Raw genomic sequence first — 57,671 nt, 5'->3', positions numbered from 1 at the left:
TGCTCACTCCACAGCGTACCTGTCCGCGCTGCTTGATGGCGTCGAGCGTCTTGCCCGCATGGGCAGCGCCCGACATGAGCAGTTGGGCGATGAGCGCAAGGAGCAGGGCAGGCAGGGCAGTGAAGCGGTGGCGCATGGCGGGATCAGGGCAGTGGCTGGGCGAAGGCGTCTATCGCCATGGCCCCGAGCATACGTGAGCACCGCCGTCTGTGCCGTGTTGCGGGCTTGTCGCCCGCTGGTGGCAAGCGTTACGGCAAGGCTTGCCGCGTCACACCGGCCGGTGGCTGGCCCGCGTCGTTGTTGGCGCCCGGGCCGCCCTGGGTATCGGCGTCGGGCTGGCCCGACGGGCCGGCAGCCTTGCCGGAAGGGTCGTCGTAGCCGTGCTCGACGTTGTCAAGTGCGGCCTCTTCACGTTCGCGGGCCTTGGCGGTGTCGGTGCCCGCGGGCAGGGGCGCTGGCCCGTTGATGGCGGGGTCGGCGGGGTCTGCGGGGGTGGACGGGGTGGACGATGCGGGCATGGCGAAGCTCCTGTGGTCGGAGGCCTTCGGGCGGCAAGCGCCATGCCGCGAAATGCCGTGGATAGCTTGACCCCGCTTGCATGTCGGTACACCGCTTGCAGCACTTCGGGCTCCTCTGACCCGTTCGCTACAAGGAGATGGACATGACACAGGTATCTCAAGCCATGACGCGGGGTGTGCGCACCATCGCCCCCCACGACACCCTGGTGGCTGCTGCGCAGGCCATGGAAGAACTCGACATCGGCGCACTGCCGGTCTGCGATGGTGACCGGCTCGTGGGCATGCTCACGGACCGGGACATCGTGATTCGCGCGGTGGCGCAATCGTGTGCGATCGAAGACACCAAGGTGTCCGATGTGATGACCGAGGACACAGTCTGCTGTTTTGAAGACCAGTCCATCGATGAAGTGCAGGAGCAGATGAGCGATTCGCAGATTCGCCGTGTGCCGGTGGTCGACCGCGAGAAGCACCTCGTGGGCATGCTGTCGCTCGGCGACCTGGCCGTGAAGGGCGGGGGGCGCATTGATGGCACGCTGGAAGCGATCTCTCAGCCGGCCGAGCCAGACCGGTCGGGGCAGTCTCAGGCGAGCGGGGGCGCGGGCGGTGGATCGTCGCGGCAGCAGGCTGGCTCGTCGGACGACGACGTCCGGCATTGAGCGCAGCGCGCCACCGCGGGCATGGGGCTTGCCGTTCGCTGGCTCACCGAGGGGCGTGTGAGCCCCACCGATCCACGAGCCAGGAGACACCATGAGCCCCATTGCTTCGGTTGCCGATTCCACCCCCGCCCGTCGTGCGGTACCCGATCCTGTGCAGGCCACGGAGGCCGCCTCTGGGTTGTCATGGGGCGCGGCGCTGGCCGGGGCGGTTGCGGCCACGGCGCTGTCTTTCATCCTCGTGGTGCTGGGCGTTGGGCTGGGGCTCTCGAGCGTCTCGCCGTGGTCCTACCGCGGCGCCGAAGCATCGACGCTGGCAGCGTCGGCCATCCTGTGGGTGACGCTGACCCAGGTGCTGGCGTCAGGTCTGGGCGGCTACATGGCAGGCCGTCTGCGTGGCCGCTGGACGCGGTTGCGCAGCCCCGAAGTGTTTTTCAGGGACACGGCGCACGGGCTGGTTGCGTGGAGCGTGGCCACCCTCGTCATGGCAGGCCTGATGGGCTCGGCCCTGACGGGCGTGCTGGGCCAGACGGCGCGCACCGCCAGCGCCGTGGTGAGCACCGCTGCCGACGCCGCGCTCGGGTCTGGCTCATTGGGTGATCCCGCCGGGTACTGGGTGGACACGCTGCTGCGTGGTGATCCGCTGGCGCAGGCGACGCCGGCCGACCCGGCTGCGACCCCCTTGCCGCCTGCGGCAGGCGGGGACCCGGCCGCCGAGCGCATGCAGGCCGCGCGCATCGTGCTGAACGCCCTGCGCACCGGAGCGTTGCCCAACGAAGACGTGCGCTATCTGGCGCAACTGGTGTCGGCCCGCACGGGCCTGCCACCCGACCAGGCGGAGCAGCGTGTGCGCACGCAGTTCGCCAAAGCCAAGCAGACGCTGGCCGATGCCGAAAACACCGCCAAGCAGAAGGCGGACGATGCACGCCGAGCCAGTGCCTACGGCGCGCTGTGGATGTTCGTGGCCTTGCTGGCCGGTGCTTTTGTGGCCGCGGCCATGGCGACTTTTGGCGGGCGGCAGCGTGATGCTGCGGTGCTGCACAGCTCGTCGATCTGACGGCCTCTAACTCTTCAACTTCATCAGGAAGGAACACACCATGGGACCGATCTTGTTGTGGCTGCTGGGCGTGCCGTTGCCCATCATCATTCTTCTGGCGCTTTTCGTTTTCTGACGGGAGCTTTGCGCGGCCGGGTTTCGAAACCCGGTATGTCGAACCGGTCGCCTCGGGCCGACAGAGGGCTCGGCAGGCCGAGGCGCTTCATCAGGCGCGCGGCATCGAAAGGGGCGCGGACCTTGATGTCGTTGTCGAAATGACAGCACACCAGGCGTCCCACCGCCCTCAGCGGCGGCAGACCGGAGACCTGGCGCGCATCATCGACCTGCCCGCCGGCGTGCCAGACCCGGATGCGTTCAGCCCAGGCGTCCAGCGCTTCATCGTCGTAGCCGCTGGCGTAAAGTTCCTTGTCGCCGTGCAGGCGCAGGTACATCACGTCGCTGGTGGGCTCTTCGATCAGTGGCCATTTGCCCGCTGTGTCGGCCACCACCAGGGCCACGCGGTGGCGGCGCAGCTGCTCGACGAACTCGCGGCATGCGAAGCTGGCATGGCGCACTTCCATGACGTGATGCAGCGCGCCGCGATGCGTGACGTCGAGCGCCGTGCGCCCCGCCATGAAGGGGTCGTGATCACGGGCCAGGGTGAGCGCGCCGTCCGTGTCATGCGGCAGAAGGGCGAGAAAGTCCTCGACGACCTCGGGTTCGTAGCGGAGGGATGGCGGCAGTTGCCACAGCATCGGCCCCAGCTTGGGGCCGAGCGCCAGTACCCCCGAGGCAAGAAAGTTGGCAATGGGGCCGCGCGGGTCGGCCAGGCGGCGTATGTGCGTGATGTACCGCGGCGCCTTGACGCTGAAGAGGAAGTCGTCCGGGGTGTCGGCCACCCACGCGAGGTAGTCCTTGGGGCGCAGCAGGCCGTAGAACGAGCCGTTGATCTCGATGGTGTTGAAGGCCCGCGAGGCATAGGCCAGCTCGCGGTGCTGGGCCAGGCCTTCGGGATAGAACACGCCGCGCCAGGGCGGGTAGCGCCAGCCTGAGATGCCGATGCGCAGCCCGCATGAGGGCGATGGGGACGGGGCGTTGGGATCGCTCATGGCGACAGGGCCGGGATGGGGGTGATGGGGGGCGGTGTCACGGCATCGGCCACCTCGGCGCTCAGACGGTCGAGCACGGCCGCCATCGCGGCAGCCTGGCCGGCAGGCGTTCGCGGCACGACTGGAATGGTGTGCATCGTGCGCCCCTGGCCATCGAGCCGGGGGCTGGTGTCAACCGGGCTGGCCGTGGCCGCGGGACGGCTCGGTGCATCCAGCCACCAGTGCACGCCTGCGCGCAGCATGGCTTCGGGCATCTGCACATCGAAGGGCGAGAGGTCGACGCGCAGCACCAGGGTGGGGGCCGCCGCGGGGCAGGTTCGCACGCACACCGTCCAGCCGGGCAGGGCGCCACGCAAGCGCATGGCCAGGTGTTCGGTCAGGGTCACATCCAGCCGGTCTGCCCAGCTCACGCCGGGCCAATGTGCCACCGTGCTGGTGCCTTCGCGGTACCGCACCTGGCTGTCCTGGTGATGCTCCGGCAGGCCGACGCGCCGCACGGCCAGCACGGGTGCATCGGGCGCGCGTCCGGACGGCAGCCGGGCTGCCCACGGCTGAGAGGCGGCTGCAGGCAGGGGCAGGGTCAGCAGGTCGGTCGTGGGCCGGCTCTGGCAGCCCGTGAGCCAGGCCACGGCCAGCAGGCAGGCGCCAGGCAGGATTCGCCACATCATGGTTCGCGGTCTCCACCGAAAATGAGCGCGTTGGGCTTGCGCTTCAGCCGCTCGGACAGGGCGCGGAGGTTGCGCGCCGACAAGGCCAGATCCCGCATCGCGCCCTCGAGGTCGGCGCGAACCGGCGCACCGGGGGCGCTGAGCTCGGCCACCTGGCCCATGGCAACCCGGGCGGCGTCGGCCGCCTCGCGCGCGCTGCGCAGGCTCTGCTGCAGGTCGGGTGCCGTCTGCTTCAGGACCTGTTCGCTGGTGCGCGACAGCGTTTCGACCGCAGCCAGGGTGCTGCGCGTCTGTTGCTGAACGGCCTCCAGCGCGCCCGAGCCGACGGCCAGCGTGCGCTCGGCCTGCTCGGCGGTGCGCACCAGTTGCTGGCTGGCGCGGTCGACGCCCGCCTGCGTGGTGCGCAAGGCTTCGTTGAGGCTCGCCATGGTGCGGCGCACGTCGCCCAGCAGATCGTTGAGGGGCAGGGTGGTCAGTTGCTCCAGCAGGGCATCCAGTCGGTCCCGAGCGGCCGGGATCTCGGGCACGCGGCTGCGCCCCCGGGACAGCAGCCTCGCCGGCGTGCCGGGCTTGAGGTCGAGGTCGATGCCGGTCTGGCCCGTCACCACGCTTTGCAGCACAAGGCGCGCGCGCAGCCCCCGTTGCACGAGGTCCGGGATGCTGTTGAGTCGCTTGCCTTCCTGACCACCGATGCGGATGCTGCCGGCCCGGATCGTGAGCCCGACCGGGATGCGGGTGGCCAGCGTCGCGGGATCCACGTCGATGTCGATGTCGTCCACCTCACCGACTTTCACCCCACGGAAGGTGACGGGGGCGCCGATGTACAGCCCGCGCACGCTGCCCTCGAAGTACACGACGGCGCGCAGGGACTGACCGAACAGCCCGCCGCTGCCGAGCAGCAACACCGTGGCCACGACAAGCACGATGGCACCCGCCACAAAGACGCCGGTGAGCAGGGCATGGCGCTTCATGGCTTGGTGGTCTCCTCTCGGTTCAGGAAGGCGCGCACGGGGGCGGGAACATCGGCCTCGCGCAGTGCCCGGGGGCTGCCCCTGGCGAGGGGGCGCTTGCGATCGGCGTCCAGAAACAGGCCGTCGTCGGCAATGGCGAACAGGCTCGGCAGTTCGTGGCTGACGAGCACGACTGCCGCGCCTGTTCGCTCGCGCAGCGTCAGGATCAGGTCGTCCAGCCGGCGGGAGCTGACCGGGTCGAGCCCGGCGGACGGCTCGTCCAGAAACAGCAGGCGGGGCTGCGCCACGATGGCCCGCGCCAGGCCAGCGCGTTTGCGCATGCCGCCGCTGAGTTCGGCAGGCTTGACCTGGGCCGCGTCGCTCAGCCCCACCCAGCCCAGCGCCTCGCGGGCCCGGGCCTCGCGCTCTTCGGCAGGGAGGTCGGTGAGTTGTTCGAGTGGCAGCAGCACGTTGTCGAGCACGGACATCGATGACCACAGGGCCGCGCTCTGGAACAGCACGCCGAACTGGCGCCGCACAGCATTGCGCTGTGCCTCGGATGCGGCCCAATAGTCCATGCCGTCATAGCGGACGTGGCCCGATGCAGGCTCGTGCAGGCCAATCATGTGACGCAGCAGGGTGCTCTTGCCGCATCCGCTGCCGCCCATGATGGCGAAGATGGTGGCGGGCTGGATGTCGAAACTGACGTGCTCCTGAATGAGGCGTTCGCCAAACCGCATCGTCAGATCCTGAACTTCGACCAGGGGCGTCATCCGTCAGACCCCCAGCGCGTTGGCGCACACCGCGAACACGGCGTCCAGTGCGATGACGCCCACGATGCCGGCGACCACGGCCCGGGTGGTGGCGAGGCCCACGCCGGCCGCATGGCGCGGGGCGTGCAAGCCGTGAAAGCAACCCGCCAGCGCCACCAGCACCCCGAACGCGACGGCCTTGCTGACGCCCAGCCCGAGGTGGCTGCCCTGAAGCACCATCAGGCTGCGGTCGAGGTAAGCCTGCGGGGCCAGCTGCAGCATGCCCCATCCCACCAGAAAGCCGCCGAAGAAGCCGGCTGCGCAACCGTAGGCGTACAGCATCGGCATCATGATGACGAGGGCGAGCACGCGGGGCACCACCAGGTGGTCCACCGGCTGAAGGCCGAGCACGCGCAACGCATCGATCTCTTCGTTGGCCTGCATGGTGGCCAGCTCGGACGCGAAGGCCGCGCCAGTGCGGCCGCACATCACCACGGCGGTGATGACGGCGCCCATCTCGCGCGCCACGGCGATCGCCACGAGGTCGGCCACGAAGATGCCTGCGCCGAACTTCACGAGCTGCACGGCGCCAACAAAAGCCAGGATGGCGCCCACCAGCACATTGACCACGAGGACGATGGGCAAGGCACGTGCGCTGCTGTCGGTCAGCACGCGGGCGAAGTCGGCGCGCCGGAACCGCCAGCGTGCGGGCAGCCCGTGTGCAATGGCCAGCAGAGCCTCGCCGAAGAAAGCCATGGGCGACAGCACGTTGTGCCGCCAGGCATCGCGCAGGGCCTGGGTCGTCATGGGCTCGCCTCGTCAGGCGGAGCCTTCATCAGGCTGGCGGGCACCACCAAGGCCAGTGGCCAGAGCGCAAAGGCCTCGGCCACGCGAAGGCGCCAGAGCCCCGAGCCATCTTCCGCCTGAACATGCTCAATGGGCAGGCGTTGACCGGTCAGCGCGTCGAGCCAGGCAGGCTCGCCGTGCACATCCAGGTGCGCGTCGGGCAGGGCAGGCCAGCTGACCGAGCCATCGCCCCACAGGGCCGGTTCAGCGCCCAGGCCGAGTCGTGTTGCCAGCACGATGCAGCGGGCGTGGCGCGCCTCGTCGTCCTGCCGCATGAAGGCGACCACCCGCTCAGCCACATCGCCCGTGGGATCGAGCGGCCGGTAGGCGCCTCGCTCGAACAGGCGCGCCTGGGCCTGTCGCAAGGCAAGCAACCGCCATGTCAAGGCCATCTTGATGTGGCCGCGTGCGGGGGCCTCGAGCCATTGGCGTGCCGTGCCGGGGTCGAGCGTGCCACCGGCGTAGGCGGCCTGGACGTCCTCGAGCAGGGCCTGCATCGCGGGGAAGTCCACCGGGCGACGGTTATCCGGGTCGACGAGGTTGAACTGCCAGGTCTCGCAACCCTGGTAGATGTCGGGCACGCCGGGCACCGTCATCTTGAGCAGCAACTGGTTGAGGCTGTTGACCACGCCCTGCTGTGCCACCGGCGTGACGAAGGCCTGCAGGTCTTTGAGGAACGGGTTGGGCTCGAGCGCGCCCAGCACGCGGTCGATGAAACGGGCCAGATCGCCTTCATGCTCGAGGTTGGGGTTGACCCAGCTGGTGTGGCATTTGGCTTCGCGCAGTGCCTTGAGCATGTAGGCCTGAACACGCTCGCGCAGGCCGTCCAGCACGGCCTGGTCTGGCGGCTCGAAGGGCCAGATGCCGACCAGGGTCTGGTACAGCAGGTACTCGTCCTGCGGGTCTACGCGCGCGTCGATGCGCTCGGCCAGCGCGCGGTTCATGGTCTGCCACCGGCCCAGCGCGGCCGCCCATTGGTCCGGCATCTCGGAGAGCACGTTGAGTCGCGCTCGCACGTCTTCCGAGCGCTTGCTGTCGTGTGTGGAGGTGGCCAGCATCGCGTGCGGCGTGTGTCGTACCCGAGCCAGGTTGGCTCCGTGGAAGGCCGCCACCGACATCCCGTAGCGCCGCGGGTCACCGCCCACCTCGTTGAGCGACAGCAGCCGGTGGTAGCGGTAGAAGGCGGTGTCCTCCATGGCCTTGGCCATGACGGGTGCGGTGAACTGCTGCCAGCGCCGCACAAAGGCCAGCATGGCGGCTCTGCGTGCGGGATCGGCCTCGTGCGGGGCCTGCATCAGCACGTCCTGCACGAAGTCGATGGCGCTTATCTCCGAGGCGGTGCTGTGTCGGCGGGCATCGGCACAGGCCCAGGCCACATGGCGCTCGTCGACGGCGCTGACGCCTGGTTCGCCGATGTACGTCCGGTAGACCGGGTGGCCGATGGCGACCTCGGTGAGCGCCTCGCGCAGGCGTTTGCGGGTGAAGTCGCAGGTGCGGCGGTCCATCACCGCCACGCGGTGGAGCGCCTCGGTCACGATCTGCAGGTCGCTCGCCAGCGAGGTGGCCATGATGAGCCGCTTGCTGTCGCGCAGGATGGCGTCGAAGTCGGGCATGGTCCGGATGAAGCTGGCATAGGCCGCGTTCATCTCGGCCTCACGTCGGCCGTCCACAAACAGGCCGTTGACCACGTTGGCGAAGCGATAACCGGTACCGCCGTGCACGGGCCAGTCTGCCGGGATGCGTTCGTGCTCGGCCAGAATCTTTTCGACCGCCACATACAGCGCGCGGGCAGGCTCGTCGCGGGCCACTTGCTGCGCGGCGTGGCGGGCCTGGAGCCGGCGGAAGTAGGCAGCCGGATCACTCAGTCCATCAGGATGGTCGATGCGCAGGCCGTCGATGCGGCCCTCGTCCAGCCAGGCGAAGACCTTGCGGTGCGTGGCCTCGAACACAGCTTCGTCTTCCATGCGCACGGCGGCCAGCGTGCTCACGTCGAAGAAGCGCCGGTAGTTGACGTCGTCGCCAGCCACGCGCCAGAAGGCCAGGCGGTAGGCCTGTCGCTGCAGCAGCGCATGCAGTGCGTCGAAACTGCTCGGGTCCCCCGGCCGGCCGTTGAGCACCTGCAGCGCGCCATCGACCCACAGCCGCACCCAATCGTGCGCGGCATGGTGGGTGGCCCACTGCTGCTTGAGCAGCCCCTTGTCGCGCTGCCGCCGTGCCCGTGAGGCCGGGTCGGCATCGTTGCGATCGGGCAACTGCGCAAACGCGTCCACCGCCGACTGAACGGCCGCCAGCGTGGCCTCGCTGCCGGCCGTGGGCACCGGCAAGGCAAGGGCGAGGATCGTCGGATAGTCCCGCGGATCGACCGGGAACCGGTGGGCGTAGTAGTGCACCGCGAACTCGCCGTGGTCAGGGTCGAACCGCACTTGCAGTTCGCCTGACTCGAGCACCTTTCCGTACTGGTCACCCAGCACGGGCAGCAGCACCCGGCCGTGCAGTTCGGGCTCGGGCGGCGCCCATTCGATGTCGAAGGCCGTGGCATGCACGGAAGCCGGCCCGCATTCCAGCACGTCGAGCCACCAGGGGTTGTCGGCCTCGAGCACGCCCATGTGGTTGGGCACGATGTCGAGCAGTTGCCCCATGCCGTGGCGGGCCAGCACGTCGCACAGCGCGGCATGCGCCTCTGCATCGCCCACTTCCGGATTCAGGGCCTGGTGGTCGGTGATGTCATAGCCGTGGGTGCTGCCGGCCCGCGCTTTCAGGTAGGGCGAGGCGTAGAGGTGCCCGATGCCCAGCCGTGCCAGGTAAGGCACCGCCTCACGGGCCTGCTCGAAGCGCATGCCGGCATGGAACTGCACCCGGTACGTGGCCCGGGGGATGCGAGCCGTGTCCAGCGAGGGAAGGGCGTCGAGTGCGTGGGCAGGAGAGTCGGGCCGGGGGCGGGCCGCACGCATGGCCTGGGCCACATCGCGCCACCGCGCATCCCGACGAAGGTCTTCGAGCGTGACCGGCAGCTTGACGCGCCAGTTGGGATGCTGCTCCTCCGTGGTGCTGGGCACGTTGACCTGCTCCAGCTGCTGCACGATGTCTTCCAGCTGCACGCCCGCCAGCATGGCCTGGCTGCGGCCCACCAGCGTGCACACGGCCTCGGTGAAGCGCGGGTCACCATCGTCGATGCCCGCCGGGTTGATGCTGCTGCCCTGCGGCCACAGGCCTTCGGCTTCGAGCAGCAGCAAGAGGGCCACGCGCTCATGGGCGCGGCCGATCACCTGCTGCCGGCGCTGATCATCGCTGGGGAAGAGGTTCAGGCGGGCGCGCGTCTCGATGTCGTCACCCCGCCACCAGGCGCGCAGCGGCGGCAGGTCATGCGTGCCGACCACGGCCAGGGCCTGCTTCTTCCACTCGCCGGGTGGACGAAACTGACCATCGTCCCGCCGCTCAAAGTAGAGCGGACAGTACGACAGCACGCCTGCTTCGCCCAGCTGCTCGCGAAATCCGTCGGGCACGGTGCCCAGGTCTTCGCCGACGACCAGACAGCGGTGCCGATGGCTCTCGAGCGCCAGCAGGCCGAGCAGGTCTTCGAGCGGGTAGCTCATGTAGGTGCCGGCGGCGGCGCCTTGTTCGGGCGGCACCCAGAAGAGGCGGCTCAGGGCCATCACATGGTCCAGCCGCAAGGCCCCGGCGTGCCGCATGACGGCGCGCAGCATCTCGATGATGGGCGCGTGACCGCGTGTCTTGAGCGCCTGCGGCACCATGGGCGGCAGGCCCCAGTCCTGGCCCGCGGGGTTGTACTCCTCGGGCGGTGCGCCGATGTGCACGCCCATGGCAAACAGGCTCGGGTCGCCCCAGGTTTCCGCACCGCCTTCGTTCACACCGACGGCCACATCAAGGTAGAGCCCCAGCGGCATGCCCCGTTGCCGCGCGTGGCGCGCAGCCTGCGCAAGCTGCGTGTCGGCCAGCCACTGCAGGTACAGGTGCCACTCGACCTCCACGCGGTGCTCGTCCGTCAGGGCGCGGGCCGTGGGGCCGTCGGCGTCCTGCCATTCGGGCGGCCACTGCATCCAGCCCCAGGCGTGCGGATCACGGCCGTGGGCCATGGACTGCAGCGTATCGAAGCGCGCCTGCAGCCACAGCGGCCGCCCACCGCGTTCGACAAAGGCCTTGAAGGCCCGACTGCGGGGCGTGTCACGCTCCAGGTGATGGCGACGGAAGTGCGCGTACAGCAGGCGCAGCACGCCCTGCTTGGCGGTCGCCACGCCGGCATGGTCGATGTGTGCGGCCTGACGCAAGGCGTGCAGCTTGCGCTGGAAGGCCGCGCTGCGCACCTGCAGCCGGGCCTGCTCGCAGGCTTCGAAATCGGGCACGGCCTCCACGTCGATGTAGAGCGTGTTGAGCGTGGCGCGGTGCGAGGGGCTGTAGGGGCTGGCCCGGTTCGGGTCGTGTGGAAACAGGGCATGCAACGGGCTGAGGCCAACGAAGCCGGCACCCTGCTCGGCAGCCTGGTCGATCAGCTGCCGCAGGTCGCCGAAGTCGCCCATGCCCCAGTTCCGTTCCGATCGCAGCGCATAGAGCTGCACCACCGGGCCCCACCACCGCTGGCCCTGGTCGAGGGATTCGGGGACAAAGGCACGCGGGGGGCACAGTACCAGCTCGGTTTCCAGCAAGATGGCACCGGCCGCGTCGTGCACGGACAGGCGGTGATAGCCCTCGGGCGGCCATTCGGGCCAGTGGATGGCCCCGTCCTGAACGGGCCCGGCCTGGTAGCCACCGTGCTCCAGTTGCAACTGCCAGGTGGTGGCCGCACGGCCTTGTTCACCGAGTTCGAGCACCGGCGTGCCCCGCCTGCGCCGTACGCACACGGGGGAGAGCGATTGCGCCTCGCGGGTCTGCCGGTGCTGTGCCAGGGTGGCGCGCAGGGCCGCCTCATCCCCGCCGTCGCAGCCCATCGCGCCCAGGAAGTGACGCAGTGCGGGCTCGCCCAGGGTGCGCTTGTGGCCCCAGTAGTCGGTGTACGTGGGCTGAAGGCCACACGCGTCGCCGAGTTCCATCAGCAGCGGCAAGGTCGGGTCCATGAGCGCGTTCTCCCTGTGTTCGTGTTTGTCAGTCAGCAGGCAGCCAGCGCCATCGCCCCGACCAGGGGCCGAGTTGCGCCGGGCTCACGTCACCCACGTCGAACAGAGGCGTGGCCCGCGCGATGTCGGCCGCATCGCCCTCGGGGGCAAGCAACAGCGGCTGCGCGGACAGGTTCGCCTGCATCTGCAACCACCTGGCCGGGACGCCGAAGGCGTTCTCGAACCGCCAGCGGATGTCGAGTGCACGGCCGTCGATCACCTCGCCAGAATGACCCGCTCGTGCCAGGCGGTGCAGTGTGGGGTGCAACGCGTCGTGCCGGACTGTGAGGAGCGCGCGATACCAGGCTCGCCATCGGCGTGCGGGCTCGGAGTCGGCCTCCAACCAGTCGAGCTGGCAGCGGCGCCAGGTGGCTTCGTCGCACGGATCGGGGATGCCCGCGCGGGCGGCTTCGTCGCGAAAGGCGCTGAAATGGGCGAACTCCCGGCGGCGCCCGGCCACGACCGCGTCACGCAACTCGCCCTGCCAGTCGGCAAAGTAGAGAAACGGCGTGCGGGCCCCGCGCTCCTCACCCATGAACAGCAGGGGCGGCGATGGGGACAGGATCAGCATGGCCACGGCCAGCCGCATCGGGGCCTCGTCCACCAGGGCATGCAGCCGCTCGCCATGCGCCCGGTTGCCGATCTGATCGTGGTTGAGCAGGAAGTTCACGGTGCACGACAGCGGCACGGCTTCGGTGGCGCGGCGCCGCGGGTTGTCGGCCTGTTGCGCCTCGTTGGCGAGATGCGGGGCCCCCACCATGGCAAAGCCCTGGCTCAACGACTGAGCCAGCATCGGCAGCGGCGCGCTGGCGTACTCGGCGTAATAGCCTTCCCGCTCGCCCGTGAGCCAGACATGCAGCGCGTGGTGGGCGTCGCCACTCCACTGGGCGTCGAAGCGCCCGGCGGTCCCGGCTGCCGCCAGCCGCCTTGAGTCGTTGTGATCGTTCTCCAGTACCAGGTGCACCTGTCGCCCGGCACAGGCTGCGCGCGCCCGAATCGAGATCGTTTCCATGATGTCCGGGCTGCTGTCGTCGAGGATGGCGTGCACCGCGTCGAACCGCAGACCGTCGAGTTGGTACTCTTCCAGCCAGTACAGCGCGTTGTGGAGGAAGAAGCCGCGCACTGCGGCCGACTCGGGCCCGTCGAAGTTCGGCCCGGCGCCCCACGGGGTCTGGTGTCGGTCCGTGAAGAACGCCGGTGCGTACAGCGACAGGTGGTTGCCCTGCGGGCCGAAGTGGTTGTAGACCACGTCCAGCATCACCATCAGGCCGAGGCGGTGCGCCGCCCGCACGAAGGCCTTGAGCTCGTCGGGTGATCCGTAGGGTGCATGCGGTGCGAACGGCAGCACGCCGTCATAGCCCCAGCCAAAGCGCCCCGGGAACGCGGCCAGTGGCATGAGCTGAATGCAGGTGATGCCGTCTTCGGCCAGATCTGCCAGATGCGCCTCGGCTGCGGCATAGGTGCCCTCGGGCGTGAAGGTGCCGACGTGCAGTTCGTACAGCACCGCCTCGCACCAGGGGCGGCCGCGCCAGTCCTCATCCCATCGAAAGCGCTGGGGGTCGACCACCTCGCTGGGGCCGTCCACGCCCTCCGGGTTCCAGCGTGAAGCCGGGTCCGGCACGCGGATGGGGCCGGCTGGCCCGTGCACCTGCCAGTGATACCGGGTGCCCGGTCCGGCGCCGGGCACGATGGCCTCCCGCCAACCCAGCGCGTCGGGCTGACAGGGAATGGCCTGCTCGCTGCCATCAGGCTGGTAGACCAGCAGATCGATCGGCAAGGGCGCAGGCGCCCAGAGACGGAAGGCCACGCCCCCCTGCGGCAGCAGCGTTGCCCCGTAAGGCATGTGGTGACAGGCGCGCTTCATGCTGTTTCCGAGTGGGATTGGGTCATCAGGACCAGAGAGCGGCCCGCCACGGGATAGCGCTCACCGGCGTGCCATTCGCGGCGGGGCGGTTCCCCCTCGGGGGCAGCGGTGTCGAGCACGACCGTCCAGGCATCGCTGCGATAAGCGGGGAGGGCAAAGCGCAGGCGGTCGTGGTAGGCGTTGACGATCATGAGCACGCTCTCGCACGGCTGCGGGCGGCCCTGCGCGTCGCGTTCGTCGGTCTGCTGACCGCACCAGATGGCGCATGCGCTGCGTGCCGCGGGGTTGTGCCATTCGTCGGCACTCATCTCGAGCCCGGCGGAGTTGAACCAGGTCAGGTCCTTGCGGCCGTCAGGGCCCGGCAGCCCGGTCAGGAAATCGGTGCGGCGCAAGGCCGGCAGGCTGCGCCGCAGTGCCGCGAGGCGGGCCACAAAGGCCTTGAGTGGGTGGTGCCGGGCTTCGGTCCAGTCCACCCAGCTCAGTTCGTTGTCCTGGCAGTAGGCGTTGTTGTTGCCTTGCTGGGTGCGCCCCAGTTCGTCACCGCCCAGCAGCAGGGGCGTGCCATGCGAAAGAAACAGCGTGGCCAGGAAGTTGCGTTGTTGCCGCGCGCGCAGGGCCAGCACTGCCTCATCGTGGGTCTCGCCCTCCACACCGCAGTTCCAGCTGAGGTTGTGGGATTCGCCATCGCGGTTGCCCTCGCCGTTGTCCTCGTTGTGCTTCTCGTTGTAGCTGACGAGGTCACGCAGGGTGAAGCCGTCGTGTACCGTCACCAGGTTGATGCTGTCGACCGGGCGGCGGCCATCGTGCTGATACAGGTCGGCCGAGCCGCTCAGCCGGCGGGCAAAAGCGGGCAGGGCGCCTTCATCGCCCCGCCAGTAGGCGCGCACGTCGTCCCGGTATCGCCCGTTCCATTCGGCCCAGCCGGTGGGAAAGCCGCCCACGCGGTAGCCACCGTGTCCGAGGTCCCAGGGCTCGGCGATCAGCTTGACCTGGCTGAGCACCGGGTCCTGGGCCACGGCCGCGAAGAAGCTGCTGCGGATGTCGTAGTCGGCCGTGCCGCCGCCGCGTGCCAGCGCCGTGGCCAGGTCGAACCGGAAGCCGTCGACATGCATCTGCGTCACCCAGTAACGCAGGCTGTCCATCACGAGGCGCAGGGCCATCGGGTGGTGCGTGTCCAGCGTATTGCCGGTGCCGGTGAAGTCGACGTGGTAGCGGCGGTCGTGGGCCAGACGGTAGTACGCGGCGTTGTCGATGCCCCGCAGCGAGAGCGTCGGGCCCAGATGGTTGCCTTCGGCCGTGTGGTTGTAGACGACGTCCAGCAGCACCTCGATGCCCGCGCGGTGCAGGCGCTTGACCATGTCCTTGAACTCGTTGACCTCGCCGGTGGCGCTGTAGCGCATCTCGGGCGCGAAAAAGCCCAGCGTGTTGTAGCCCCAGAAATTGCGCTTGCCCATGGCCGTGAGCCGGTGGTCGTCCACGAAGGCATGCACCGGCAGCAGCTCGACGGCCGTCACCCCCAGCGACTTCAGGTGCGCGATGACCGGCTCGGTCGCCAGGCCGGCGTACGTGCCCCGCAAGGCGGGCGGCACGTCCGGATGGCGCTGCGTGTAGCCCTTCACGTGCAGTTCGCAGATCACTGTGTCGCGCCACGGCGTGTGCAGCAGGGTGTCGCCCTCCCAGTCGTAGGCCTCGTCGATGACTTCGCACTTGGGCATCACGCCGGCGCTGTCTTCGTTGTTGAACGAGAGATCGCCGTCGTCGTCTTCGAGGTCGTAGGCGTAATGGGCTTGCGACCAGGGCAGCGCACCCCGAAGAACGCGCGCATACGGGTCGATGAGCAGCTTGGCGGCGTTGTTGCGCGAGCCCTGCTCGGGCGCATAAGGGCCGTGCACGCGCCACCCGTACAGCGTGCCCGGCCCGGCCTCGGGCAGGTAGCCGTGCCAGATGTGACCGGTGCGGTGGGCGAGCGGCCAGGTGATCCGCGCGGTCGCGTCTTCCGGCGCGTCGAACACGCACAGGTCCACCCGCTCTGCCGCGCTGCTGAACAACGCGAAGTTGATGCCATTGCCGTCCCAGGTGGCACCCAGCGGCCAGGGGCGCCCCACGCGCAAGGTCCCGCCACTCATGACAGCCCGCCGCCGTCCAGTGCCCTTCGCGCCATCAGGAACGCGGCGGCATTCCAGCTCTGGCCGGGCATGCCGCAGGGTGCGAGCGTGCGGCCGTGGAACCACTCCGTGAACCGCCAGTTGTCGAGGCTCAGCACATGAGCGAGCTTCACCAGCTCCGTCCGCGCCAGATCCGTCTGGCCCTGTCCAATCAGGGCGAGCAGGAAGAAGCCGCCGATGAAGGGCCAGATGCCGCCGTTGTGATACTGGTCCGGATGGTTCTGCTGGTGGCGCGCCATGTAGGCCCGCCAGAGGTCGTGATCCCGCGTGATCGGCGTCGTCACCGAACGGGCCAGATAAGGCTCGTGCACACCGGCGTTGATCAGCGTCTTCATGACGTCGCGCCCGGCCGCATCCTCACGCAGGGCATACAGAACGGCAAGCACGTTGCCGAACACATCGCCCTCATCGCCCACGAATGACAGGTTGACGAAGCTGAGGTACAGGCCCTTGTTGCGCTGCCCGCGCCGGGCGTAATGCTGCAGCAGCCGCCCCCGGCGGTATTCGGGCAGGTCGCTCTGATAGGGATGGAAGAGGTGGTTGAAGTGGTAATGCGTCTCGTCGAGCTTGGGCAGATCGAAGAGGTCCTTCACCCGGTGCCACAAGGCGTTGGTGTAGAGCACGAAGCCCGAGCGGGGCATGATGTCGGCCCAGTCGCTGGCCTCGTTCTGTTGCAGCAGGAAGAAGCGCTGGTGCTCTTGTGCCTGCAGCCAGGTGATGGCCCGGTCGATGTGCCCGCGCCAGCGGCCGAAGACGCCGGGCATGTTCGAGTGGCGCTGGACATGCGCCACGGCAATGAGCCACCACAGCGTCGCGTCCACACAGCCGAGGTACCAGAAGTCGGCGTCGTGGCCCAGCGGGTCGACGTACTTCGGGATCTGGCCGTTCTGCGCCTGCGCCCGCGCCAGCGAATCCAGGCTGTCGACCGCGCCCTGTTCCAGCGCGGGCACGCCGCTGCCCGCCATGGCGAGCACGCAGATGGCTGCATCACGCCCGAACACGCGCGTGTAGCTCCGGCTTTCGGCCGCCTTGGTGCGGCTCGCGGCCAGGATGCCGGACGGTGTCAGGTTGTCCTTCAACAGGTTGATCGACGCCCGGGTGCAGGCTTCGATCAGCTCGTCGGCTTCGGCACCGGTCGGCGGCAGCGAAGCCGGTGCCACGGCGGGATCGGCAGCAGTGCTCACATGGCCTCCCGGCCCAGCAGCTGCAGCAGCCCTGCCAGGGGAATCGCCACCCAGTCCGGACGGCTGTGTAACTCGTAGCGCAGCTCGTACAGCGCTTTCTCCAGCTCGCACAGCGTGAGCAGGGCCGCATCGTGGCCCGCCAGCCTGGCCACGAACGGTGCGCCCTCGTTCACATCGGCCGGCTCAGGCGCCTCCGGCTGGGTGTAGCCGGCCAGGAAAGCCTCGCGCGCCTGCTGCTCCCACGCTTCGGCAACCGGCCCCAGCAAGGCTTGCTCCTCGGCCGAGTGCACGGCCGAGCGCAGTGCGCCCAGGCGGGCATAGCTGAATGACCGCAGCATGCCGGCCACATCCAGCCAGGGTGGCTGCTTGGCGCGTCGCTCCTCGATGGGCCGAGCCGGCTCTCCTTCGAAGTCGATGATGACGAAGTCGTTGGCGGTCACGAGCACCTGGCCCAGGTGATAGTCGCCATGACAGCGGATGCGCTGGGCACCAGGCGGCACGCTCAAGGGCCGCTCGATCAGGCCGATGAGGGCATCGCGCCCGGCCAGCACCGCGGCAGCGGCATCACGCACCTCGGCAGGCAGGTCACCCTGTCGGTCGGACAACAGGTCGAGGCTGCGCGCCACATCGGCCCGCACACGGGCCTGGATGGCGGCCACGTCGGTGGCCGTCAGGGGCTCCGGTTCGAACAAGGGATCACCCGATGGTGTGGCGAACGCGGTGTGCAGCTCGGCCGTGCGACGGCCCAGCGTGCGGATCAGGTCGAGGAAGGCCGCGTGCACATCCTGTGCCTCTGCCTCGACCATGGACCGCGCGCGCTCCAGATGCCGCTCGAGGTAGCCGGCCGTGTAGGCCCAGCCGTCGCCCTGGTTGGCCACGTAGCCTTGCAGGATGGCCAACGGGCGTTCCGTGCCGTCGGGCGACTCGTGCGTGAGCAGGCCGGCGACGGGCACGATGTGCGCAAAGCGGGCCACCTCGGTGAGAAATCGGCCCACCTCGTACTCCAGGCTGGGACCCGGGCGGACGGCCCGATAGCCCTTGAGGAACAGCGTCTCGTCCATCGTGACAACGGTGTTGCTGCTCTGGCCGAGTGGCTTGCTGACGGGCAGGCTGTCGAGCTGATCGCCCAGCAGGGTCTCGTAGACCGCGCTGGCTTCGAAGCGCAGGGTGCCACCCGAGGTGGGCAGGCTCACCCCCTGACCCATGGCCCGCACCACCGCACGGCAGAACGCGGCATCCGAAAACGCATCGGCCATCACGCCGACCTGGGCATGCTGCCGCGTGCGGGCCAGCGCCGTCATGGCCAGGGCCCGCGTGCGTTCTTCATCCCTTTCTTCCCAAGCTTTTGCCAGGGGCATGAAGTAGCTCACCCCATCGCCGGCCCCCTCCACGTCCACCAGTGTGATCAGCCAGCTCAGCGTGCCGTCCGTCCACATCACATGGTCACGCAGCGAGGCCCGCTCGATGGCCTGGCCCTTGGCCGCATACCAGCGCTGGGTCTCGATGTGGCGGGGCAGCACCTGCTCCTCCAGTTGCGCCCGGGTCTTGACCGCCAGCCCCGACCGCCACGGCACCACCATCTCGGGAAAGAAGCTCCGCCAGCTGTCAAAGAGAACCAGCACCGGCACGTCTTCCATCGGCACGTGCTCCTCGTGCCAGCTCGGGGCGCCGGCGTCCTTGTCGAGCCGGAACCAGTAGAAGCCGTGTGCCGCAATGGTCAGCAGGTAGGGCAGCTCGCCGATCGGTGGAAACAGCGTGCGGCCCAGCAGTTCGACCGGCACCCGCCCCTTGTAGCGCGAAAGGTTGAGCTCCACCGGTTGCGCCGAGCGCGCGAGGTTCGCCACGCACAGAATGGTGTCGTCCTCGTACTCGCGCAGGTAAGCCAGGATCTTCGGGTTGCCCGGCTTGAGGAAGGTCAGCGTGCCGCGACCGAACGCGTGACTGCTCTTGCGCACGGCCAGCATGCGCCGCATCCAGTTGAGCAGCGAGGAAGGGTCGCGCAGTTGTGCTTCCACGTTGACCGCCTGGTAGCCATAGACCGCGTCCATGATGGGCGGCAGGTACAGCTTCTGCGGATCCGCGCGTGAGAACCCGGCGTTGCGATCCGGGCTCCACTGCATCGGCGTGCGCACGCCATTGCGGTCGCCGAGGTAGACGTTGTCGCCCATGCCGATCTCATCGCCGTAGTAGATGATGGGCGAGCCGGGCATCGACAGCAGCAGGCTGTTCATCAGCTTGATGGTGTCGATGTTGTTTTCCATCAGCGGCGCGAGTCGCCGCCGGATGCCGAGGTTGATGCGTGCACGCGGGTCGGCCGCGTACGTGTTGTACATGTAGTCGCGCTCCTTGCTGGTCACCATCTCGAGCGTCAGCTCATCGTGGTTGCGCAGGAAGATCGCCCACTGGCAGGTATCCGGAATCGAAGGCGTCTGGCGCATGATCTCGACCACCGGGAAGCGGTTTTCCTGTGCGATGGCCATGTACATGCGTGGCATCAGCGGGAAGTGGTAGGCCGCGTGGCACTCGTCGCCTTCGCCGAAGTAGTCGCGCACGTCCTCGGGCCACTGGTTCGCTTCGGCCAGCAGGAAGCGGTTCTCGTAGTTCGCGTCGATGGCCGCCCGCAACTGCTTGATGATGGCGTGAGTCTCCGGCAGGTTCTCGTTGTTGGTTCCCTCTCGCTCGATCAGGTAGGGAATGGCATCGAGCCGGAAGCCATCCACGCCCATGTCGAGCCAGAAGCGCATCACCTTGAACACGGCCTCCAGCACGGCCGGGTTGTCGAAGTTCAGGTCGGGCTGGTGGCTGAAGAAACGGTGCCAGTAGTAGGCCTTGGCCAACGGATCCCACGTCCAGTTGGACGTTTCCGTGTCGGTAAAGATGATGCGCGTTTCGGGGTAGCGCGTGTCGGTATCGCTCCACACATAGAAGTCGCGCTCAGGTGAGCCAGGCGGCGCGCGGCGGGCCGCCTGGAACCACGGGTGCTGGTCGGACGTGTGGTTGATCACCAGCTCGGTGATCAGCTTGAGATCTCGCTTGTGGACTTCATCCAGCATGCGCTTGAAGTCGTCCAGCGTGCCATAGCAGGGATGGATCTCTTCGTAGCCCGAGATGTCGTAGCCGTCGTCGCGCAGGGGCGAGGGGTAGAACGGCATCACCCAGATGGCGTTGACGCCCAGGTCCTTGATGTAGTCGAGCCGGGCTGTCACACCGTTGAAATCGCCGATGCCGTTTTCATCGGCATCGAAGAACGCCTTCACGTTGAGCTGGTAGATGACCGCGTCCTTGTACCAGAGTGCCTGGTCGTCACGCGGCACGGTGGCGCCCTGGGCGGCTTCTTCGAGTTGCGGGATGTCGGGCGAGAGCATGTTCATGGCTCCACAACGTGCTGATCTGACAGGGCAGGAGGCATGCCTGCCGCTGCAGCCCCGGGGCGCTGCACGACCAGCGCATGTGCGGGGGTAACCGAAGGGTCGAGGATCACGAAGTTGTGCGCTCCCTGCCAGGTGAAGCGTTGCTCGGTGAGCGCGTCATGCAGCTCGTACGGTGCATCGGTGGGCAGTCCCAGCGCGCCCAGGTCCAGCGTCACCCAGCCCGACTGGGCGTACTGCGGATCCAGGTTGAGCACCACGATCAGCGTGTCTTCGCCTTCGCGGGCCTGCCGCGACCACACCAGCAGCTGTGGGTTGTCGGTGTCGTGAAACCGCAATCGGTCCATCGACTGCAGGGCCACATGGGCGCGTCGCAGCCGGTTGAGCCGCGCAATCAACCCGGCCACGCTGTCCGGGCGGTCCACCGTCCACGTCTCGCCCCAGTGCCGAAGCTGATACTTCTCGGAGTCGAGGTATTCCTCGCTGCCCGGGCTACGGGGGCGGTTCTCCAGCAGCTCGTAGACTGGCCCATACAGACCGTAGCTGGGGCAGAGCAGGGCCGCCAGCACCACGCGCAGCGCGAACACGGGGCGCCCCTGGTGGTGAAACTGCTCGTGGAAGATGTCCGGCGTGTTGGGCCACACATTGGGCCGGAAGTAGTGCCGCCCGGGCCCTTCGGCCAGCTCAGTGAAGTAGGCCCGCAGCTCCTCGCCTGTCTGTCGCCACGTGAAGTAGGTGTAGGACTGCGTGAAGCCGAGCTTGGCCAGCCGGTGCATGACCTTGGGGCGCGTGAAGGCTTCCGACAGGAAGATCACGTCCGGGTGCTGCGCCTTGATCTGCGCGATCGCCCATTCCCAGAACGCAAAGGGCTTGGTGTGTGGGTTGTCGACACGGAAGACGCGCACGCCCAGCGCGATCCAGAAGTCGAAGACGCTGCGCAGTTCCTGCCACAGCGCCGGCCAGTCGCTGGATTCGAACTCGAACGGATAGATGTCCTGGTATTTCTTGGGCGGGTTCTCGGCGTACTGCACCGTGCCGTCCGGACGCCAGCGGAACCACTCCCGATGCTCGTTCACATAGGGATGGTCGGGCGCGCACTGGAAGGCAATGTCGAGCGCGATCTCGATGCCGTATTCGGCCGCACGCGTCACCAGGTCGGCCAGATCGGCGGCGGTGCCCAGTTCCGGATGCACGGCCTTGTGACCGCCTTCGCTGGCACCGATGGCCCATGGGCTGCCCACATCCCCCGGCTCCGCCACCTCGGCGTTGTTGCGGCCCTTGCGGCGTTCACGGCCGATGGGATGGATGGGTGGCAGGTACAGCACGTCGAACCCCATCTCGGCCAGATAGGGCAGGCGGGCCACCACGTCGGTGAGCCGGCCATGCACGCCGGGCTGGGTACCCGCCGAGCGGGGAAAGAGTTCATACCAGGCGCTGAACCGGGCCCGCAGGCGATCCGCCACCAGCGGCAGCGTCTGCGGCCACACCGTTTGCAGACGCCGATCCGGGTAGCGCAACGCGCGGGCGGCAATGGCCTCGTCCAGCGCAATGGCCTGGATGGCGTTCACCTCGACCGCCTCGTCGGTGGCGTGCCAGCGCCACTGCCGTGCGGCCTCGCTCAGGTGCTCACGGTCTTCACCGGCGGCGCGGCTGGCAGCGTCGTCGAGCAGGTCGGCGCCGATGCGCATGGCCAGCCGGATGTCGGCCTCGCCCTGGCGGCGCTTCATTTCGCCGCGCCAGGATTGAAAGCGGTCCACCCACGCCACCACCGTGTAGCCATAGCGACCGGGTACGGGCGGCGTGAAGGCCGCGCGCCACTCGTCGTTGCCAAGCGGGTGCATCTCGACGTCCTGCGCGTCGCCGGCTTCGGCATGCCACCGCAGCACGGCGCGCGCGGCATCATGCCCATCGGTGAACACGTGCGCCGTCACCTCGAAGGGCTCACCGGCAATGCACTTGACCGCAAAGCGGCCCGCATCCACATGCGGCAGCACCGCATCGATCACCGCGCGGGCGCGGCCTTCATGGGGCGCCCCGACCAGTTGCGGCGGTGGCGTTCTCGGTTCAGTATTGGCCTTGCGCGGCATGCGCCTCCCCTTTGAGCACGACGGCGGCGAGCGGTGGCAGAGTCAGGGGCACCGACCAGGGGCGCCCGTGGCTCGGCTGGTTGATGGCCATCACGCCACCCAGGTTGCCCCAGCCCGATCCACCGTAATCGGTCGCGTCGCTGTTGAAAATTTCCTGCCAGTGGCCCGGCGCGGGCACCCCCAGCGTGTAGCCCTGCTGGGGCACGGGCGTGAGGTTGCACACCACCAGCAGGCTGCCGGCGCCACCCCGCGGCTTGCGCAGAAAGGCGATCACGTTGTTGACCACATCGTGGCTCTCGACCCACTCGAACCCCTCGGGGCCGAAGTCGATTTCGTACAGTGCCGGCTCGCGCCGCAGCAGGGCGTTGAGCTGTTGCACCAGGCGCATCACGCCCTGATGCGGCGCCTGGGCCAGCAGGTGCCACTCCAGTTCACCCTCGTGCGTCCATTCGCGCTGCTGCGCAAACTCGCCGCCCATGAACAGCAGCTTCTTGCCCGGGTGCGTCCACATCATCGACAGCAGCAGGCGCAGGTTGGCCATCTTCTGCCAGGGGTCGCCGGGCATCTTGCCGATCAGCGAGCCCTTGCCGTACACCACCTCATCGTGCGACAGCGGCAGCACAAAGTTCTCGTTGAAGGCATAGACCAGCGAGAAGGTGAGGCGGCCCAGGTGATGCCGCCGGTACAGCGGGTCTTCCTTCATGAATGCCAGCGTGTCGTGCATCCAGCCCATGTTCCACTTCATGCCGAAGCCCAGGCCGCCCATGCTGGTCGGGCGCGACACCATGGGCCAGGCGGTCGACTCCTCGGCCACCGAGAACGCATCCGGGTGGGCGCGGTACAGGGCCTCGTTGAGTCGCCGCAGAAAGGTGATCGCTTCCAGGTTCTCCTTGCCACCATGCTGGTTCGGCACCCACTGGCCGTGCTGCCGGGCGTAGTCCAGATAGAGCATGGATGCGACCGCGTCGACCCGCAGGCCATCGATGTGATAGCGATCCAGCCAGAACAGCGCCGACGAGATCAGGAAGCTGCTGACCTCGCCGCGCCCGTAGTTGAAGATGCTGGAATGCCACTCGGGATGGAAGCCCTGACGCGGGTCGGCGTGTTCGTAGAGGTGGGTGCCATCGAAGTAATGCAGGCCGTGGGCGTCGGTCGGAAAGTGCGAAGGCACCCAGTCGAGGATCACGCCGATGTCGTTCTGGTGCAGATGGTCGACGAAGGCCATGAAGTCTTCGGGCGTGCCGTAGCGGGCGGTGGGGGCGAAGTACCCGGTGGTCTGGTAGCCCCAGGAGCCGTAGAAGGGGTGCTCCGTGACGGGCATCAACTCCACGTGCGTGAAGCCCAGCTCCTTCACATACGCCGCCAGCTCTTTCGCGAGCGCCCGCCAGCCCATCGGCCGGCCATCGGGGCGCCGCCACGAGCCCACGTGCACCTCGTAGACCGACATGGGCGCGGACAGGCCGTTGCGCTCGGCGCGGCGCGCCATCCAGGCCTGGTCCCCCCACGCGTAATGGCTGCTCCAGATCCGTGAGCCGGTCGCGGGTGGCGCCTCGGCATAGAAGGCCACGGGGTCGGCCTTCACCAGCTCCTGGTGGTGTTGCAGGCTGCAGAGGTGGTACTTGTAGATGTGCCCCTGCCGCGCCTGCGGAATCACGCCATGCCAGATGCCGCTGCCGCGCTCACACGGGCTCAGCGGATGAGCGTGTGGATCCCAGCCGTTCCAGTCGCCCATGACCGTGACCCGCTCGGCATTGGGTGCCCACACCGCGAACCGGGTGCCGCCTTCGGGGCCTTCGTTGGGATGGGCTCCCAGGATGTCGTACAGCCGGGCATGCGTGCCTTCGTGCAGCAGATGGATGTCGAGGTCACTGAGCATGGGCCGAGCCGGAAGATGGCGGTATCGCACGGTGGCAAAGGACGTGCCCGGCTGGCCTGCGGCCGCCGGGGTACGGGATGGAAGCCCCGCGGGTGGGCTGGCAAGAAGTGCACACGCACCGGGAAAAGGTGCCGGTGCGCAGGCCCCCGTTTCACCGGATCTCGGGGGGCGGGGTGACCTCTGGCTGCGGCGGCACGGGCGACACCTCGGGCTCCGTCAGCGGCGGGGCGATCTCGGGCTGAGGGGCGGTCGGTGTGATCTCCGGGCCGCGGTCGGGCTGCGGAAAGTCGGGGCCCTGCGGATCCGGTACATCCGGGCCTTCCGGCGTCGGAATGTCAGGGGCGGGCGAGGGCGTGCCCGGACCGGGTGGCACAGGGGAGGGAACGGTGGGAACGGACATGGGCGACCTCACTGACGACGCGCAATGGCTTCAGCCAGTGCAGCCTTGTTCATCCGGGCGCGCCCCGGAATACCGAGCTCACGGGCTCGTGCATACAGCGCCTCGCGAGACTGTCCCTGGGCGTCCACGCCGCCATACGTCGGGCGGTCGCCCTGGCGGGCGGCATCACCCGAGGCCGCCGCCTGCGGATCGGACGGGCCGCGCCGGGCTTTCGGCTCCCAGTGGTCGCCCACCTTCTCGAAGCTGTGCTTGAGCGACGACATGGCCGTGCGGCGCGCTCGTTCGCCCGGGCCGTAGCTTTCCTCGGCATGGGCCAGCGTCTTGGCGTACGTGCGCTGGGCCTTGGCCGGCGAGCGTTTCAGCGTCGAGGGCAGGGCGGTGTTGGCGGTTCTGCTCGGCATGGCGGGGTCCTCGGTGGAAGGGTGATGCTCCCCACGGGCAAGTGACATGCCCTGCGGCAGGTCGACTTGTCAGTCCGCCGCATCGGAGGGCGCAGCCGGGGCTGTCATCAACCATGCACGCAACACCTCTGCCACGCTCCACGCCTGGGCCACGCACCCTCGGGGCAGGCCCGGCGGCTCGGCATCGAAGATCTCGCTGATGCTGCCGATGCCTGCTTCGCTGAGATGCGCTGGCAGGTCAGCCAGGAAGGCCCGCGCCGCCGTGCGATCCGGGTGCAGCTTCAGCCACGCCTGGATGAAGTGCCCGATCAGCCAGGGCCACACCGTGCCCTGGTGGTAGGCCGCGTCCCGCGACCGCAGGTCACCCTCGTACGTCGGCTTGTAGGCCGGATGGCCCGGCGCCAGCGTCCGCAGACCCCAGGGCGTCAGCAACTGTCGGCGTACGGTGTCGAGCACCGGCTCCCAATGCACCCGGTCAAGCACCGGGTGGCGCAGCGACATGGCAAACACCTGATTGGGCCGGCAAGCCACGTCGTTGATCTCCTCGCCCGCCTCGCCGTCCACCACATCGAACAGATGGAGCAGGGTCGGCGACCAGTAACGGCGGTTGAACGAAGCGCGCGCCTGCTCGGCAAGTCGCAGACAGCGCGGATCGGGATCGTCCACCTCCACCGACCAGTCGACCATCAGGCGCAGCGCGTTGTGCCACAAGGCCTGGATCTCCACCGGCTTGCCCCGACGGGGCGTCACCACCCAGCCGTCCACCTTGGCGTCCATCCACGTCAACTGATAGCCCTGTGCGCCCGCCCTCAGCAGCCCGTCCTGTGGGTCCAGCCCGATGCCGTAGCGGGTGCCCCGCACGTGGTGTTCGATGATCTGCTTGAGCACCGGAAACAGTTCGTGCATCAGGGTGCGGTCCCCCGAGCACGTGGTGTAGCGGTCAATGGCATGGAAGTACCACAGCGTCGCATCGACCGTGTGGTACAGCGCCTCGCGCTCGCCTTCTGGAAAGAGGTTGGGCAGCAGGCCATCTCGCACATAGTGCGAAAAGGTCTGCAGGATGGCGCGCGCCTCGGCATGGCGGCCGGTGCACAGCGTGAGGCCTTCCAGGCTGATCATCGTGTCGCGGCCCCAGTCCCCGAACCAGTGGTAGCCCGCAATCACGGTGCGGATCTGGTCGCCGCTCGCACGGGCGTGCAGTGCCTCTTCCAGCCGGCTGCCGGGCACGACGATGAAGGCATCTGCGGCGGCAGCAAGTTGGGCCGCCACGGGGTCCTGCACCACCTCGGGTGGCGCCATCTGGAGGATGCGCTCCACCCGGCGTTGCTGATGTTCCACCGCCGCCATGCCGTCGCCCTTCAAGGCCTCCCGCCCCTCGGCCGTGGCCACGAAGGTAAGCGGCTGCCCCGGGTGCAGGGTGGCTGAAAAGTAGCCCGGGCTGTAGAGATGCTCGCTGTGGTCATAGCCCCGCATCTGCTCGACGCGGTACAGCGCGTGCTGGCCGACCACCTCGTGGCACGTGAACCCGCCGCTGGCCGGCGTGAGCCCGAACTGCAGGGCCAGGTCGGTGCGGTCGCGCCGCACCTCGTACACCCCGCGCGAGAACGACAGCGTGAACGGCCATTCCTCTTCGTGCACCAGCACCGCATCCTGCCGCCTGAAAGCCAGAAAAGGCCGCAGCCGCAGTTCAACGTGTTCCCCCTCCAGCAGCCGGTACAACACGCACACTGTGTTCTGGTTGTGCGGCATCACGATGGTTTTCTCGATCACCACGCCGTTGATGTCGTAGCGCCACACGGGCATCAGGTGATCCCAGCGGAAGCTGGCCAGGCAGCGGTGCACGTCGGTGTCGAGGTGGCCGTTGAGGTACTCGGCGCCGCCGATCTTGACCTGTCTGCCACGGGCCTGGATCTCTTCGTCGAAACGCGAGATCAGAATGTGCCGCCCCTTGGGGTTGGGCAGGTTCGGCACGAACAGCCCATGGTGACGCCGGGTGTTGATGCCGAGCAGGCTGCCCGAGGCAAAGCCGCCCAGGCCATTGGTCACCAGCCATTCCCGATCACGCAAGGCGCTCACATCATCGCCGGGGCGCCAGTCGATTTCGATGGGCTGCAGGTTCATCGTGACTCTCCATTCGAGGCGGGGCAGGGCACTGCCCGCAGCAGCACGGCGCTTTCGCCGGGCAGCATCCAGCCCTTGTTGTCTTCACCCGGGTGCAGGGCGCCCGGGCCGCCATAAGTGGGATCGTCGCTGGACCAGGTCAGTTGCCAGGCGCTGCTCTCCGGCGGCGCCAGCAAGGGCTCGGGCCCCGGGCGGAAGTCCAGCTCATCACCCAGGTTGACCACCAGCAGTCGCTCACCGAGTGAGCCGCCGCGCCAGCGCATCACGAAGGCGTGCTCGCTGAGGACCGCGCCATCCAGCATGGTGCGGTCCTGGGCTGCGATGACCCGGTCCTCGCGCCGCAGCCGCAGCAGATCCCGGTGCAAGGCCAACACCGTTGCATGACGAAGGCGTTCCGCCCAGTCGAGCTTGCAGCGAAGGAACGTGGCCTCGTCGGCCGGATCCAGCAGGGCGGCCTGTGCAGCCGGTGTCGCATAAGGCTTGAACTGCGCGACAAAGGCGCGACGCCCCTCGAACACCTTTTCTGCCAGTTCGGGCTTGTGGTCCGCAAAGAACGTGAAGGGCGCCGAGGCCGCAAATTCCTGCCCCATGAACAGCATTGGCGTCTGCGGGCCCAGCAGCATCAGCGCGGTGAGCGCACGCAGACGGCCGGGGCTGGTGAGCTCATGCACGCGCTGGCCATAAAACGTGTTCGCCACCTGGTCGTGGTTCTGCAGGAAGTGCACGAAGGCGGCGGCGGGCACGTCACCGGTCGGCGTGCCGCGCGGCTGGTTCTGCCACGCGTAGTGCTGCCCCTGGAAGAGGAAGCCGTGCCGCAGGGCCGACACGAACTCCTGGGCGCGTCCGCGGTGGTCATGAAAATAGCCTTCATGCCGTCCGGTCAGCGCCACCCGCGCCGAGTGGTGGAAGTCATCGTTCCACATGGCGTCGAGCCCGTGGCCACCAGCCGATCGCGGCCGAACCAGGCAGGTGTGCTGCGGTTCGTTTTCGGCAATGAGCAGGATCTGGCGCGCCCCGGCCGCGGCCCTCGCTTGCTGCGCCAGTTCGGTGATGATGTGCACCGGCGAGGCGTCATGCATGCTCTGCGTGGCATCCAGCCGCAGCCCGTCCAGGTGGTACTGCGCGATCCAGTGGCAGGCGCTGCCGATGACGTAATCTCGCACAGGCCGGCTGTCCGGGCCATCGAAGTTGAAGGCATCGCCCCATTCGTTGGCATAGCGCCCCGTGAAGTAATGCGGACTGAAGGCCGGAAGATGGTTGCCATCGGGGCCCAGGTGGTTGTAGACCACATCGAGCATCACCCCGAGACCCAGGGCATGGGCTGCATCCACGAAGCGCTTGAGCGCGTCAGGATCGCCATACACGTGGTACGGCGCATACAGGCCGACGCCGTCATAACCCCAGTTCCAGCGCCCGACACACTCGGCCAGCGGCATCAACTCCAGCAGCGTCACGCCGAGTTCCCGCAGGTCAGGCAGGCGCGCAATGGCGGCATCGAGCGTGCCTTCGGGCGTCAGGGTGCCCACATGCAGTTCGTAGATCACCTGGCCTGACAAGGGGGCGCCGGGCCAGCCATCGTCCTGCCAGGCGTAGGCCGCGTGGTCGACCACCCGCGAGGGGCCATGCGGCCCGTCTGGCTGGAACGACGAACAGGGATCCGGGAGTGGCTCGCCGTCATCGATCTGGTATCGGTAAAGCGTTCCGGGGCCGATTTCAGTCAAGGTGCCGCTGAAGTGGCCGTCCGGCTCCGGGGCCAGCGGCCAGCGCTGGCACGGCGTGCCAGGACCCGCGCAGACCACGTGAACATGCCGGGCGGTGGGCGCCCACACTCGGAAGTGCGTGCCATCCGAGTCCACGCGGGCGCCCAACAGCGGGCGGCCAGGCGTGACAGGAGCACAATCGCGGGCAGGCATGGTGCGTAGGCCCGAAGTCGAGATGAGGAATGGGGCGGCAAGTGCCATGCCCAATTGACCGGTTTCTGGGCTCATATTACTTGCTACGATGTATATTATGTCAACTCACATGGCGACCAGAAATCGTGCCCGGCGACCAGCCATGAAGCGGCTTGCTCCCCGCTCAGGCCCCCGGTGGCCCCTTGTGCCCGCCCCCAGCGGATTGCTTGTCCTTGGTCAGCACACTGAAGCTCCCATCGCCTTCCATGTAGGCCTCGCTGACCTCGGATGGCTCCTTCACGCCATGCTGGCGCAAGGCGGCCATCAGCTCTTCGGTGGTGATCAGTTCACGGCGCATGTTGCGTCGATGGAACCGGCCATTCCGAAGCAACAGCAAAGGTGGCGGCTCCGCCAGGCGCCGAATCCATGTGAAGCGGAAGCTCGCCCAGTCCAGCAGCACGTTCCAGCCGATCAGCGTGCCCACCAGCAGCATCCCTTCGGGCACAGTCTTGTAATCACCCGACATGCCGTTCTGTGCGGCATCCGCGACGATGACGAGCAACAGCACGTCGGCAATGCCCACCGCGCCCACGTCACGCCGCAGCACGAAGCGGAACATGGCAAACAGAAACCAGTACATCGCCGTACCGCGGAGCACCACCTCCAGTGGATCCATGGTGAAAGAGAAAACGTCGGTAAACATCGTTTCAGTGCCTCCCGTTGCGCTCCTGCAGGCCGCATGCCCATGCCGCATCGCTACATCGCCCTGCGCGCCCGCGGCCACTGACGTGGGCCTATGATGCGGCACCCGGCTGCATCTGCACTGCTTCGGATGCGCCCCCTCTTCATGTGACGACTGCCGCCTGCACGCCGCAGGCCATGTACCGATGACTTTCCGCTTTTCTGCCGGCCGCATGCAAGCGGCCCTGATCCTGGCCGCATCCTGCCTCGCCGCCCCGCTGACTGCCGCTGCTCAGACCCTGGTGCCGCCGCCGGCCATCGAGGCCAAGGCTTACCTGTTGATGGACTTCGAGTCGGGCCAGGTCCTGATGGCCAGCAACGCCGACCAGGCGCTGCCGCCCGCCTCGCTCACCAAGATGATGACGAGCTACATCGTCGAGCAGGCGCTCAAGAGTGGCCGCATCAAGCCCAACGACATGATCTCGGTCAGCGAGCACGCCTGGTGCCGGGGCTCCAGCACCGAGTCGTGCATGTACCTGCCCCTCAACAGCCAGGCTTCGGTGATGGACATGCTGCGCGGCATCATCATCCAGTCCGGGAACGATGCTTCGAAGGCCGTGGCCGAGCACCTCGGGGGCACCGAAGAGGCCTTTGCCCAACTGATGAACAAGGAAGCGAAGCGCCTGGGCATGACGCGCACCCAGTTCGCCAACGCCACCGGCCTGCCGGCGCCCAACCACCTGGCCTCGGCGCGTGACCTGGGCATCCTGGCGCGCGCCATCATCCGTGACAGCTCCGAGTACTACGGCATCTACGCGGAAAAGGAATTCAAGTTCAACGGCATCAAGCAGGGCAACCGCAACGCCCTGCTCTACACCGATCCCACCGTGGATGGCCTGAAGACCGGTCACACCAGCGAGGCCGGCTTCTGCCTGGTGGCCTCGGCCCGCCGCAACGGCATGCGCCTGATCTCGGTGGTGATGGGCTCGAAGAGCATGCAATCGCGCGCCGACCAGACACGTGCGATGTTCAACTGGGGTTTCAGCTCCTTTGAGAGCGCCAATCTGCTGAAGGCCCAGGCGCCTGCGGGTGTAGGGGCTGTCCGGTTCGGGGTGGCCGATCAGGTGCGTGCCGGTGTGGCGCGCGACTGGTCCGTGCTGGTGCCGCGCGGCCAGGCCGCGCAAGTGCGCACAGCCGTGCAGATGCAACCCAACCTCACCGCGCCGATTGCCAAGGGCGCCGTGGTGGGCAAGGTGGTGGCCTCGGTCGACGGCAAGACGCTGGCCGAACAGCCGGTGGTGGCGCTCGAAGCGGTCGAACGCGCCGGTTTCTTCAAGCGCAGCTGGCAGCAATTGCAAGGCCTGTTCCGGTAAATCGGACGAACCGCCCCCCTGGCTAGGGTAAGCATTGAGCGCAATGGGTGTCGGCCCCGGGGAGTGATCCGGTACGATGCTTTGCATGGCAGGTACCGGTAGCAGTAACACATTGACCCGGGATGGGGCCTTGTTGGACCGGGCTGCAACGCAACCCGATCGCCCTGCTCCGCGCCCCGCTGTCGAAGGTCTGGCACTGCCCGACCTGGTCGACGGGCTGATCGACCATGGGTGGCGCGGGCTGCGCTTTCCGGGCGAGCTCGAGGGCCGCTTCCAGCGCGATGTGGCCCCGGAGCGCATGCGCCAGTTGCTGGTCAACAGCGCGCTCGTGGCGGTGGCCTACAACCTGATGCTGGTGTCCGACTGGCTGATGGTGCCCGACCAGTTCGATCTGGCGCTGCGCCTGCGTCTGCTGGTCTACACGCCGTTGATGTTCGCCGCCATCTTCGTGCTCACGCGCATCGACCTGCCGCGCGTGCGCGAGGGCGTGGCCGCCACCTCCGGCATCGTCGCCAGCCTGATTTCGGCCTGGCTGTGTGTGGCCAGCACCGACGAACTCGCCCCGGCCTACCTGGTCAGCCTCACCTCCATCCTCACGTTCTGCAGCGGGGTGGCGCGGATGCGCTTCGGGCCCGCGCTGGTGATGGACGTGGTTGTGGTGGGGTGCTGCGCGGTGTCGGCGTGGTTCATGCGCGACCGCGCCCCGGTGGCCCTGATGGTGCCGGTGATGCTGACGGTCACCTCCACCGCGGTGTTCACGCTGTACGGCTGTTACACCATGGAAAAGGACATGCGCCGCAACTGGCTCATGCGCCTGCGCGAGCGCCTGCTGCTCGACGAACTGGAATCCGCCAACGCCCACCTCGAGCACGTCTCGCGCAGCGACCTGCTGACGGGTGTGGCCAACCGCCGGCACGTCGACGACTTCCTCAGCCAGGTGTGGGAACGTGCCCGGGTGGATGGCACCGAGGTGTCGGTCATGATGATCGACGTGGACCACTTCAAGGCCTACAACGACATGTACGGGCACCCTGAAGGCGATGCCTGCCTGCAGGATGTGGCGGCCACGCTCAAGCGCAGACTGCGCCGCCCCAGCGACCTGGTGGGCCGTTTCGGTGGCGAAGAGTTCATTGCCGTGCTCACCGACACCCCGTTGGCCACTGCCCAGGCCGCCGCCGAGCGCATCCGCAAGGGCATCGAAGGGATGAACCGCCTGCACTCTGGCTCGAGCACGCATGCCATCGTCACCGTGAGCATCGGCGTGGCCTGCATGCGACCCGCGGCGCCCCATGCCACCCCGGCGCAGTTGATCTCTGCGGCTGACGAGGCGCTTTATCAGGCTAAGCAGACCGGTCGCAACCGGGTCTTTGCCTTCGCCACGGCCGATTGAGGGCACGGATGTCATCTACCCTGCCCTCACCCGCCGTGCCGGCTTCCAGCACACCGCCCCAGGGCGATGAGCGGGCCACCCTGCAACGCCTGCTGGACCGCGGTTTCCCCTGGATGCGCTTCCCCGCCGAACTGGAGGCGCGCTTTCAGCAGGACATGGTGGCGCAGCGCCTGCAGCATTTCCTGCTCAGCGGCATCGTTGCCCTGCTGGTCTACAACGGCTTTCTGGTGGTCGACTACCTCATGGCGAGCGATGTTTTCTGGCTCGCCCTGCAGATCCGCCTGTTCGTCTTCACGCCGCTGGCGGCGGCGGTGCTGTGGGCCTACTGGCGCTGGGGCCCCCGGATTCTCGCCTGGCGTCTGCCGGTGCTGGTCGAAGGGCCGGTGCTGTGCAGCGGACTGATGGCCGCGGCCAGCCTGGCCTTCATTCTGTCGAGCTCGCACACGGCATTGAGCCACTACTACCACGTGGGCTTCATCGTCGTGATCATCTACGGCAACATCGTCCAGCGTCTGCGGTTCTGGATGGCCGTGCCGTTCTCGCTGCTGGTTCTGGCCATGCACCTGGGCGGGATCGTGGTGCTGGACCACATGCCCCCCCGACTGCTCGGGCCCATCGTCATCATGGTGGTGGCCACCATCGTCTTCACCCTGATGGCGAATTACGCGCTGGAGCGTGACGAGCGCCGCCATTACCTGCTGACGCTGCGCGAAAAGGCCCTGGTGCAGGAGCTGGCGCACACGCATGCGCGGCTGATGGAGCTCAGCAAAGTCGACAGCCTGACCGAGTTGGCCAACCGAGGGCATTTTCAGGACTACCTGCAGCAGGTGTGGCGCCGCGCCGCGCCCGACCGCACCTCACTGGCATTGCTGATGGTGGATGTGGACCACTTCAAGAAGTACAACGACCGGTACGGGCATCCCGCGGGGGACGCGGCGCTGCGTGAAGTGGCCAGGGTGCTGGGCAGCAACCTGCGCCGCCCGGGCGATCTGGTCGCCCGGTATGGCGGCGAGGAGTTCGTGGCCGTGCTGCCCCAGTCCTCGCCCGAGACCGCCAGCCAGGTGGCCGAGCGGGTGCGCCAGGCGGTCGAGGGCCTGCAGGTGCGTCACGAGGGGTCGTCCACCGCCCGGGTGCTGACGGTGAGCGTGGGCGTGGCCCACGGCGTGGCCGGCAACCTGGCTTCACCCGAGGCGCTGCTCAAGCAGGCCGATCAGGCGCTCTATCAGGCCAAGCGCGAGGGGCGCAACCGCATCCGTCTGCTGATGCAGCCTTGATTCAGCGGCGACCCGTCAGGCAAGCGTCGGCCGCACGCCAACGGGGTCCAGGTGGGTCATCACGTCCAACACGGGCAGCTGGCGCATCACACGATCGCGGGCGCGGTTGGCAATGTCGTGGCCTTCCCAGACGCTGAGGGCGCCATCCACCTCCAGGTGGGCGTCGACCATGATCAGGTCGCCCATCTTGCGCGTACGCAGGTCGTGCACGCCCAGCACGCCCGGGGTCTGCACCAGCGCCTGGCGAATGGCCTCGGCCTGCTCGTCGGACGCAGAGCGGTCCATCAGGTCATGCAGGGCATCCCAACCCACGTCCCAGCCCATCTTGCCCACCATGAAGCCGACGATGAGTGCGGCCACCGGGTCCAGCAAGGGGTAGCCCAGCAGGTTGCCCCCAATGCCGATGGCCACCACCAGCGACGAGGCTGCATCCGAGCGGGCATGCCAGGCGTTGGCCACCAGCATGCTGGAGCGCACCTTCTCGGCGGCGGCCAGCATGTAGCGAAAGAGCAGTTCCTTGGACACCAGCGCAGCCAGCGCCACATACAGTGCCACGGTCTGCACCTGAGGAATGTCTTCGGGCGTGCTCAGCTTGTGCACTGCACCCCACAGCATGCCCACCCCCACGCTCAGCAGCAACGCGCCCAGCACCAGTGAGGCCGCTGTCTCGTAGCGGTGGTGCCCGTAGTGGTGATCGGCGTCGGCGGCCTTGCGGCTGTGGCGGTTGGCCAGCAGCACCACGAAGTCGGAGACGAGATCGGACAGCGAATGGATGCCATCGGCCACCAGGGCTTGCGAGTGCGCCAGCACCCCGATGGTGACCTGCAGGGCCGTGAGCACCACGTTGACGACCACGCTGACCAGCGTGCTGCGTCGTGCCACGACGTGGCGTTCGGGGGTGTCGTGCTCCGGATTGTCCTGGGGCGTGAGGTCCATGGGCTGCGGGCGCGTCAACCCAGCCAGTCGATGTGGTGGCCGAGCTTGCGGGCCTTGGTGCCCAGGTAGCGTTCGTTTTCGGGCTGGACGTCGCTGCGCACCGGCACGCGTTCCTCGATCTGCACGCCATGGGCCTGCAGGGTGTCGACCTTGCGCGGGTTGTTGGTCATCAGCTTGACGGAGCGCACGCCGAGTTGCTCCAGGATCTGCGCGGCCACATCGAAGTTGCGCAGGTCGGCAGCAAAGCCCAGATGCTGATTGGCCTCGACGGTGTCCATGCCCTGGTCCTGCAACTGGTAGGCGCGCAGCTTGTTGGCCAGACCGATGCCGCGCCCTTCCTGCCGCAGATAGACGACCACACCATTGCCCTTCTGGCCGATCTGGTTCATGGCGAAGTGGAGCTGGGGGCCGCAATCACAGCGCAGCGAGCCGAACACGTCGCCGGTCATGCATTCGGAGTGGACGCGCACCAGCGCGCTGCCGGCCACCTCGCCCATGACCATGGCCACGTGCTCCAGGCCAGTGGCCTTTTCGCGGAAGAGCTTCATGGTGAAGGTGCCATGCGCGGTCGGCACACGGGCCTCGGCCAGGAACTCGACCAGGGCCGAGGTGACAGGGGTCAGGGCGCTGGCGGAGGTGGGGCTGTCGGTGTCAGGACGGGACATTCGTTTTCCTCAGGGGAGTCACATTTTGCCAAAAGCCGTCACCTGGGGACGGCGGTCGCGTAAAAACACCCGACAGCGGGAAAAAAGGAGGCTGGACGGCCGCGCCAGAGACCGCTACGATACTGTTCATTCATACAGTATTCCCATGCCGCTCTCGCTTTCAACTCCTGCCTTGCCGTCGGCCACGGCTGCCATCCGGCAGCTGGAAGCCAATCTGCCTGCGCACGTGGCCCGGGCCATGTGGCGCGGCCAGGATCTGGGGGGCGCGCAGGGGGAGACCGTTTCCAGTGGCTTTGCCGAGCTGGATGCCGAGCTGCCCGGGGGCGGCTGGCCAGGCCAGAACCTGATCGAGATCCTGCAGCCGGTGCACCATCAAGCCGAATGGCGGCTGCTGAGCCCGGCGGTGGCCACGCTGTTGCAACAGGGCGCCCGCCTGTTGCTGGTCGGTCCGCCGCACACGCCCGGGCTGCAGGGGCTGGTCCCTGAAGGCGTGAAGCCGCAACAACTCGTGTGGTTGCAGGCGCACACCGCGGCCGAGCGGCTGTGGGCGGCCGAGCAGGCGCTGAAGGCCGAATGCCTCAGTGTCATCCTGCTGTGGCTGCCCCAGGCCCGCCCTGAGCAACTGCGCCGGCTGCAGGCCTGCGCCAGCCGCCACGCGGGGTTGTGCTTCGTCATCCGCCCGCTGGCGGCGCAGGCCGACGCCTCGGCCGCCCCCTTGCGCCTGCGGCTGGAACTGGGGGCCTGGCCGGTGCCGATGCAGGTGCAGGTGCTCAAGCGGCGCGGCCCGCTGCACACCCGGCCAATCGTGCTGGCACGCTGGCCAGCGGGGCTCAGGCCGCTGTTGCCCGCGGTCTTGCCCACCGCCACCCCACCTGCGCCACGGCCCATGGTGCCGACCCAGCGTCCCGCCACGGTGGCCTCGGCCGCCTCTCGCCCTGTTCTTGCCCATGCCCTGCTGGACCGCCCTGATTCCCTCGGCCTCCCTGACCGTGGCGCCCTCGTCAGGGCTGCCGGCGCTCAGCCCTGACGGCACGGCCGACGCCCGGATGCTGGTGTGGTGGGCCTTGCGCTTCACCCCTCGCGTGGCGCTGCTGGAAGAGGCCGTGGTGCTGGAGTGGCAGGGCAGCCAGCGGCTGTTCGGCGGGCGCCGCCGGCTGATGGCGCGGCTGAACCAGGGGGCGGAGCAGGCAGGCTGTGCCGGCTGGGCCCATGCCCGCACGGCGCTGGGTGCCCTGGCCCTGGCCCGCACGCCACGCCCTCATCCCAGGCAGCTTGATGCCCTGCCACTGCAGGCCCTGAGCGCGCTGGCCGCCCACCAGGCCACCTTGAGCCGCATGGGTTGCCGCACGGTGGGCGATGTGGCGCGGCTGCCGCGCGATGGCCTGAGCCGTCGCTTCGGTGCAGCCCTGCTGAACGCGCTGGACCAGGCCCGCAGCGTCGTGCCCGAAGCCTTCACCTGGCAGACGCTGCCACCGGTGTTCGACGAGCGGCTGGAGTTCCCTGCCCGCGTGGAGTTGGCCGATGAGCTGCTGCCCGCCTGTGACCGCCTGCTGGCCCGGCTGGGGGCCTGGCTGTCGGCCCAGCAACTGGGGGTGCGGGGCTTCACCCTGCGCTGGCAGCACGATGGCCAGCGCAGGGATGCCGCCCGCAGCGGGGAGCATGTCGTCCGGCTGGGCACCGCCACGTCGGATGTGGCACGTCTGCGCGCCCTGCTGGTGGAGCACCTGCGTCGGCTTGAGCTGAGCGCCCCCGTGGGCGAACTGAGTCTGCACGCCAGCGACCTGGCTGCGGCCGAGCCGCTGTGCGATGACCTGTTTCTGACGCCGGGCCAGGGCGTGCCCCTGCAGGCAGAAGCCTTGCGCACCCCGGCGGGCCAGCGTCGACAGCACGAGGCCTGGGTGGCCTTGCTGGAACGCTTGAGCGTGCGGCTCGGCCACGACCGGGTGTGCGCAGGCCGGCTGGAAGACGACCACCGCCTGGGGCTGGATCAGCGCTGGTGCCCCTGGTCCGACACCAGCGAGCGCCCGGAGGCGACTGCACCGGACGCTCTGCCCCTGATCCGCCATGCCCTGCCCCACCCCACCTGGCTGCTGCCCGAGCCCCGCCCCCTGCTGCTGGAGCACGATGCCCACGGCGCGGAACGCCCGGTCTACCAGGGGCGGCTGACCTTGCTGGCCGGCCCGCACCGCATCGACACCGGGTGGTGGAACGAGGACGCCGCGGCCCTCCGGCCCTCGGGCAGGATGGTCACAAGCCAGGTGGCCGAGCCCGGCACACGCTACGCGGCCGACGGACCACCGGCCACCACCTCGCGCGACTACTTCCTGGCGCACAGCCCACGGGCCGGGCTGCTGTGGGTCTATCGCACGCGCCCTGCCGTGGGTGCCTCCTTGTCGGCTTCGGCGTGGTTTCTCCATGGTGTCTTTGCCTGACCCGCCCCCAAGCCGGAGTGCCCAGCAGCTGCCGGATTACGTGGAGCTGCTGGCCACCAGCAACTTCACCTTTCTGCACGGCGCTTCGCATGCCGAGGAGCTGATCCAGCGCGCGCTGAAGCTGGGCTACAAAGGGCTGGCGATCGCCGACAACTGCTCCATGGCCGGCGTGGTGCGCGCCCATCTGGCCTTGCGCGACGCCCGTGACAACGGGGTGCCCGGCGCCGACGCCTTCCGGTTGCTGATCGGCAGCCAGTTCGAGGTCACGCCCGACCCACCGGAGGCAGCGGAAGGCTGGCCCCCGTATCGCCTGGTGGCCCTGGCGCAGCACCGCAAGGGCTATGGCGAGCTGTGTCACTTCATCACCGGGTTGCGCCGTGCCCAGCCCGGCAAGGGGGTGGCGCCGCTGCACACGAACGCGCTCACCCCCGAAGCCTTGTCCGGCTGCATGCTGTTGTACGTACCGGATCGAGCCCAGGCCCGTGCGCTGCTCATGAGCCGCGTCGCCGAGGCCGATCCCGCCGCGCCCTGGCGCCCGATGCGAGCCCAGCTGGCTACCCTGCAGGCCCGTTTTGCCGGGCAGCTGTGGCTGGGCGTGGCCCTGCACCATGATCTGGATGACGATTGGTGGCTGCACGGGCTGCAGCAGCTGGCCATCGACACCGGCGTGCCGCCCGTGGCCGTGGGCGATGCCCTGATGCATGTGCGCTCGCGCAAACCGCTGCAGGACGTGCTGAGCGCCATCCGGCTGGGCAAGCCGCTGCCGGAATGCGGCCACGCGCTGGAGCGCCATGCCGAGCGCCACCTTCGCAGTCGCTTTCGGCTGGCCCGGCGCTACCCGGCCGAGCTGCTGGCTACGACGCTGACCGTGGCCGAGCAATGCGATTTCAGCCTCGACGAACTGCGCTATGAGTACCCGGAAGAAGTTGTCCCCCGCGGGCAGACCCCGAAGAGCCACCTGCAGGCCCTGACCGAAGCGGGGCTGCAATGGCGTTACCCGGAGGGCACGCCGCCCGCCATCCAGGCCCGCATCGACACCGAACTCGCCCTCATCCACGAGAAGGAGTACGAAAAGTACTTCCTCACGGTCAACGACATCGTCCGGTTCGCGCGCAGCCGGGGCATCCTCTGCCAGGGACGGGGCAGCGCTGCCAATTCGGCTGTCTGCTATGCGCTCGGCATCACCGAGGTCAACCCGAAGGAGGCCACGCTGCTGTTCGAGCGCTTCATCTCGAAGGAACGCAACGAGCCGCCCGACATCGACGTCGACTTCGAGCACCAGCGCCGCGAAGAGGTGATCCAGTACATCTACGGCAAGTACGGACGAGAACGCACGGCGCTGGCGGCCACCGTCATCAGCTACCGCACCCGCAGCGCGCTGCGCGACGTGGGCAAGGCGCTGGGCCTCAGCCTCGAAGAATGCGACCGTGCCGCCACCCACCTGCAATGGTGGGATCGCACCGAGGCGCTGGCCGAACGCCTGGCTGCAGCGGGCATCGACCCGGGCTCGCGCCGCGTGCAGCAATGGCTGGAGCTCACGCGCACGCTGATCGGCTTTCCGCGCCACCTCAGCCAGCACACCGGCGGCTTCGTGATCGCAGGCGGCCGGCTGAGCCACATGGTGCCCATCGAGAACGCCTCCATGCCCGACCGCAGCGTCATCCAGTGGGACAAGGACGACCTGGAAGCGCTCAATCTGATGAAGGTGGACGTGCTGGCCCTCGGCATGCTGAGCGCCATCCGCCGCGCGCTTGATCTGATCGGCGAACGCCGTGGCCACTCCGTGCAGATGCAGGACATCCCGCCGGAGGACGATCACACCTACGACATGATCTCGCGCGCCGACACGGTGGGGGTCTTCCAGATCGAAAGCCGCGCGCAGATGAGCATGCTGCCGCGCCTGCAACCCCGCACCTTTTACGACCTGGTGGTCGAGGTGGCGCTGGTGCGCCCCGGGCCCATTCAGGGCGGCATGGTCCACCCATACCTGAAACGCCGCGAAGACCTGCGCCGCGATCCGGACACGCCCACGCCCTCCCCGCCCCGGCTGGACGAGGCCCTCAAGCGCACCCTGGGCGTGCCCATCTTTCAGGAGCAGGTGATGCAGATTGCCGTGCTGGCGGCGGGCTTCACCCCGGGCAAGGCTGATCAGTTGCGGCGGGCCATGGCGTCGTGGCGCAAGAAGGGCGAGGTCGACAAGTTCAAGGCCGAGATCATCGAGGGCATGCAGGCCAAAAAATACGAGCAGCCCTTCATCGACCAGATCTGTCAGCAGATCGAGGGCTTCGGCTCTTACGGCTTCCCGGAGTCGCATGCGGCCAGCTTTGCCAAGCTGGTCTACATCAGCGCCTGGATCAAGTGCCACGAGCCGGCGGCCTTTCTGGCGGCGTTGCTCAACTCGCAGCCCATGGGCTTTTACTCGCCCAGCCAGCTGGTGCAGGACGCCCGCCGCCACGGCGTGACGGTGCTGCCGGTCGACGTGCAGCTCAGCGACGTGCCGGCCACGCTGCACGAAACGGAGGATTCACGCGGGTGGGCACATCGGCCCTTGCTGGCCCATCGCCATCCCGAGCACCATCGGTTTTCGCCCTCTGACCCAGCCCGGCCGGCCTCGCCCCAGCCCGCTGTGCGCCTCGGCTTGGCCCAGGTGGCGGGCGTCGGGGTGCCCACGCTGCTGCGCATCGTGGAAGCCCGGCGGCAGGGCGGCCCCTTTGCCAATGTGGACGAACTGGCCCGCCGCGCCCGGCTGGATCAGGCCGACCTGCGCGCACTGGCCGCGGCCGATGCGCTGCACAGCCTGGCCGGCCACCGTCGCCAGCAGGTCTGGGAGGCCGCCGCCCGACACCGCGCCCCCGCCCTGCTCCGTGACGCTCCCATTCACGAGGCCCCGCTGGTGCTCGACGCCCCGCCCGAAGGCGAAGACATCCTGTTCGACTACGCCGCACTGGGCCTGACGCTGCGCCGCCACCCGCTGGCCTTGCTGCGCCCCCGCCTGACCGAGATGGGCTTTGCCACCGCGACCCAGTTGCAGCCGCGCCGCGATGGCGACTGGGTCAGCACCTGCGGCATCGTGACCGTGCGGCAGCAACCCGGCACGGCCTCCGGCGTGGTGTTCGTGACGCTGGAAGACGAGACCGGCACGGTCAACGTGATCGTGTGGCCGCATCTGAAGGAAAAGCAGCGCGAGGAACTGGTGCACAGCCGCCTGATGGCCGTGCACGGCGACTGGCAGCGGCAGGGCGAGGTGCGGCATCTGGTGGCGCACCGGCTGGTGAATCTGACACACCTGCTCGGGCGACTGGGCACCCGCAGCCGGGATTTCCATTGAGCCCCGGCCGCTTCGGGCGCGACGCTGGCTGCGATCAGCGTCCTGGCCCGTGCGTGCCAGGCACATGCCCGCGCCCACGGCCCGCAGGGGCGCAGGCACTGGCCAATACGCTGGCGGGCGAGGTGGCCGGAGACGGCGACAACGCCCCTTCGCCGCTCAGGCCCGCCAGGATGCCGCAGTGCCCGGCATCGCGCTCGTCCGGGCAGGCCGCGCGCAGTGCCCGCAACTGCTGTTGCAGCGCCTGCAGCTCCGCAATCCGCTGCCCCACGTGGCCGATGTGCTCATCCAGCACCATGTTCACGGCCTGGCAGCTCTGCTCGGGCGCGGCCTTCACGTCCAGCAGCACGCGGATCTCATCCAGCGTCATGTCGAGCGAACGGCAGCGCCGGATGAAGGCCAGCCGCTCGACATGGCTGTCGTCGTACACACGGTAGTTGCTGGCCGAACGGGCTGGCGCAGGCAGCAGGCCCTCGCGCTCGTAGAAGCGGATGGTTTCGACCAGGGTGCCCGCACGGGCGGCCAGTTCACCGATTTTCATGGCGTCGCTCCAACACGCTTGACTCTGTACCCACTACAGGGTTTCCAATCATGGCATGCAGACACCCCCCCTGTCCCCGACCCAACCTGAAGACCGCACAACGCCCCCCGAGGGCCCGGCCGTGGCCACGGCAGACGCAGTCACGGTGCCCGACACGGATGGCGGCACCTGCGGCAGCCACGCCTGTGGGTGCAGCGGCAGCCCGACCATCGCGGTTGCGATGCCGGTCAGGATGGCCATGCCGCGCCCGGCCGGTCGCAAGCCCTCGTCCCTGCCCTGGGCCGATTACCGCATCGCCAACATGGATTGCGCCTCGGAAGAGGCCGACATCCGCCGAGCACTGGCGCCCCTGGACGGCGTGCACGGGCTGCGCTTCCAGCTGGCCGCACGCACGCTCAGCATCCAGGCTGACGTGGCGACCCTGCCGCAGGCGCTCGACGCCATCCGCCAGGCCGGCTACACCCCGCAGCCGCTGACACCGCCGCCCGCCCCGGTCGATGGCGAGGTGGCGACGGCCTCGGCTGCGCACGCCCACCCGACGCGCTTCATGGAAGGCTGGGGGCCGATGGTCATCGCCCTGGCGCTGGCCGTGGCAGCGGAAGTCATCGGCTTTGCCGGTGCGGATGCGGGCTGGATGCCCTGGGTAGGCCGGGCCCTCGCAGCCGGGGCCATCGCCTTGTCAGGCCTGGAAACGTACCGCAAGGGCCTGCTTGCGCTGCGCCAGGGGCGCCTCAACATCAACGCGCTGATGACGGTGGCCGTCACGGGCGCCTTCCTCATCGGTCAGTGGCCCGAGGCCGCGATGGTGATGGCCCTGTACGCGCTGGCCGAACGCATCGAGGCCCGCTCGGTCGACCGGGCCCGCCGGGCCATCCAGACTCTGCTCGATCTGGCGCCGCGCGAAGCCATGGCTCGGCAGGCGGATGGCTCATGGCAACGCAGCCCGGTCGAGCAGATCGCCCTCGGTCAGCTGATCCGCATGGCCGCAGGTGAGCGCGTGCCGCTCGACGGCACCATCGTGGCCGGCCAGAGCGCCCTCGACCAGGCCCCGGTGACCGGTGAAAGCCTGCCCGTTGACAAGGGGCCGGGCGACACCGTGTTCGCTGGCACGGTGAACCAGACCGGCGAACTCACCGTCCGGGTCACCGCCCTGGTGAATGACACCACGCTGGCCCGCATCATCCATGCCGTCGAGCAGGCCCAAGCCAGCCGCGCCCCCACCCAGCGCTTCGTCGACCGCTTTGCGGCGGTCTACACGCCGGCGGTGTTTGCCATCGCCGTGGCGGTGGCGGTGCTGGGCCCGCTGCTGGGCGGCTGGAGCGTGCTGGACGCGGTCTACAAGGCGCTCGTGCTGCTCGTCATCGCCTGCCCCTGTGCCCTGGTGATTGCCACCCCGGTCACGGTGGTGAGCGCCCTGGCCACGGCCGCCCGCCGCGGCATCCTGATCAAAGGCGGACGTTATCTCGAAGAGGCGCGGCAGCTGAAGGTGGTGGCCTTCGACAAGACGGGCACCCTGACGGCGGGCCAGCCGGCGCTGGTTCACTGGGAGCCACTGAACCCTGCGGCCAACGGACAGGCTGACGAGCGGACGCGACTGGCCCAGGTGGCACGCAGTCTGGCCGCGCGTTCCACCCACCCGGTGTCCCAGGCAATTGCCAATGGGTTGCCCGTGGGCGAGTTGCACACCGACCAGGTGCAGGCGCTGCCCGGGCGGGGCACGCAGGGGCGCGTGGAGGGCACGCCCCACGTGCTGGGCAACCATCGCCTGATGGACGAGCGCGGCCACGCCTCGCCGGACCTGCTGGCCCGCATGCAGACGCAGGAGTCTCAGGGCCGCACGGTCACGGTGCTGGCCGACGACCAAGGTGCGCAGGCCCTGTTTGCCGTGGCCGACACCGTCAAGCCCGGCTCTGCGGCCACGTTGCACACCCTCACGCAACTGGGTGTGCATGCCGTGATGCTGTCGGGCGACAACGCGGCCACCGCGCGTCACGTCGGCGCCCAGGTCGGCCTGACCGACACGCGCGGCAACCTGCTGCCCGAAGACAAGCTTCAGGCGATCGACGCACTGCGGCAATCTCACGGCCCGGTTGCCATGGTGGGCGACGGCATCAACGATGCCCCAGCCCTGGCCAAGGCTGACATCGGCATCGCCATGGGCGGCGCCGGCACCGACACCGCCATGGAGGCGGCCGACGTCGTCATCATGAACGACGACCCGCAGCGTGTGCCCGAGCTGATCCGGCTCTCGCGCGCCACGCACGGCGTGCTGTGGCAGAACATCGCGCTCGCCCTGGGCATCAAGGCGGTGTTCCTGGTGCTCGCCGTGATGGGACAGGCATCGATGTGGATGGCCGTGTTCGCCGACATGGGCGCCAGCCTGCTGGTGGTGGCCAACGGCCTGCGGATGCTGCGCTGGCGGCACGCCGGCTGACCGGGGTCGCCAACGTGCGCGCCTAGCTTGAGAACCGATCGAGCGGGTCGAACACCGCGCGCTCACCGTCGATCTTCTCGAACACGTCGGTGAAGCGCTGGCCGTTCCACGCATACAGCAGGTAGGCCGCGTGCACGCACGCCGAGGCACCCTTCGGCCGGAAGAGCCCGACGCACTCGCCTTCCGCGTGGCGCACGCTGCGGTACACCACGCCAGCCGATCCCGCGGCGCGCAGTCGGCGCGCGAGCGCCTGGGCCGCGCTGTAGTCGTCGGGGCTGTAGACCTCCGCCGGCACCACGCCCTCAGGGCGCAGGTCATGCAGCGTGGCGCTGACCTTCACCGCGTACAGCCGCATCGACAACTGCATGGCGGGCTGGGCGGTCGCAGTCAGAAAGCGCGCATGGTGATACTGCGTCTCGGCAATGGCGGTCATGCGGTCGTGTGCGGCGTAGAAGACGCCATGCCGCCCGTCTGAAAACCGGCTGCCATCGGGGTTCAGGTGCGTGAAGGCGGCCATGATGGGGCCGGAGCCGGGCCCCACGATGCGGTCTTCTGCGGGCACCAGCTCGATCACGCCGGCTTCGTCGCGCAGCCGGTCATTGGTCAGCGCTTCGAGCGCATACAGCGCGTCGAAATCGTCCGGGTCGGCGATGCGGTCGTAGATGTAGACGGTGGGATAGCGCGTGGGCACGATGCGCCACGCTGGCTGCCAGCGGATGCGCTTCAGCGGAATCCCGTCGCTGTCTGTCTGCCCTACTGCCCTGGGCCCCGGCCGGCTCACGCCCAGCCGCCGCTGCGCACAGCGTCCAGATACCGACGCACGGCAAACAGGTCGGACACATTGCCCGCCAGCATGCGCTCGAGCGCCGAGCGGCCCCCGAACAGCGGTGCGGTGTTGGGCTGGCGCACCCAGGCGTCCGCAGCCTTCGCGTCGGGCAGCAGGATCTGCAGTGACTTCCAGATGCCAAGCAGGTTGGAGAGACGCTCCAGCGTGTCGCGCGACAGGCGCGCGGTTTCCGGGGATTTGCGCCAGGCGAAGAAGGTGGAGCGCGCCGGCTCGCCCAGCAGGCGGATCTGCTCGTCGACCGAGAGGTGCCACGCATCAGCCAGCCGCGCAAAGGCGCGCAGACCGGCGGCCGACATCTGCTGAAGCGATGGTTCGGGGGATGCTGCGGGTCGGGGCTGGAGGGCGACGCTCATGATGAGTCTGATTATGGACTTATCTTTCCAATATGTCCATTCATGGCCTTTCCGCTGAGCCCATCGACAACCCTGAACGCGCAAAACAAGAAAGCCCCGCGGCACCAACACCCACGGGGCTCTCACAAGGCATGGCCAGCTGACCGGCGCACCACCGGCCAGCCACACAGGCTCAACGTTTCTTCACCGGCGGCAAGTCCGTGCAACTGCCATGCGCCGCTTCCGCGCACAGGCCGATGCTCTCACCCAGCGTCGGGTGCGGGTGAATCGTCTTGCCGATGTCGACCTCGTCGGCCCCCATCTCGATGGCCAGCGCGATCTCACCAATCATGTCGCCCGCATGCGTGCCCACGATGCCGCCCCCCAGGATGCGGCCATGGCCGCGTGCCTCGGGGCTGTCATCGAACAGCAGCTTGGTGAAGCCTTCGTCTCGGCCGTTCGCGATGGCGCGGCCCGAAGCCGACCACGGGAACAGGCCCTTCTTCACCTTGATGCCCTGGGCCTTGGCCTGGTCCTCGGTCAGACCCACCCAGGCCACTTCGGGGTCGGTGTAGGCCACGCTCGGGATCACGCGGGCGTCGAACTGGGCCTTGGCCAGCTTGTCGTCGCCCAGCAACTCCCCGGCCACCACTTCGGCCGCCACATGCGCCTCGTGCACGGCCTTGTGCGCCAGCATCGGCTGCCCGACCAGGTCACCAATGGCAAAGATGTGCGGCACGTTGGTGCGCATCTGCACGTCCACCGGAATGAAGCCGCGGTCCGACACGGCCACACCGGCCTTGTCGGCGTCGAGCTTCTTGCCGTTGGGCGTGCGGCCCACTGCCTGCAACACCAGGTCGTAGGTCTGATCGCTCAGCGTGCCGTCGGCCGCCTCGAACTTCACCTTGATGCCCTCCGGCGTGGCCTCGGCGCCCACCGTCTTGGTCTTCAACATGATGTTGTCGAAGCGGTGCGCGTTCATCTTCTGCCACACCTTCACCAGATCGCGGTCGGCGCCCTGCATCAGGCCGTCCATCATCTCGACCACGTCCAGGCGAGCACCCAACGTCGAGTACACCGTGCCCATTTCCAGGCCGATGATGCCGCCGCCCACGATGAGCATCTTCTTGGGCACGCCCTTGAGCGCCAGCGCGCCGGTCGAGTCCACGATGCGCTCGTCCTGCGGGAAGAACGGCAGGCGCACAGCCTGCGAACCCGCCGCGATGATGGCGCGCTTGAACCGCACCACCTTGGCCGCACCCGTCTTCTCCTGCCCCGCGCCCACGGTCTCCTCGACCTTCAGGTGATACGGGTCGAGGAAGACGCCGTAGCCGCGCACGGTCGTGACCTTGCGCATCTTGGCCATCGCCGCCAAGCCACCGGTCAGCTTGCCGATGACCTTTTCCTTGTGGCCGCGCAGCTTGTCGATGTTGACGGTGGGCGCGCCGAAGTCCACGCCCAGGTCGGCCATGTGGCTCACCTCGTCCATCACCGCGGCCACATGCAGCAGCGCCTTCGAGGGGATGCAGCCCACGTTCAGGCACACACCGCCCAGCGTCGCGTAACGCTCGACAATGACGGTGTTGAGCCCCAGGTCGGCCGCGCGGAACGCCGCCGAGTAGCCGCCCGGGCCACCGCCCAGCACGACCACATCGCACTCCACATCCACCGGGCCGGTGTAGCTGCCAGCCGGTGCGGGTGTCACCACGGCGGGAGCCGGAGCGGGCGGCGCTGCAGCGGCAGCGGCCGGCGCTGGCGCAGGAGTTGGCGCGGCTGCGGGTGCCGGCGCGTTTTCCTGTGCCGAAGCCCCAGCCTCTGCCGCTTCCAGCGTCAGGATCACGGTGCCCTGGTTGATCTTGTCACCCAGCGCGACCTTCAGCTCCTTGACCACCCCGGCATGCGACGACGGGATCTCCATCGAAGCCTTGTCGCTCTCCACCGTGATCAGGCTCTGTTCGGCCTTCACCGTGTCGCCCGGCTTGACCAGCACCTCGATGATGGCCACGTCCTTGAAGTCGCCGATGTCCGGCACTTGCACGTCGATCATTGCCATGTCGTGCTCCTCATCAGAGCGCGATGCGGCGGAAATCCGCCAGCAGCGACGCGAAGTACACATTGAAGCGGGCAGCGGCGGCGCCGTCGATGACGCGGTGATCCCACGACAGTGACAGCGGCAGCATCAGGCGCGGCTGGAAGGCCTTGCCGTCCCACTTCGGCTCGATGGTGCTCTTGCACACACCCATGATGGCCACTTCCGGCGCATTGATGATGGGCGTGAAGTACTTGCCGCCGATGCCGCCCAGCGACGAAATCGAGAAGCATCCGCCCTGCATCTCGGCCGGGCTGAGCTTGCCGTCGCGGGCCTTCTTGGCCAGCTCCGACATCTCCTGGCTGATCTGCATGATGCCCTTCTTGTCGGCATCCTTGATCACCGGCACCATCAGACCGTTCGGCGTGTCCGCCGCGAAGCCGATGTGGAAGTAGTTCTTGAGCACCAGCTGATCGCCGTCCAGCGAGGCGTTGAACTCGGGGAACTTCTTGAGCGCCGCCACGGCCGCCTTGATCATGAAGGCCAGCATCGTGACCTTCACGCCCGACTTCTCGTGCTCCTTGTTCAGCTGAACGCGGAAGGCTTCCAGATCGGTGATGTCGGCGTCGTCGTGGTTGGTGACGTGCGGGATCACCACCCAGTTGCGATGCAGGTTGGCGCCCGAGATCTTCTTGATGCGCGACAGGTCCTTGCGCTCGACCGGGCCGAACTTGGCGAAGTCGACCTGCGGCCAGGGCAGCAGCCCCGGGAAGGCGCCACCCACAGCAGCGGGAGCGGCTGCAGGCGCCTTGGCCTTCTGCGCGGCGGTCTGCGTGTCGCCGGCCATCACGCCCTTGACGAAGCCTTGCACGTCGTCCTGGGTGATGCGGCCCTTGGGGCCCGAGCCCTTCACTTCGGCCAGCGGCACACCCAGTTCCCGCGCGAACTTGCGCACGCTGGGCGACGCATGGGGCAGCGCGGCACTCGGTGTGCCAGGCTGATGAGCAGGCAGCGCAGCCGGGGCGCTGGCCACCCCCGTTGCGGCAGCCTGAGCCGCCGCAACGGGGGCCGGAGCGGCCGCGGGGGCTGCAACTGCAGCCGGCGTCGACGCCACGGCGGGGGCAGCCCCACCACCGGCGCCTTCCAGCACCACGATGGGTTTGCCCTTGCTGACCTTGTCACCCAGCTTCACCAGCAGGCTCTTGACCACACCCGCGTGCGATGAGGGGATCTCCATCGACGCCTTGTCGCTCTCGACCGTGATCAGGCTCTGCTCGGCCTTCACCGTGTCACCCACGTTCACGAGCACCTCGATCACCGCGACCTCGTCGAAGTCGCCGATGTCGGGCACCACCACCTCGATGGGGCCGGAAGACGCTGCGACAGGCGCAGGTGCCGGTGCTGCGGCCGGCGCCGGAGCGGCCACCGCAGGGGCCGCAGCCGGAGCCGGGGCGGGCGCGGCGGCCACCGCTTCCGCCGTCTCCAGCACCAACACCACCGAGCCTTCGCGGACCTTGTCGCCCAGCGCCACCTTGAGTTCCTTCACCACGCCAGCGTGGGAAGACGGGATCTCCATCGAGGCCTTGTCGCTTTCCACCGTGATCAGGCTCTGCTCTGCCTTCACGGTGTCGCCGGCCTTCACCAGCACCTCGATGATCGCCACTTCGTCGAAGTCCCCGATGTCAGGGACCTTCACTTCAATCAATGCCATGTTTGTGCTCCGTCACGGACGAAGAAATTGAATGGATCGTGGACCGGCCGGCACGAACCCGCCACAGGGCAAGTTCGCACGCACAGCCGGCTCAGGCTGCCCGTGAAGGGCTCAGGCGTACAGCGGGTTGACCTTGTCGGCCTTGATTCCGTACTTCTGGATGGCCTCGGCCACCTTGGCCGCCGGCACCTTGCCTTCTTCGGCCAGCGCCTTCAGCGCGGCCACCACGATGTAATGGCGATTGATCTCGAAATGCTCGCGCAGCTTGCTGCGGAAGTCGCTGCGACCGAAGCCGTCCGTGCCCAGCACCTTGTAGCTGCGGCCCTTCGGGATGAAGGGGCGGATCTGCTCGGCGTAGTTCTTCATGTAGTCGGTCGAGGCCACCACCGGGCCGTCGAACGGCTGCAGCTGCTGCGTCACGAACGACACCTTCGGCGTCTCCAGCGGGTGCAGCATGTTGAAGCGCTCTGCGTCCTGGCCGTCGCGGGCCAGTTCGTTGAAGCTCGGGCAGCTCCACACGTTGGCGGTCAGGCCCCAGTCGGACTCCAGCAGCGCCTTGGCCGCGATCGACTCGCGCAGGATCGTGCCCGAACCCAGCAGGTTCACCGCCGGCTTGCCGGCCTGGCCTTCGTCCAGCAGGTACATGCCCTTGAGGATCTGCTCTTCCGTGCCCTGCTTCAGGCCCGGCATCGCATAGTTCTCGTTGAGCAGCGTCAGGTAGAAGAACACGTTCTCCTGGTTCTCGACCATGCGCTTCAGCCCATGGTGCAGGATCACGCCCACCTCGTGCGCGAACGACGGGTCGTACGACACGCAGTTCGGAATCGTGCCGGCCAGGATGTGGCTGTGGCCGTCTTCGTGCTGCAGGCCTTCGCCGTTCAGCGTCGTGCGGCCCGACGTGCCGCCCAGCAGGAAGCCGCGCGCCTGCATGTCACCGGCCGCCCAGGCCAGGTCACCGATGCGCTGGAAGCCGAACATCGAGTAGTACACATAGAACGGGATCATGATCCGGTTCGACGTGCTGTAGCTCGTGGCGGCCGCAATCCAGCTCGACATGCCGCCGGCTTCGTTGATGCCTTCCTGCAGGATCTGGCCGGCCTTGTCCTCGCGGTAGTACATCACCTGGTCCTTGTCGACCGGGGTGTACTGCTGACCCGCAGGGTTGTAGATGCCGACCTGACGGAACAGGCCTTCCATGCCGAACGTGCGGGCTTCGTCGACCAGGATGGGCACGACGCGCGGGCCAAGTTCCTTGTCACGCAGCAGCTGCGTCAGGAAGCGCACATAGGCCTGCGTGGTCGAGATCTCGCGGCCTTCGGCGGTCGGCTCCAGCACAGCCTTGAAGGTCTCCAGCGGCGGGATGGTGAACTGCTCTTCCGCGCGCGAACGGCGGCTCGGCAGGTAACCGCCGAGGGCCTTGCGGCGCTCGTGCAGGTACTTCATCTCCGGCGAGTCTTCCGAGGGCTTGTAGAACGGAATCTTCGGCAGCTCGCTGTCCGGGATGGGAATGTTGAAGCGATCACGGAAGTACTTGATGTCGTCGTCCGTCAGCTTCTTGGTCTGGTGAACGGTGTTCTTGCCCTCGCCGGCCTTGCCCATGCCAAAGCCCTTGACCGTCTTGATCAGCAGGACGGTCGGCTGGCCCTTGTGGTTCACGGCCCGGTCGTAGGCGGCGTACACCTTCTGCGGGTCGTGGCCGCCACGGCGCAGCGCCCAGATCTGCTCGTCCGTCATCTTCGAGACCAGTTCCGCCACACGCGGGTCACGCTCGAAGAAGTTCTTGCGGACGAAGGCGCCGTCGTTGGCCTTCATGGCCTGGTAGTCGCCGTCCAGGATGTCCATCATGATCTTCCGCATGCGGCCATCCTTGTCCTTGGCCAGCAGCGGATCCCAGTCGCTGCCCCACAGCAGCTTGATCACGTTCCAGCCCGAACCGCGGAATTCGCCTTCCAGTTCCTGCACGATCTTGCCGTTGCCGCGCACCGGGCCGTCCAGGCGCTGCAGGTTGCAGTTCACCACGAAGATCAGGTTGTCCAGCTTTTCGCGAGCGGCCAGGCCGATGGCACCCAGCGATTCCGGCTCGTCCATCTCGCCGTCGCCGCAGAACACCCACACCTTGCGGTTCGACGTGTCCGCAATGCCGCGGGCGTGCAGGTACTTCAGGAAGCGCGCCTGGTAGATCGCCATCAGCGGGCCCAGGCCCATGGACACCGTCGGGAACTGCCAGAAGTTCGGCATGAGCTTCGGGTGCGGATAGCTCGACAGGCCCTTGCCGTCGACTTCCTGTCGGAAATGCAGCAGCTGCTCTTCGGTCAGACGGCCCTCCAGGTAGGCGCGGGCGTAAACGCCCGGCGACACGTGACCCTGGAAATAGATGCAGTCGCCACCGTGGCCTTCGCTCTCTGCGTGCCAGAAGTGGTTGAAGCCGGCACCGAACATATGGGCCAGCGAGGCAAACGAACCAATGTGACCGCCCAGGTCACCGCCGTCTTCCGGGTTGTGCCGGTTGGCCTTCACCACCATTGCCATCGCGTTCCAGCGCATGTAGGCGCGCAGACGCTCTTCGATCTCGATGTTGCCGGGGCAGCGCGCTTCGTCTTCGGCCGGAATGGTGTTCACGTACGCCGTCGTGGCCGAGAACGGCATGTCGATGCCGGCCTGGCGGGCGTGGTCGAGCACGGTCTCGAGCAGGTCATGGGCGCGGTTGCGACCCTCTGTCTCGATGACGCCGGACAGGGCGTCCAGCCACTCGCGGGTTTCTTGAGGATCCAGGTCCAGCGAGGCGGACGGCAAAGGATCATGGGCAGACATGGGGTGAGTCTCCTGGTGTAAGTGGCCTTGCGCCCCAGTATGGGCACTTGGCCGGATTCCGAACACGTGGATAAACGCGAGGAATCGGGTCACGATGTCGTTTGACACCCCAGGGGTGGCGAGGCGCCAAACCCAGGCAATATAGCCGGCTTTCCCCCTGATTCCGATGTGGGAGTCCGCACCGATAATCCGGCCATGCCTTTTTCGTCTTCGAGCCACAACCCGGCGGTGCAGGTCGTTACCAAAGCCGGGCAGCCCTCGCGCCTGTTCTGGCGCTGGTGGCGCAAACAAAGCCCCAGCCAGCAGGACCGTTACGCCACGCTGGGCCCGCTGGTTTCCGTGCTGCTGTTTCTGGCGGCCATCATTGCGGCCTTCTGGTACCTGCGCAACGAGGAAATCGAGCGTGAGCAAGAAGCTGTCAAGCGCGACACCGAGGTGGTTCAGCAACAGATTCGCCTGCGCCTGATCGAAAACCAGGAGCAACTGCTGCGGCTGGCGCGCGACGTGTCCATGCGCACCGTGACGCCCGATCAGTTCATGAAGCAGGCGGCCGACTTCGTGCGCGCCCGGCCCGAGGTGATCAGCGTCTCGTGGGTGCAGGCCGACGAACAGATCCGCGCCAGCCAGTCGACGACGGGCATGCTGCTGGAGCCAGGTCAGGGCATGGATCTGGACCAGTTCAGCCGCCAGCTCGAGGCCTACAACCCGCAAGACACCAAGGAGTCGCACAGCGCCTTCCAGCTCGCCCGCCAGCGCAGCCAGCCGGTGTACTCGCAGCCCTACTCCAACGCCCTGGCCACCAAGGTCATCCAGGTCCACATCCCGCTGATCGACCGCAGCGGCTTCGTCGGCACCGTGGTCACCGAGTACGCGCTTGAAGCCATGATGCGTTACCTCGTGCCACGCGAGGTGGCGGGTCGCCATGCCATGGCCCTGGTCCGGGTCGATGGCGAGACGCTGACCAGCACCGTCGGCAGCCACACCGAGCGCTCGGCCAAACCGACCTTCGTCCACGAGGTCATTGTCACCCCCGTGGGCAACGGCCTGATCCTGCGCGGCACGGGCTACCGCACCTCGTCCAACCTGATCGGCAACACGCTGTTCTGGATGGTGGTGGCGCTGTCCGCCCTGACGGTGTGGACGCTCATGGGCACCTTGCGCCACATGCGCCGCCGCGCCCAGATCCAGAAGACGCTGGTGCAGGAAACCAACTTCCGGCGCGCGATGGAAAACTCCATGCTGACCGGCATGCGCACCATCGACCTCGAGGGCCGCATCAGCTACGTGAACCCCGCTTTCTGCGCGATGACGGGCTTCTCGGAAGAGGAACTGCTCGGCTGCGTGCCGCCCTACCCTTACTGGCCCAAGGACCGGATCGACGAGTTCAACCGCATGTTCCAGCAGGAGCTGCTCGGCCGCAGCCCCATGGGTGGCATCGAGGTGGTGATGCAGCGGCGCGACGGCAGCCAGTTCGACGCCCGCATGTACGTTTCGCCCCTGATCGACGCCCAGGGCGACCAGACTGGCTGGATGACGTCGATCACCAACATCACCGAGGCCAAGCGCGTGCGCGATCAGCTCACCGCCGCGCACGAGCGATTCACCACGGTGCTGGAAGGGTTGGACGCCGCTGTGTCCGTGATGTCCGTACAGCGTGGCGAGTTGCTGTTCGCCAACCGCTCCTACCGCCTGTGGTTCGGCGGCAACCCCGACGCCCACGCCCAGCTCACCGGCGGCGAACTGCAGCCCGATTACCAGGGTGAGGCCGACGAGGCCGTCGACAGTTTCGGCGGCCTGCCCGCTCAGGAGCTGACCGACGCGGGCAGCGATTCACGCGAAGTCTTCCTCGACACCGTCCAGAAGTGGTTCGACGTGCGCGCCCGCTACGTGCAGTGGACCGACGGCAACCTGGCCCAGATGCTGATTGCCACCGACATCACCGCGCGCAAGCAGGCCGAGGAAGCCGCCGCACGCCAGGCTGAAAAGTCCCAGTTCACCAGCCGCCTGATCACCATGGGCGAGATGGCGTCGACCGTGGCCCACGAACTGAACCAGCCGCTGGCCGCCATCTCCAATTACTGCAGCGGCATGATGAGCCGGGTCCGCTCGGGCAACATCGACAACGAACAGCTCATCAGCGCGCTCGACAAGACCTCGCGCCAGGCCCAGCGCGCCGGCCAGATCATCCACCGCATCCGCCAGTTCGTGAAGCGCAGCGAGCCGCAACGCCAGCCCGCCCGCGTGCGCGACATCACCGACGCCGTGATGGAGCTGGCCATGTTCGAGATGAAGCGCCGCCGCGTGACGCTCAACGCCCAGATCGCCCCGCGGCTGCCCACGCTGATGGCCGACCCCATCCTGATCGAACAGGTGCTGCTGAACCTGCTGAAGAACGCAGCCGAGGCCATCGACGGCGCCCAGATGCCGCAGTCGCGTCGCCACATCGACCTGCGCGTCCAGCAGCGTGTCCTAGAAGGCCAGGGCAAGGTCGTCGAATTCGCGGTGCTCGACAGCGGCCCCGGCATGAAGGAAGAGATGCTGGCCCGCCTGTTCGAAGCCTTCCATTCCACCAAGGCAGAGGGCCTCGGCATCGGCCTGAGTCTGTGCCGCTCCATCATCGAGTCGCACCAGGGTCGGATCAGGGCTGAGAACATCTACAATGATTCAACGGTCATCGGGTGCAGCTTCACGTTCACCCTGCCCGTCGATGCGGGCGGCACCGCTGATTTCCCGGACTCCCTGCCGCCCCCTTCCAACGACTTGCTTGCCGATAACCCATGAGCTTGATCCCGAAAAAAGGCACCGTGTATGTGGTTGACGACGACGAGGCCGTGCGCGACTCGCTGCAATGGCTGCTCGAAGGCAAGGACTACCGCGTGCGGTGTTTCGACTCCGCCGAATCGTTCCTGGCTCGATTCGACCCGCGTGAAGTGGCCTGTCTGATCGCCGACATTCGCATGGACGGCATGAGTGGCCTCGAACTCCAGGACAAGCTGCTGGAGCGCAAGTCCCCGCTGCCCATCGTGTTCATCACCGGCCACGGCGACGTGCCCATGGCCGTGAACACCATGAAGAAGGGCGCGATGGACTTCATCGAGAAGCCGTTCAAGGAAGACGCCCTGGTCGCCCTGGTCGAGCGCATGCTGGACCAGGCCCGCGCCGCCTTCTCGCAGTCGCAGGAAGCCGCCAGCCGCGAAGCCCTGCTGTCGCGCCTGACCACCCGCGAAGCCCAGGTGCTCGAGCGCATCGTGGCGGGCCGCCTGAACAAGCAGATCGCCGACGACCTGGGCATCTCCATCAAGACGGTGGAAGCCCACCGTGCCAACGTGATGGAAAAGCTCAACGCCAACACGGTGGCCGATCTCCTGAAGATCGCCCTGGGCGCCAACGCCCCGGCTGCCACCAAGTAAGCACACGAACCGGAGGCCGGCCGCACCCTTGCCGTGTCTCTTGCAGAAAGGCCGCCACCCGCGGCCTTTTTCCTTTCCGATTTCTGATCTTTCTGCCCCGGAGTTCCCCATGACCGCCCAACTGATCGATGGCAACGCCCTGTCCAAGCAACTGCGCAGCGAGGTGGCCGAACGCGCCGCCGCCCTGACCGCCAAGGGCCTGAAGCCCGGTCTGGCCGTCGTGCTGGTGGGCGACAACCCGGCCAGCCAGGTGTATGTGCGCAACAAGGTCAAGGCGTGTGAGGACGTCGGCTTCCACTCCGTGCTGGAAAAGTACGACGCCACCATGACCGAGGCCGAGCTGCTGGCCCGCGTCGAAGCGCTCAACAACGACCCCAGCATCCACGGCATCCTGGTGCAGTTGCCCCTGCCCAAGCACATCGACGACCACAAGGTCATCGAGGCCATCTCGCCGCTGAAGGATGTGGACGGCTTCCACGTCGCCAGCGCCGGCGCGCTGATGGTGGGCGAAGTCGGCTTCAAGGCCTGCACGCCCTATGGCTGCATGAAGATGCTGGAATCCATCGGCATGAAGGACCTGCGTGGCAAGCACGCGGTGGTGATCGGTCGCTCCAACATCGTTGGCAAGCCCATGGCCATGATGCTGCTGCAGGCCAACGCCACGGTCACGGTCACCCACAGCGGCACGGCCGACCTGGCCCACCACACCCGCCAGGCCGACATCGTCGTGGCCGCCGTGGGCAAGCGCAACGTGCTGACCGCCGACATGATCAAGCCCGGCGCTGTGGTGATCGACGTGGGCATGAACCGCGACGACGCCGGCAAGCTGTGCGGCGACGTCGACTTCGCCGGCCTGAAAGAGGTGGCGGGTTACATCACCCCCGTGCCCGGCGGGGTCGGCCCCATGACGATTACCATGTTGCTGGTCAACACGATGGAAGCGGCCGAACGGGCCGCCGCCCAGCGCGCTTGACCCGCCATTCATCCCGTACCCAGCGACAACGGGGGGCTGCCACCCGTGGCCCCTTGAAGGACACCATGAGCACCAACCCCCTGCTTGACACCACCGGCCTGCCGCTTTTCGACCAGATCCAGCCCGAGCACGTCACGCCCGCGATGGACGTGCTGCTCGCCGAGGCCGAAGAGGCCCTGGCCAAGGTGACCGGGCCCGATGTCCCAGCCGACTACGACGCCTTGTCGCTGCTGCTGGATGTGGCCACGGAAAAGCTGGGGCGGGCCTGGGGCGCCGTGGGCCACCTCAACAGCGTGGCCGACACGCCCGAATTGCGTGCGGCCTACAACGAGAACCTGCCGCGCCTGACCGAGTACTACACGCGGCTCGGCTCGGATGAACGCCTGTATGCCAAGTACAAGGCGCTGAACGAGGCGCAGCAAAGCCTCCCCGCCGAGCAGCGCCTGAGCCACGCCCGCCAGCGCGCGCTCGACAACGCCCTGCGCGGCTTCGTGCTGGGCGGCGCCGAGCTCCAAGGCGAGGCCAAGGTCCGCTATGCCGCCATCCAGGAGGAACAGGCGGCAAAGTCGCAAGCCTTCTCCGAGCACGTGATGGACGCGACGGACGCCTACGCCTACTACGCGCAGGCCGATGAGCTTGCCGGTGTGCCGGCCGACGTGGTGGCCGCTGCCCGTGCTGCGGCCGCAGCCGAGGGCAAAGACGGCCATAAGCTGACCCTGCACATGCCCAGCTACCTGCCGGTGATGCAGTACGCCACGCACCGCCCGCTGCGCGAGGCACTCTACCGCGCGTACAGCACCCGGGCCTCCGAATTCGGCCCCGCCGACAAGGACAACTCCGGCCTGATGCGTGACATCGTGGCCCTGCGCCAAGAAGAGGCCAAACTGCTGGGTTACCAGAACTTCGCTCAGGTCTCGCTGGTGCCCAAGATGGCAACCAGCCCGGAACAGGTCATGGAGTTCCTGTTGGATCTGGCCAAGCGCGCCCGCCCGTTTGCCGAAAAGGACATGGCCGAGTTGCGCGCCTTCGCCAAGGACGAATGCGGCATCGACGACCTGCAGGCCTGGGACGTGGCCTTCGTGAGCGAAAAGCTCAAGGAAGCCCGCTACGCGTTCAGCGACCAGGAGGTAAAACAGTACTTCACCGAGCCGACGGTGCTCAAGGGTCTGTTCGGTCTGATCGAGACGCTGTTCGAGGTGCAGATCCGACCCGACACCGCGCCCGTGTGGCACGAGTCGGTGCGCTTCTTCCGCATTGAGCGCGCCGGCCAGCTGGTCGGCCAGTTCTACCTCGATCCGTATGCACGCCCCGGCAAACGCCCGGGCGCCTGGATGGACGATGTGCGCGGCCGCTGGAAGCGCCCGGACAACGGCGCCACGCAGACCCCGGTGGCGCACCTGGTGTGCAACTTCGCCAAGGGCGTGGGCGACAAGCCCGCGCTGCTCACGCACGACGACGTCACCACCCTCTTCCACGAGTTCGGCCATGGCCTGCACCACATGCTCACCA

40 protein-coding genes (2 of these 40 cut by a window edge) are annotated in these 57,671 nt (G+C 67.9%); 13 read left to right on the top strand and 27 right to left on the bottom strand.

Annotated elements, in window-relative coordinates; translation table 11 throughout:
• Nucleotides 1–136, bottom strand: the 5' end (the start) of a protein-coding gene (locus tag DEH84_RS09230) for an amino acid ABC transporter substrate-binding protein (protein ID WP_109036593.1). It extends 899 nt beyond the left edge of the window; the window shows 136 of its 1,035 coding nt (coding positions 1–136); it begins with the start codon at nt 134–136; the stop codon falls past the left edge of the window.
• A 112-nt stretch (nt 137–248) separates the two neighbouring features.
• Nucleotides 249–518 (bottom strand): hypothetical protein, encoded by a 270-nt coding sequence (locus DEH84_RS09225; RefSeq protein ID WP_109036592.1) that lies wholly within the window; start codon nt 516–518, stop codon nt 249–251.
• 143 nt (nt 519–661) lie between these two features.
• Here DEH84_RS09225 and DEH84_RS09220 point away from each other — a divergent pair, with 143 nt between their 5' ends.
• The gene (locus DEH84_RS09220) at nt 662–1,174 is read left to right on the top strand and encodes a CBS domain-containing protein (RefSeq protein WP_109038303.1); all 513 of its coding nucleotides are present in this window, start codon (nt 662–664) and stop codon (nt 1,172–1,174) included.
• A gap of 91 nt (nt 1,175–1,265) precedes the next feature.
• Nucleotides 1,266–2,228: a hypothetical protein gene (locus DEH84_RS09215; protein ID WP_245932544.1), complete on the top strand. Its 963-nt coding sequence runs from the start codon at nt 1,266–1,268 to the stop codon at nt 2,226–2,228.
• 86 nt (nt 2,229–2,314) lie between these two features.
• On the opposite strand, the gene DEH84_RS09210 is transcribed toward DEH84_RS09215, so the two are convergent.
• The 17 genes from DEH84_RS09210 to DEH84_RS09135 form a co-directional block, all read right to left on the bottom strand.
• Complete coding sequence (locus DEH84_RS09210; protein ID WP_109036591.1) at nt 2,315–3,316, bottom strand: DUF72 domain-containing protein; 1,002 nt, start codon at nt 3,314–3,316, stop codon at nt 2,315–2,317.
• Entirely contained in the window at nt 3,313–3,984 is a 672-nt protein-coding gene (locus DEH84_RS09205) for a PqiC family protein (protein WP_109036590.1), read from the bottom strand. Before DEH84_RS09205 ends, DEH84_RS09210 begins: the two co-directional genes overlap by 4 nt.
• Nucleotides 3,981–4,955 carry an MlaD family protein gene (locus DEH84_RS09200; RefSeq protein WP_109036589.1) on the bottom strand — a complete coding sequence of 325 codons (975 nt, stop codon included), beginning with the start codon at nt 4,953–4,955 and terminating at the stop codon, nt 3,981–3,983. The genes DEH84_RS09205 and DEH84_RS09200 overlap by 4 nt, the downstream gene beginning before the upstream one ends.
• Complete coding sequence (locus DEH84_RS09195) at nt 4,952–5,674, bottom strand: ABC transporter ATP-binding protein (RefSeq protein WP_245932543.1); 723 nt, start codon at nt 5,672–5,674, stop codon at nt 4,952–4,954. Before DEH84_RS09195 ends, DEH84_RS09200 begins: the two co-directional genes overlap by 4 nt.
• 36 nt (nt 5,675–5,710) lie before the next feature.
• Nucleotides 5,711–6,493: an MlaE family ABC transporter permease gene (locus DEH84_RS09190; RefSeq protein ID WP_109036587.1), complete on the bottom strand. Its 783-nt coding sequence runs from the start codon at nt 6,491–6,493 to the stop codon at nt 5,711–5,713.
• Nucleotides 6,490–11,601 carry a malto-oligosyltrehalose synthase gene (locus DEH84_RS09185; protein ID WP_109036586.1) on the bottom strand — a complete coding sequence of 1,704 codons (5,112 nt, stop codon included), beginning with the start codon at nt 11,599–11,601 and terminating at the stop codon, nt 6,490–6,492. Before DEH84_RS09185 ends, DEH84_RS09190 begins: the two co-directional genes overlap by 4 nt.
• A gap of 28 nt (nt 11,602–11,629) precedes the next feature.
• Complete coding sequence (gene treZ, locus DEH84_RS09180; RefSeq protein WP_218929721.1) at nt 11,630–13,504, bottom strand: malto-oligosyltrehalose trehalohydrolase; 1,875 nt, start codon at nt 13,502–13,504, stop codon at nt 11,630–11,632.
• Nucleotides 13,501–15,630 (bottom strand): glycogen debranching protein GlgX, encoded by a 2,130-nt coding sequence (gene glgX, locus DEH84_RS09175; protein ID WP_109036584.1) that lies wholly within the window; start codon nt 15,628–15,630, stop codon nt 13,501–13,503. The genes treZ (DEH84_RS09180) and glgX overlap by 4 nt, the downstream gene beginning before the upstream one ends.
• On the bottom strand, nt 15,627–16,829 hold the full coding sequence (locus DEH84_RS09170; RefSeq protein WP_425429008.1) for a glycoside hydrolase 100 family protein: 1,203 nt from the start codon (nt 16,827–16,829) through the stop codon (nt 15,627–15,629). Before DEH84_RS09170 ends, glgX begins: the two co-directional genes overlap by 4 nt.
• Before the next feature lie 20 nt (nt 16,830–16,849).
• Nucleotides 16,850–20,224 carry a maltose alpha-D-glucosyltransferase gene (gene treS, locus DEH84_RS09165; RefSeq protein ID WP_109036583.1) on the bottom strand — a complete coding sequence of 1,125 codons (3,375 nt, stop codon included), beginning with the start codon at nt 20,222–20,224 and terminating at the stop codon, nt 16,850–16,852.
• Nucleotides 20,221–22,308: an alpha-1,4-glucan--maltose-1-phosphate maltosyltransferase gene (locus tag DEH84_RS09160; RefSeq protein ID WP_109036582.1), complete on the bottom strand. Its 2,088-nt coding sequence runs from the start codon at nt 22,306–22,308 to the stop codon at nt 20,221–20,223. The genes treS and DEH84_RS09160 overlap by 4 nt, the downstream gene beginning before the upstream one ends.
• Complete coding sequence (gene glgB, locus DEH84_RS09155) at nt 22,286–24,184, bottom strand: 1,4-alpha-glucan branching protein GlgB (RefSeq protein ID WP_109036581.1); 1,899 nt, start codon at nt 24,182–24,184, stop codon at nt 22,286–22,288. Before glgB ends, DEH84_RS09160 begins: the two co-directional genes overlap by 23 nt.
• 151 nt (nt 24,185–24,335) lie before the next feature.
• Nucleotides 24,336–24,584: a cell wall protein gene (locus tag DEH84_RS19125; RefSeq protein ID WP_159098925.1), complete on the bottom strand. Its 249-nt coding sequence runs from the start codon at nt 24,582–24,584 to the stop codon at nt 24,336–24,338.
• An 8-nt stretch (nt 24,585–24,592) separates the two neighbouring features.
• Nucleotides 24,593–24,985 (bottom strand): ChaB family protein, encoded by a 393-nt coding sequence (locus DEH84_RS09150; RefSeq protein WP_109036580.1) that lies wholly within the window; start codon nt 24,983–24,985, stop codon nt 24,593–24,595.
• 69 nt (nt 24,986–25,054) lie between these two features.
• Nucleotides 25,055–27,106, bottom strand: a complete 2,052-nt coding sequence (locus tag DEH84_RS09145; protein WP_109036579.1) for an amylo-alpha-1,6-glucosidase — start codon at nt 27,104–27,106, stop codon at nt 25,055–25,057.
• On the bottom strand, nt 27,103–29,019 hold the full coding sequence (gene treZ, locus DEH84_RS09140) for a malto-oligosyltrehalose trehalohydrolase (RefSeq protein ID WP_109038300.1): 1,917 nt from the start codon (nt 29,017–29,019) through the stop codon (nt 27,103–27,105). Before treZ (DEH84_RS09140) ends, DEH84_RS09145 begins: the two co-directional genes overlap by 4 nt.
• A 163-nt stretch (nt 29,020–29,182) precedes the next feature.
• Nucleotides 29,183–29,674, bottom strand: coding sequence for a DUF421 domain-containing protein (locus tag DEH84_RS09135; protein WP_245932542.1), 492 nt, complete (start codon nt 29,672–29,674; stop codon nt 29,183–29,185).
• Between the two features lie 238 nt (nt 29,675–29,912).
• Between DEH84_RS09135 and DEH84_RS09130 the strand changes: the two genes are divergently transcribed.
• The 3 genes from DEH84_RS09130 to DEH84_RS09120 all read left to right on the top strand — a co-directional run bounded on the left by DEH84_RS09130 (nt 29,913) and on the right by DEH84_RS09120 (nt 33,716).
• Nucleotides 29,913–31,052 carry a D-alanyl-D-alanine carboxypeptidase family protein gene (locus DEH84_RS09130; RefSeq protein WP_245932541.1) on the top strand — a complete coding sequence of 380 codons (1,140 nt, stop codon included), beginning with the start codon at nt 29,913–29,915 and terminating at the stop codon, nt 31,050–31,052.
• 133 nt (nt 31,053–31,185) lie between these two features.
• The gene (locus DEH84_RS09125; protein WP_159098924.1) at nt 31,186–32,442 is read left to right on the top strand and encodes a GGDEF domain-containing protein; all 1,257 of its coding nucleotides are present in this window, start codon (nt 31,186–31,188) and stop codon (nt 32,440–32,442) included.
• 8 nt (nt 32,443–32,450) lie between these two features.
• Nucleotides 32,451–33,716 (top strand): GGDEF domain-containing protein, encoded by a 1,266-nt coding sequence (locus DEH84_RS09120; protein ID WP_159098923.1) that lies wholly within the window; start codon nt 32,451–32,453, stop codon nt 33,714–33,716.
• A 15-nt stretch (nt 33,717–33,731) separates the two neighbouring features.
• On the opposite strand, the gene DEH84_RS09115 is transcribed toward DEH84_RS09120, so the two are convergent.
• Together DEH84_RS09115 and ribA are read right to left on the bottom strand one after the other, a co-directional pair.
• Complete coding sequence (locus DEH84_RS09115) at nt 33,732–34,652, bottom strand: cation diffusion facilitator family transporter (RefSeq protein WP_109036574.1); 921 nt, start codon at nt 34,650–34,652, stop codon at nt 33,732–33,734.
• Between the two features lie 14 nt (nt 34,653–34,666).
• Nucleotides 34,667–35,317: a GTP cyclohydrolase II gene (gene ribA / locus DEH84_RS09110; protein WP_109036573.1), complete on the bottom strand. Its 651-nt coding sequence runs from the start codon at nt 35,315–35,317 to the stop codon at nt 34,667–34,669.
• 145 nt (nt 35,318–35,462) lie between these two features.
• Here ribA and imuA point away from each other — a divergent pair, with 145 nt between their 5' ends.
• Genes imuA through DEH84_RS09095 form a run of 3 tightly spaced genes read left to right on the top strand, consistent with a single transcriptional unit; the run spans nt 35,463 to nt 41,077 of the window.
• Nucleotides 35,463–36,344, top strand: a complete 882-nt coding sequence (gene imuA / locus DEH84_RS09105) for a translesion DNA synthesis-associated protein ImuA (protein WP_109036572.1) — start codon at nt 35,463–35,465, stop codon at nt 36,342–36,344.
• Nucleotides 36,265–37,749, top strand: a complete 1,485-nt coding sequence (locus DEH84_RS09100; protein WP_159098922.1) for a Y-family DNA polymerase — start codon at nt 36,265–36,267, stop codon at nt 37,747–37,749. The genes imuA and DEH84_RS09100 overlap by 80 nt, the downstream gene beginning before the upstream one ends.
• Complete coding sequence (locus DEH84_RS09095) at nt 37,733–41,077, top strand: error-prone DNA polymerase (RefSeq protein WP_109036570.1); 3,345 nt, start codon at nt 37,733–37,735, stop codon at nt 41,075–41,077. The genes DEH84_RS09100 and DEH84_RS09095 overlap by 17 nt, the downstream gene beginning before the upstream one ends.
• 34 nt (nt 41,078–41,111) lie before the next feature.
• Here the strand turns inward: DEH84_RS09095 and cadR are convergent, their stop codons facing one another.
• A complete protein-coding gene (gene cadR, locus DEH84_RS09090; RefSeq protein WP_109036569.1) occupies nt 41,112–41,615 on the bottom strand; it encodes a Cd(II)/Pb(II)-responsive transcriptional regulator in 504 nt (167 codons plus the stop codon).
• A gap of 232 nt (nt 41,616–41,847) precedes the next feature.
• On the opposite strand from cadR, the gene DEH84_RS09085 reads away from it, so the two are divergent.
• Nucleotides 41,848–44,049: a heavy metal translocating P-type ATPase gene (locus DEH84_RS09085; RefSeq protein ID WP_245932764.1), complete on the top strand. Its 2,202-nt coding sequence runs from the start codon at nt 41,848–41,850 to the stop codon at nt 44,047–44,049.
• A 22-nt stretch (nt 44,050–44,071) separates the two neighbouring features.
• Here DEH84_RS09085 and DEH84_RS09080 read toward each other — a convergent pair whose 3' ends face one another.
• The 5 genes from DEH84_RS09080 to aceE form a co-directional block, all read right to left on the bottom strand.
• Nucleotides 44,072–44,740: an RES family NAD+ phosphorylase gene (locus DEH84_RS09080; RefSeq protein ID WP_109036568.1), complete on the bottom strand. Its 669-nt coding sequence runs from the start codon at nt 44,738–44,740 to the stop codon at nt 44,072–44,074.
• Nucleotides 44,741–44,826: 86 nt separating this feature from the next.
• On the bottom strand, nt 44,827–45,249 hold the full coding sequence (locus DEH84_RS09075; RefSeq protein ID WP_109036567.1) for an MbcA/ParS/Xre antitoxin family protein: 423 nt from the start codon (nt 45,247–45,249) through the stop codon (nt 44,827–44,829).
• 172 nt (nt 45,250–45,421) lie between these two features.
• Entirely contained in the window at nt 45,422–47,281 is a 1,860-nt protein-coding gene (lpdA, locus tag DEH84_RS09070; RefSeq protein WP_109036566.1) for a dihydrolipoyl dehydrogenase, read from the bottom strand.
• 13 nt (nt 47,282–47,294) lie between these two features.
• Nucleotides 47,295–48,968: a dihydrolipoyllysine-residue acetyltransferase gene (aceF, locus tag DEH84_RS09065; protein ID WP_109036565.1), complete on the bottom strand. Its 1,674-nt coding sequence runs from the start codon at nt 48,966–48,968 to the stop codon at nt 47,295–47,297.
• A gap of 111 nt (nt 48,969–49,079) precedes the next feature.
• On the bottom strand, nt 49,080–51,779 hold the full coding sequence (gene aceE, locus DEH84_RS09060; RefSeq protein WP_109036564.1) for a pyruvate dehydrogenase (acetyl-transferring), homodimeric type: 2,700 nt from the start codon (nt 51,777–51,779) through the stop codon (nt 49,080–49,082).
• 195 nt (nt 51,780–51,974) lie between these two features.
• Between aceE and DEH84_RS09055 the strand changes: the two genes are divergently transcribed.
• From DEH84_RS09055 to DEH84_RS09040, 4 genes are all read left to right on the top strand, one after another.
• On the top strand, nt 51,975–54,560 hold the full coding sequence (locus DEH84_RS09055) for a PAS domain-containing sensor histidine kinase (protein WP_109036563.1): 2,586 nt from the start codon (nt 51,975–51,977) through the stop codon (nt 54,558–54,560).
• Nucleotides 54,557–55,189, top strand: a complete 633-nt coding sequence (locus tag DEH84_RS09050; protein ID WP_109036562.1) for a response regulator transcription factor — start codon at nt 54,557–54,559, stop codon at nt 55,187–55,189. The genes DEH84_RS09055 and DEH84_RS09050 overlap by 4 nt, the downstream gene beginning before the upstream one ends.
• Nucleotides 55,190–55,298: 109 nt before the next feature.
• Nucleotides 55,299–56,162, top strand: a complete 864-nt coding sequence (folD, locus tag DEH84_RS09045) for a bifunctional methylenetetrahydrofolate dehydrogenase/methenyltetrahydrofolate cyclohydrolase FolD (protein WP_109036561.1) — start codon at nt 55,299–55,301, stop codon at nt 56,160–56,162.
• Nucleotides 56,163–56,227: 65 nt separating this feature from the next.
• Nucleotides 56,228–57,671, top strand: the 5' portion of a protein-coding gene (locus tag DEH84_RS09040) for a M3 family metallopeptidase (protein ID WP_109036560.1). The gene runs 608 nt beyond the window's last position; the window shows 1,444 of its 2,052 coding nt (coding positions 1–1,444); it begins with the start codon at nt 56,228–56,230; its stop codon lies off the right edge, out of view.

It is taken from the genome of Aquabacterium olei (assembly GCF_003100395.1).
Classification (GTDB): domain Bacteria; phylum Pseudomonadota; class Gammaproteobacteria; order Burkholderiales; family Burkholderiaceae_C; genus Aquabacterium; species Aquabacterium olei.
Note: the sequence above shows the minus strand (reverse complement) of the source record. Positions and strands in the feature narration are given on the sequence as shown.

What these genes read in the sequence shown, in the direction of transcription:
- DEH84_RS09225 (WP_109036592.1), bottom strand. Translation starts at nt 518, where the DNA reads ATGCCCGCATCGTCCACCCCGTCCACCCCCGCAGACCCCGCCGACCCC.
- DEH84_RS09220 (WP_109038303.1), top strand. Translation starts at nt 662, where the DNA reads ATGACACAGGTATCTCAAGCCATGACGCGGGGTGTGCGCACCATCGCC.
- DEH84_RS09215 (WP_245932544.1), top strand. Translation starts at nt 1,266, where the DNA reads ATGAGCCCCATTGCTTCGGTTGCCGATTCCACCCCCGCCCGTCGTGCG.
- DEH84_RS09210 (WP_109036591.1), bottom strand. Translation starts at nt 3,316, where the DNA reads ATGAGCGATCCCAACGCCCCGTCCCCATCGCCCTCATGCGGGCTGCGC.
- DEH84_RS09205 (WP_109036590.1), bottom strand. Translation starts at nt 3,984, where the DNA reads ATGATGTGGCGAATCCTGCCTGGCGCCTGCCTGCTGGCCGTGGCCTGG.
- DEH84_RS09200 (WP_109036589.1), bottom strand. Translation starts at nt 4,955, where the DNA reads ATGAAGCGCCATGCCCTGCTCACCGGCGTCTTTGTGGCGGGTGCCATC.
- DEH84_RS09195 (WP_245932543.1), bottom strand. Translation starts at nt 5,674, where the DNA reads ATGCGGTTTGGCGAACGCCTCATTCAGGAGCACGTCAGTTTCGACATC.
- DEH84_RS09190 (WP_109036587.1), bottom strand. Translation starts at nt 6,493, where the DNA reads ATGACGACCCAGGCCCTGCGCGATGCCTGGCGGCACAACGTGCTGTCG.
- DEH84_RS09185 (WP_109036586.1), bottom strand. Translation starts at nt 11,601, where the DNA reads ATGGACCCGACCTTGCCGCTGCTGATGGAACTCGGCGACGCGTGTGGC.
- treZ (WP_218929721.1), bottom strand. Translation starts at nt 13,504, where the DNA reads ATGAAGCGCGCCTGTCACCACATGCCTTACGGGGCAACGCTGCTGCCG.
- glgX (WP_109036584.1), bottom strand. Translation starts at nt 15,630, where the DNA reads ATGAGTGGCGGGACCTTGCGCGTGGGGCGCCCCTGGCCGCTGGGTGCC.
- treS (WP_109036583.1), bottom strand. Translation starts at nt 20,224, where the DNA reads ATGAACATGCTCTCGCCCGACATCCCGCAACTCGAAGAAGCCGCCCAG.
- DEH84_RS09160 (WP_109036582.1), bottom strand. Translation starts at nt 22,308, where the DNA reads ATGCCGCGCAAGGCCAATACTGAACCGAGAACGCCACCGCCGCAACTG.
- glgB (WP_109036581.1), bottom strand. Translation starts at nt 24,184, where the DNA reads ATGCTCAGTGACCTCGACATCCATCTGCTGCACGAAGGCACGCATGCC.
- DEH84_RS19125 (WP_159098925.1), bottom strand. Translation starts at nt 24,584, where the DNA reads ATGTCCGTTCCCACCGTTCCCTCCCCTGTGCCACCCGGTCCGGGCACG.
- DEH84_RS09150 (WP_109036580.1), bottom strand. Translation starts at nt 24,985, where the DNA reads ATGCCGAGCAGAACCGCCAACACCGCCCTGCCCTCGACGCTGAAACGC.
- DEH84_RS09145 (WP_109036579.1), bottom strand. Translation starts at nt 27,106, where the DNA reads ATGAACCTGCAGCCCATCGAAATCGACTGGCGCCCCGGCGATGATGTG.
- treZ (WP_109038300.1), bottom strand. Translation starts at nt 29,019, where the DNA reads ATGCCTGCCCGCGATTGTGCTCCTGTCACGCCTGGCCGCCCGCTGTTG.
- DEH84_RS09135 (WP_245932542.1), bottom strand. Translation starts at nt 29,674, where the DNA reads ATGGATCCACTGGAGGTGGTGCTCCGCGGTACGGCGATGTACTGGTTT.
- DEH84_RS09130 (WP_245932541.1), top strand. Translation starts at nt 29,913, where the DNA reads ATGCAAGCGGCCCTGATCCTGGCCGCATCCTGCCTCGCCGCCCCGCTG.
- DEH84_RS09120 (WP_159098923.1), top strand. Translation starts at nt 32,451, where the DNA reads ATGTCATCTACCCTGCCCTCACCCGCCGTGCCGGCTTCCAGCACACCG.
- DEH84_RS09115 (WP_109036574.1), bottom strand. Translation starts at nt 34,652, where the DNA reads ATGGACCTCACGCCCCAGGACAATCCGGAGCACGACACCCCCGAACGC.
- ribA (WP_109036573.1), bottom strand. Translation starts at nt 35,317, where the DNA reads ATGTCCCGTCCTGACACCGACAGCCCCACCTCCGCCAGCGCCCTGACC.
- imuA (WP_109036572.1), top strand. Translation starts at nt 35,463, where the DNA reads ATGCCGCTCTCGCTTTCAACTCCTGCCTTGCCGTCGGCCACGGCTGCC.
- DEH84_RS09100 (WP_159098922.1), top strand. Translation starts at nt 36,265, where the DNA reads ATGCCCTGCTGGACCGCCCTGATTCCCTCGGCCTCCCTGACCGTGGCG.
- DEH84_RS09095 (WP_109036570.1), top strand. Translation starts at nt 37,733, where the DNA reads ATGGTGTCTTTGCCTGACCCGCCCCCAAGCCGGAGTGCCCAGCAGCTG.
- cadR (WP_109036569.1), bottom strand. Translation starts at nt 41,615, where the DNA reads ATGAAAATCGGTGAACTGGCCGCCCGTGCGGGCACCCTGGTCGAAACC.
- DEH84_RS09085 (WP_245932764.1), top strand. Translation starts at nt 41,848, where the DNA reads ATGGCCATGCCGCGCCCGGCCGGTCGCAAGCCCTCGTCCCTGCCCTGG.
- DEH84_RS09075 (WP_109036567.1), bottom strand. Translation starts at nt 45,249, where the DNA reads ATGAGCGTCGCCCTCCAGCCCCGACCCGCAGCATCCCCCGAACCATCG.
- lpdA (WP_109036566.1), bottom strand. Translation starts at nt 47,281, where the DNA reads ATGGCAATGATCGACGTGCAAGTGCCGGACATCGGCGACTTCAAGGAC.
- aceF (WP_109036565.1), bottom strand. Translation starts at nt 48,968, where the DNA reads ATGGCATTGATTGAAGTGAAGGTCCCTGACATCGGGGACTTCGACGAA.
- aceE (WP_109036564.1), bottom strand. Translation starts at nt 51,779, where the DNA reads ATGTCTGCCCATGATCCTTTGCCGTCCGCCTCGCTGGACCTGGATCCT.
- DEH84_RS09055 (WP_109036563.1), top strand. Translation starts at nt 51,975, where the DNA reads ATGCCTTTTTCGTCTTCGAGCCACAACCCGGCGGTGCAGGTCGTTACC.
- DEH84_RS09050 (WP_109036562.1), top strand. Translation starts at nt 54,557, where the DNA reads ATGAGCTTGATCCCGAAAAAAGGCACCGTGTATGTGGTTGACGACGAC.
- folD (WP_109036561.1), top strand. Translation starts at nt 55,299, where the DNA reads ATGACCGCCCAACTGATCGATGGCAACGCCCTGTCCAAGCAACTGCGC.